45 protein-coding genes (1 of these 45 only partly in view) are annotated in these 50,772 nt (G+C 71.6%); 32 read left to right on the top strand and 13 right to left on the bottom strand.

All coding sequences use genetic code 11. From position 1 onward, the window contains the following. From MQN93_RS08235 to truA, 3 genes are all read left to right on the top strand, one after another. On the top strand, positions 1-361 hold a 361-nt coding region (locus tag MQN93_RS08235; RefSeq protein WP_278190456.1), incomplete at its 5' end, for a DNA-directed RNA polymerase subunit alpha C-terminal domain-containing protein. A 104-nt stretch (positions 362-465) separates the two neighbouring features. Then, the gene (gene rplQ, locus MQN93_RS08230; protein ID WP_016434639.1) at positions 466-966 is read left to right on the top strand and encodes a 50S ribosomal protein L17; all 501 of its coding nucleotides are present in this window, start codon (positions 466-468) and stop codon (positions 964-966) included. An 89-nt stretch (positions 967-1,055) separates the two neighbouring features. Continuing rightward, positions 1,056-1,910 carry a tRNA pseudouridine(38-40) synthase TruA gene (gene truA / locus MQN93_RS08225; RefSeq protein WP_016434640.1) on the top strand — a complete coding sequence of 285 codons (855 nt, stop codon included), beginning with the start codon at positions 1,056-1,058 and terminating at the stop codon, positions 1,908-1,910. 29 nt (positions 1,911-1,939) lie between these two features. On the opposite strand, the gene MQN93_RS08220 is transcribed toward truA, so the two are convergent. Then, positions 1,940-2,821: a hypothetical protein gene (locus tag MQN93_RS08220; protein WP_016434641.1), complete on the bottom strand. Its 882-nt coding sequence runs from the start codon at positions 2,819-2,821 to the stop codon at positions 1,940-1,942. 333 nt (positions 2,822-3,154) lie between these two features. Between MQN93_RS08220 and rplM the strand changes: the two genes are divergently transcribed. The 3 genes from rplM to glmM all read left to right on the top strand — a co-directional run bounded on the left by rplM (position 3,155) and on the right by glmM (position 5,672). Next, entirely contained in the window at positions 3,155-3,598 is a 444-nt protein-coding gene (gene rplM, locus MQN93_RS08215; RefSeq protein ID WP_016434642.1) for a 50S ribosomal protein L13, read from the top strand. 42 nt (positions 3,599-3,640) lie between these two features. Continuing rightward, a complete protein-coding gene (rpsI, locus tag MQN93_RS08210; RefSeq protein ID WP_016434643.1) occupies positions 3,641-4,162 on the top strand; it encodes a 30S ribosomal protein S9 in 522 nt (173 codons plus the stop codon). Positions 4,163-4,313: 151 nt separating this feature from the next. Then, on the top strand, positions 4,314-5,672 hold the full coding sequence (glmM, locus tag MQN93_RS08205; RefSeq protein WP_242708925.1) for a phosphoglucosamine mutase: 1,359 nt from the start codon (positions 4,314-4,316) through the stop codon (positions 5,670-5,672). An 82-nt stretch (positions 5,673-5,754) separates the two neighbouring features. Here glmM and MQN93_RS08200 read toward each other — a convergent pair whose 3' ends face one another. From MQN93_RS08200 to coaA, 3 genes are all read right to left on the bottom strand, one after another. Beyond that, positions 5,755-8,391, bottom strand: a complete 2,637-nt coding sequence (locus MQN93_RS08200; RefSeq protein WP_372504311.1) for an FG-GAP-like repeat-containing protein — start codon at positions 8,389-8,391, stop codon at positions 5,755-5,757. Positions 8,392-8,730: 339 nt separating this feature from the next. Further along, the gene (locus tag MQN93_RS08195; RefSeq protein ID WP_242708924.1) at positions 8,731-9,660 is read right to left on the bottom strand and encodes a DUF389 domain-containing protein; all 930 of its coding nucleotides are present in this window, start codon (positions 9,658-9,660) and stop codon (positions 8,731-8,733) included. A 21-nt stretch (positions 9,661-9,681) separates the two neighbouring features. Then, positions 9,682-10,650, bottom strand: coding sequence for a type I pantothenate kinase (gene coaA / locus MQN93_RS08190; RefSeq protein WP_016434646.1), 969 nt, complete (start codon positions 10,648-10,650; stop codon positions 9,682-9,684). A gap of 163 nt (positions 10,651-10,813) precedes the next feature. Here coaA and glmS point away from each other — a divergent pair, with 163 nt between their 5' ends. Beyond that, a complete protein-coding gene (gene glmS / locus MQN93_RS08185) occupies positions 10,814-12,661 on the top strand; it encodes a glutamine--fructose-6-phosphate transaminase (isomerizing) (protein ID WP_242708923.1) in 1,848 nt (615 codons plus the stop codon). Between the two features lie 35 nt (positions 12,662-12,696). Next, entirely contained in the window at positions 12,697-13,068 is a 372-nt protein-coding gene (locus tag MQN93_RS08180) for a holo-ACP synthase (RefSeq protein ID WP_242708922.1), read from the top strand. A gap of 27 nt (positions 13,069-13,095) precedes the next feature. Here MQN93_RS08180 and MQN93_RS08175 read toward each other — a convergent pair whose 3' ends face one another. Next, positions 13,096-13,545 (bottom strand): hypothetical protein, encoded by a 450-nt coding sequence (locus tag MQN93_RS08175; protein WP_242708921.1) that lies wholly within the window; start codon positions 13,543-13,545, stop codon positions 13,096-13,098. A gap of 109 nt (positions 13,546-13,654) precedes the next feature. Here MQN93_RS08175 and MQN93_RS08170 point away from each other — a divergent pair, with 109 nt between their 5' ends. The 5 genes from MQN93_RS08170 to MQN93_RS08150 all read left to right on the top strand — a co-directional run bounded on the left by MQN93_RS08170 (position 13,655) and on the right by MQN93_RS08150 (position 18,593). Then, complete coding sequence (locus MQN93_RS08170) at positions 13,655-15,142, top strand: NAD(P)H-hydrate dehydratase (RefSeq protein WP_242708920.1); 1,488 nt, start codon at positions 13,655-13,657, stop codon at positions 15,140-15,142. Between the two features lie 67 nt (positions 15,143-15,209). Further along, complete coding sequence (gene alr, locus MQN93_RS08165; RefSeq protein WP_242708919.1) at positions 15,210-16,379, top strand: alanine racemase; 1,170 nt, start codon at positions 15,210-15,212, stop codon at positions 16,377-16,379. Between the two features lie 135 nt (positions 16,380-16,514). Next, complete coding sequence (locus MQN93_RS08160; RefSeq protein ID WP_242708918.1) at positions 16,515-17,756, top strand: alpha/beta fold hydrolase; 1,242 nt, start codon at positions 16,515-16,517, stop codon at positions 17,754-17,756. Further along, a complete protein-coding gene (tsaE, locus tag MQN93_RS08155) occupies positions 17,722-18,234 on the top strand; it encodes a tRNA (adenosine(37)-N6)-threonylcarbamoyltransferase complex ATPase subunit type 1 TsaE (RefSeq protein WP_016434653.1) in 513 nt (170 codons plus the stop codon). The genes MQN93_RS08160 and tsaE overlap by 35 nt, the downstream gene beginning before the upstream one ends. Before the next feature lie 182 nt (positions 18,235-18,416). After that, on the top strand, positions 18,417-18,593 hold the full coding sequence (locus MQN93_RS08150; protein WP_016434654.1) for a hypothetical protein: 177 nt from the start codon (positions 18,417-18,419) through the stop codon (positions 18,591-18,593). 23 nt (positions 18,594-18,616) lie between these two features. Here MQN93_RS08150 and MQN93_RS08145 read toward each other — a convergent pair whose 3' ends face one another. Continuing rightward, positions 18,617-19,171 carry a hypothetical protein gene (locus MQN93_RS08145; protein ID WP_242708917.1) on the bottom strand — a complete coding sequence of 185 codons (555 nt, stop codon included), beginning with the start codon at positions 19,169-19,171 and terminating at the stop codon, positions 18,617-18,619. A 113-nt stretch (positions 19,172-19,284) separates the two neighbouring features. Between MQN93_RS08145 and tsaB the strand changes: the two genes are divergently transcribed. Genes tsaB through MQN93_RS08125 form a run of 4 tightly spaced genes read left to right on the top strand, consistent with a single transcriptional unit; the run spans position 19,285 to position 21,785 of the window. Beyond that, positions 19,285-19,941, top strand: a complete 657-nt coding sequence (gene tsaB, locus MQN93_RS08140; RefSeq protein WP_242708916.1) for a tRNA (adenosine(37)-N6)-threonylcarbamoyltransferase complex dimerization subunit type 1 TsaB — start codon at positions 19,285-19,287, stop codon at positions 19,939-19,941. Further along, a complete protein-coding gene (gene rimI, locus MQN93_RS08135; protein WP_242708915.1) occupies positions 19,938-20,447 on the top strand; it encodes a ribosomal protein S18-alanine N-acetyltransferase in 510 nt (169 codons plus the stop codon). Before tsaB ends, rimI begins: the two co-directional genes overlap by 4 nt. Continuing rightward, positions 20,440-21,531 carry a tRNA (adenosine(37)-N6)-threonylcarbamoyltransferase complex transferase subunit TsaD gene (gene tsaD / locus MQN93_RS08130; protein ID WP_016434658.1) on the top strand — a complete coding sequence of 364 codons (1,092 nt, stop codon included), beginning with the start codon at positions 20,440-20,442 and terminating at the stop codon, positions 21,529-21,531. The genes rimI and tsaD overlap by 8 nt, the downstream gene beginning before the upstream one ends. Then, positions 21,528-21,785 carry a hypothetical protein gene (locus MQN93_RS08125; RefSeq protein ID WP_242708914.1) on the top strand — a complete coding sequence of 86 codons (258 nt, stop codon included), beginning with the start codon at positions 21,528-21,530 and terminating at the stop codon, positions 21,783-21,785. Before tsaD ends, MQN93_RS08125 begins: the two co-directional genes overlap by 4 nt. Before the next feature lie 6 nt (positions 21,786-21,791). Here the strand turns inward: MQN93_RS08125 and MQN93_RS08120 are convergent, their stop codons facing one another. Beyond that, positions 21,792-24,101, bottom strand: a complete 2,310-nt coding sequence (locus tag MQN93_RS08120; RefSeq protein ID WP_242708913.1) for a beta-xylosidase/alpha-l-arabinosidase — start codon at positions 24,099-24,101, stop codon at positions 21,792-21,794. Between the two features lie 130 nt (positions 24,102-24,231). On the opposite strand from MQN93_RS08120, the gene MQN93_RS08115 reads away from it, so the two are divergent. The 4 genes from MQN93_RS08115 (at position 24,232) to MQN93_RS08100 (ending at position 28,301) form a co-directional block, all read left to right on the top strand. Beyond that, complete coding sequence (locus MQN93_RS08115; protein WP_037782245.1) at positions 24,232-25,311, top strand: LacI family DNA-binding transcriptional regulator; 1,080 nt, start codon at positions 24,232-24,234, stop codon at positions 25,309-25,311. Positions 25,312-25,497: 186 nt separating this feature from the next. After that, positions 25,498-26,490: an LCP family protein gene (locus MQN93_RS08110; protein ID WP_443744610.1), complete on the top strand. Its 993-nt coding sequence runs from the start codon at positions 25,498-25,500 to the stop codon at positions 26,488-26,490. Between the two features lie 141 nt (positions 26,491-26,631). Continuing rightward, complete coding sequence (locus MQN93_RS08105) at positions 26,632-26,988, top strand: YciI family protein (protein ID WP_016434663.1); 357 nt, start codon at positions 26,632-26,634, stop codon at positions 26,986-26,988. A gap of 47 nt (positions 26,989-27,035) precedes the next feature. Further along, positions 27,036-28,301 carry an RNA polymerase sigma factor gene (locus tag MQN93_RS08100; protein ID WP_242708911.1) on the top strand — a complete coding sequence of 422 codons (1,266 nt, stop codon included), beginning with the start codon at positions 27,036-27,038 and terminating at the stop codon, positions 28,299-28,301. 463 nt (positions 28,302-28,764) lie between these two features. On the opposite strand, the gene MQN93_RS08095 is transcribed toward MQN93_RS08100, so the two are convergent. After that, entirely contained in the window at positions 28,765-29,925 is a 1,161-nt protein-coding gene (locus MQN93_RS08095; RefSeq protein ID WP_242708910.1) for a THUMP-like domain-containing protein, read from the bottom strand. A gap of 90 nt (positions 29,926-30,015) precedes the next feature. On the opposite strand from MQN93_RS08095, the gene MQN93_RS08090 reads away from it, so the two are divergent. The 3 genes from MQN93_RS08090 to groL all read left to right on the top strand — a co-directional run bounded on the left by MQN93_RS08090 (position 30,016) and on the right by groL (position 33,467). Next, positions 30,016-30,945, top strand: coding sequence for a polysaccharide deacetylase family protein (locus tag MQN93_RS08090; protein WP_242708909.1), 930 nt, complete (start codon positions 30,016-30,018; stop codon positions 30,943-30,945). Between the two features lie 457 nt (positions 30,946-31,402). After that, positions 31,403-31,711, top strand: coding sequence for a co-chaperone GroES (gene groES, locus MQN93_RS08085; RefSeq protein WP_016434667.1), 309 nt, complete (start codon positions 31,403-31,405; stop codon positions 31,709-31,711). A 130-nt stretch (positions 31,712-31,841) separates the two neighbouring features. Next, positions 31,842-33,467, top strand: coding sequence for a chaperonin GroEL (gene groL, locus MQN93_RS08080; RefSeq protein ID WP_016434668.1), 1,626 nt, complete (start codon positions 31,842-31,844; stop codon positions 33,465-33,467). Between the two features lie 107 nt (positions 33,468-33,574). Here the strand turns inward: groL and MQN93_RS08075 are convergent, their stop codons facing one another. Together MQN93_RS08075 and MQN93_RS08070 are read right to left on the bottom strand one after the other, a co-directional pair. Beyond that, positions 33,575-34,348: an SDR family NAD(P)-dependent oxidoreductase gene (locus MQN93_RS08075; protein ID WP_016434669.1), complete on the bottom strand. Its 774-nt coding sequence runs from the start codon at positions 34,346-34,348 to the stop codon at positions 33,575-33,577. 76 nt (positions 34,349-34,424) lie between these two features. Further along, positions 34,425-35,093, bottom strand: a complete 669-nt coding sequence (locus MQN93_RS08070; RefSeq protein ID WP_242708908.1) for an MOSC domain-containing protein — start codon at positions 35,091-35,093, stop codon at positions 34,425-34,427. Positions 35,094-35,174: 81 nt separating this feature from the next. Between MQN93_RS08070 and MQN93_RS08065 the strand changes: the two genes are divergently transcribed. Then, positions 35,175-36,080, top strand: a complete 906-nt coding sequence (locus MQN93_RS08065; RefSeq protein WP_242708907.1) for a LysR family transcriptional regulator — start codon at positions 35,175-35,177, stop codon at positions 36,078-36,080. A 45-nt stretch (positions 36,081-36,125) separates the two neighbouring features. Here MQN93_RS08065 and MQN93_RS08060 read toward each other — a convergent pair whose 3' ends face one another. Further along, on the bottom strand, positions 36,126-36,452 hold the full coding sequence (locus MQN93_RS08060; RefSeq protein WP_016434672.1) for a WhiB family transcriptional regulator: 327 nt from the start codon (positions 36,450-36,452) through the stop codon (positions 36,126-36,128). 379 nt (positions 36,453-36,831) lie between these two features. Between MQN93_RS08060 and MQN93_RS08055 the strand changes: the two genes are divergently transcribed. From MQN93_RS08055 to MQN93_RS08040, 4 genes are all read left to right on the top strand, one after another. Then, the gene (locus MQN93_RS08055; protein WP_003948568.1) at positions 36,832-37,443 is read left to right on the top strand and encodes a response regulator transcription factor; all 612 of its coding nucleotides are present in this window, start codon (positions 36,832-36,834) and stop codon (positions 37,441-37,443) included. A 264-nt stretch (positions 37,444-37,707) separates the two neighbouring features. Further along, complete coding sequence (locus MQN93_RS08050; RefSeq protein WP_037782247.1) at positions 37,708-38,295, top strand: sigma-70 family RNA polymerase sigma factor; 588 nt, start codon at positions 37,708-37,710, stop codon at positions 38,293-38,295. Between the two features lie 153 nt (positions 38,296-38,448). Further along, positions 38,449-39,951, top strand: a complete 1,503-nt coding sequence (guaB, locus tag MQN93_RS08045; RefSeq protein ID WP_242708906.1) for an IMP dehydrogenase — start codon at positions 38,449-38,451, stop codon at positions 39,949-39,951. A 105-nt stretch (positions 39,952-40,056) separates the two neighbouring features. Continuing rightward, a complete protein-coding gene (locus MQN93_RS08040; protein ID WP_016434675.1) occupies positions 40,057-41,181 on the top strand; it encodes a GuaB3 family IMP dehydrogenase-related protein in 1,125 nt (374 codons plus the stop codon). 966 nt (positions 41,182-42,147) lie between these two features. On the opposite strand, the gene MQN93_RS08035 is transcribed toward MQN93_RS08040, so the two are convergent. Further along, complete coding sequence (locus MQN93_RS08035) at positions 42,148-43,356, bottom strand: nucleotide sugar dehydrogenase (protein WP_016434676.1); 1,209 nt, start codon at positions 43,354-43,356, stop codon at positions 42,148-42,150. Between the two features lie 271 nt (positions 43,357-43,627). On the opposite strand from MQN93_RS08035, the gene MQN93_RS08030 reads away from it, so the two are divergent. Beyond that, positions 43,628-45,334, top strand: coding sequence for a glycerol-3-phosphate dehydrogenase/oxidase (locus MQN93_RS08030; protein ID WP_016434677.1), 1,707 nt, complete (start codon positions 43,628-43,630; stop codon positions 45,332-45,334). 175 nt (positions 45,335-45,509) lie between these two features. Here MQN93_RS08030 and MQN93_RS08025 read toward each other — a convergent pair whose 3' ends face one another. Continuing rightward, positions 45,510-46,562 (bottom strand): serine hydrolase domain-containing protein, encoded by a 1,053-nt coding sequence (locus MQN93_RS08025; RefSeq protein ID WP_242708905.1) that lies wholly within the window; start codon positions 46,560-46,562, stop codon positions 45,510-45,512. Between the two features lie 171 nt (positions 46,563-46,733). On the opposite strand from MQN93_RS08025, the gene MQN93_RS08020 reads away from it, so the two are divergent. Together MQN93_RS08020 and MQN93_RS08015 are read left to right on the top strand one after the other, a co-directional pair. After that, positions 46,734-48,926: a serine/threonine-protein kinase gene (locus tag MQN93_RS08020; RefSeq protein WP_242708904.1), complete on the top strand. Its 2,193-nt coding sequence runs from the start codon at positions 46,734-46,736 to the stop codon at positions 48,924-48,926. Positions 48,927-49,089: 163 nt separating this feature from the next. Then, positions 49,090-50,772, top strand: the 5' portion of a protein-coding gene (locus tag MQN93_RS08015; RefSeq protein ID WP_242708903.1) for a serine/threonine kinase C-terminal domain-containing protein. Its footprint extends 1,230 nt past the window's final position; the window shows 1,683 of its 2,913 coding nt (coding positions 1-1,683); its start codon is at positions 49,090-49,092; the stop codon falls past the right edge of the window.

The raw sequence follows: 50,772 nt of genomic DNA, 5'->3' as shown, positions 1-50,772 counted from the left end.
CGCCCGCGAGCTGAACATCGACGCCGAGGGCATCGACATGGGCCCCTCGCCCACGGATGCCGCCCTGGCCGCCGACCTGGCGCTGCCGATCGAGGAGCTGGAGCTTACGGTCCGCTCCTACAACTGCCTCAAGCGCGAGGGCATCCACTCCGTGGGTGAGCTCGTGGCACGCTCCGAGGCCGACCTCCTGGACATCCGCAACTTCGGTGCGAAGTCCATCGACGAGGTCAAGGCGAAGCTGGCCGGCATGGGCCTGGCCCTCAAGGACAGCCCGCCCGGATTCGACCCCACGGCCGCCGCCGACGCCTTCGGCGCCGACGACGACGCGGACGCGGGTTTCGTGGAGACCGAGCAGTACTGAGCCCTACGGGTCTGTGCTGAACGGTCGTTGCCGGTGAGCATCCGCTCATCGGGTTCCTGACCCCGGTACCTGATACGGCCGGGGCAGACACACAGGAGAAAGAAATGCCGAAGCCCACCAAGGGTGCCCGTCTGGGCGGCAGTGCCGCGCACGAGAAGCTGCTCCTCGCGAACCTCGCGAAGGCGCTCTTCGAGCACGGCCGCATCACCACCACCGAGGCGAAGGCCCGCCGTCTGCGGCCGTACGCCGAGCGGCTGGTGACCAAGGCGAAGAAGGGCGACCTTCACAACCGCCGCCAGGTGCTGCAGGTCATCACGGACAAGAGCGTCGTCCACACGCTCTTCACCGAGATCGGCCCGCGGTACGAGAACCGTCCGGGTGGCTACACCCGTATCACCAAGATCGGTAACCGTCGTGGCGACAACGCGCCCATGGCTGTCATCGAGCTGGTGGAGGCGCTGACGGTCGCGCAGCAGGCGACGGGCGAGGCCGAGGCCGCCACCAAGCGTGCGGTCAAGGAAGACGCCCTGAAGAAGGACGAGGCCGTCGAGGCCACGTCCGACGAGGCCGTCGAGGACGCCCCCGAGGAGTCCAAGGACGCCTGAGCGTTCTGCCTTGCAGTGAACGGGTCCGCCCTTTTGGGGCGGGCCCGTTCCACGTTCTCGACCAGGACGCAGCGCTGAGAGGATCTCTGGTGAGCGACGAAGTAGAGCCCGGTCACGTCCGTGTCCGTCTCGATCTCTCCTACGACGGGAGCGAGTTCTCCGGGTGGGCCAAGCAGGCCGGGGGGCGGCGGACCGTGCAGGGGGAGATCGAGGACGCTCTGCGGACCGTGACCCGGTCGCGGGAGACCTATGAGCTGACGGTCGCCGGGCGCACCGACGCCGGGGTGCATGCGCGCGGGCAGGTGGCCCATGTGGACCTGCCGGAGCCGGTGTGGCGGGAGCATCACGAGAAGCTGCTCAAGCGGCTCGCCGGGCGGCTGCCCAGGGACGTACGGGTGTGGGCGCTCAGGGAGGCGCCCAGTGGCTTCAACGCCCGCTTCTCGGCGGTCTGGCGGCGGTACGCCTACCGGGTCACCGACAACCCCGGAGGCGTCGATCCGCTGCTGCGGGGCCATGTGCTCTGGCACGACTGGCCGCTCGACGTCGATGCCATGAACGAGGCCGCCGAGCGGCTGCTGGGGGAGCACGACTTCGCCGCCTACTGCAAGAAGCGGGAGGGCGCGACCACCATCCGCACGCTGCAGCAGCTGAGCCTGGTGCGCGGGGACGACGGGATCATCACCGCGACCGTGCGCGCCGACGCCTTCTGCCACAACATGGTGCGCTCGCTGATCGGGGCGCTGCTGTTCGTGGGGGACGGGCACCGGGGCCCGGACTGGCCGGGCAAGGTGCTCGCCGCCGGCGTACGGGACTCGGCCGTTCATGTCGTACGGCCGCACGGGCTGACCCTCGAAGAGGTCGGCTACCCGGCCGACGAGCTGCTTGCCGCGCGCAACAAGGAGGCGCGCAACAAGCGGTCGCTGCCGGGTGCGGGCTGCTGCTGAGCGGTCAGTGCGCGGCCGAGGGTCCGTACCTAGCCGGCGGCCGCCGCCGACGCCTGGGCCTCGCCGCGCCTGCGGATCTGCCGGAAGGTGAACTCCGCCAGGTCGTCACCGACCTTGAACACCTTGGTGTCCGCCTTCGTGACGTCCTTGCCGTTGGTGAAGCCGCTGGTGGTGAAGTAGGCGTAGCGGCCATAGGAGTTGGTGGTCGTGCGGCAGGTCGCGGAGTTGCAGAAGGCCTTCACGCCCTTGCCCGCGAGCGCCTGGACCAGACTCTTGTTGTCCGCGAGGCCCTTGACCTTGGTGGCCTGTGCCTCGGCGTCGAAGACGGCCACGCCGACCGTCACCGCGACGCCGTCCCTGGTGTAGGTGACGCGCATCAGCCGGGTGCACTTGTTGCCGGTGAGGATCTTCGGGAGGGTGCCCTCGGCGGCCGAGGCGCAGTTCTTGGTGTCGGCCGTCGCGCCCTTCTTGTACACGGCCGTGCCCATGGTCAGCTGGGTGCCCGGGAAGAACGAGTCGACGCTGAGCGGGGCCGTGTCCTTGCTCTTGCTGGCGACGAACTCCTTCGGGTCCAGCGGGGGCGGGGCGCTGGTCGGCGCGAACGAGGGGGCCGCCGCGCTGCTGCTCGGGATGGAGCCGCCGGTCGGCACGTCACTGGGGTTGCCGGAGGCGTTGTTGTCGCCGTTCGCCGACACCACGGCCATGGCGACGGCGGTGCCTATCGCGACCGTGGCCACCACGCCGCCGCCGATGAACAGCAGCCGGCGCCTCCTGTTGCGCGTCTCCGACGCTTCGGCCAGCGCTGCCCAGTCCGGGGTCTGCCCGTCGCCGCCGTTGCTCCACGGCTGCTGGGAGTTTGGTTTCCAGGGGTCCCACTGGGACTGGGGTCCCCCCTGCTGCCCATAGCTCATGGGGCGCATCTTAGACGGGGTGCGAGAGGTGCCGGTGTGCCTCCGGCGGGCCGCCCGGGGACCTTTCCGGCACTGCCGTACATTGTGGCCGGGCGGGTTTTCCGACGGCTTCCTCAGGGCTCGTTTTGACCCTTGTGGGGGAGCCCCGGTATCCTGCTTCTTCGTTGTGTATTGGCTTGCTCATTCTCACGGGACGGGCCCTTACACCGGTCCACCGGGCCGATGACCAGCGACCCCACTACGCGGTATGCGTCGCCGCCGTGCGGTCCAGGCTGTCGTGATCGTTTCGGTGACCTGTTCAGGACCATTCACTCGAAGCGAAGGCTACGAACCGTGCGTACGTACAGCCCCAAGCCCGGCGATGTGACGCGCCAGTGGCATGTCATCGACGCTCAGGACGTTGTCCTGGGTCGACTCGCCACCACCGCCGCGTCCCTTCTGCGGGGCAAGCACAAGCCGATCTACGCCCCCCACGTCGACACCGGTGACTTCGTCATCATCATCAACGCCGACAAGGTGCACCTGTCCGGCAACAAGCGGACCCAGAAGATGGCGTACCGCCACTCCGGCTACCCGGGTGGTCTGCGCTCCGTCCGCTACGACGAGCTGCTCGACAAAAACCCCGAGAAGGCCATCGAGAAGGCCGTCAAGGGCATGCTCCCCAAGAACTCCCTGGGCCGTCAGATGCTCACCAAGCTGAAGGTCTACTCGGGCGACCAGCACCCGCACGCTGCCCAGCAGCCGGTGCCGTTCGAGATCACCCAGGTCGCGCAGTAAGTCCGGCCACCCCCTAAGACTGAAGAGAATCTGAGGAGCATCGTGGCCGAGACCACCGTCGAGACGCCCGTCGAGGGCGAAGAGATCGTCGACATCGAGAGCTACACCACCGAGTCCGACGTCCCCGTCGAGGGCGAGTACACGTCGGAGTCCCTGGCGTCCCGCTTCGGCGACCCGCAGCCGGCCGCCGGCCTGGGCCGTCGCAAGAACGCCATCGCCCGCGTCCGGATCGTCCCGGGCAGCGGCAAGTGGAAGATCAACGGTCGCACCCTTGAGGACTACTTCCCCAACAAGGTGCACCAGCAGGAAGTCAACGAGCCCTTCAAGGTGCTCGAGCTCGAAGGCCGCTACGACGTCATCGCCCGCATCGCGGGTGGCGGTGTCTCCGGTCAGGCCGGTGCGCTCCGTCTCGGTGTCGCCCGCGCGCTGAACGAGGCCGACGTGGACAACAACCGCGGCCCGCTGAAGAAGGCCGGCTTCCTCAGGCGCGACGACCGTGCGGTCGAGCGCAAGAAGGCCGGTCTGAAGAAGGCCCGCAAGGCTCCGCAGTACAGCAAGCGCTGATCGTTTCCGCTGTATCGCGACAATCGCCCCGGCCGCACGGATTGTGCAGCCGGGGCGGTTCATTTACACAACCCCCACAGGCCCCGGACAGTCTCAGGGGATGTACTTGGGAGTGAGCCGCACTCTCTTCAGCAATTCGGAGGACACCACAGTGGGACGACTCTTCGGCACGGACGGCGTGCGCGGTGTCGCGAACGCGGATCTCACGGCGGAGATGGCGCTCGGCCTCTCCGTGGCCGCGGCGCACGTGCTCGCCGAGGCGGGGACCTTCGAGGGCCACCGGGCGACGGCGGTCGTCGGACGGGATCCGCGTGCGTCCGGGGAGTTCCTGGAGGCCGCCGTGGTCGCGGGTCTCGCCAGTGCCGGCGTGGACGTCCTGCGCGTGGGTGTGCTGCCGACGCCCGCTGTGGCGTATCTCACCGGCGCGCTCGGCGCCGACCTCGGCGTGATGCTCTCCGCGAGCCACAACGCCATGCCCGACAACGGCATCAAGTTCTTCGCCCGCGGCGGCCACAAGCTCGCCGACGAGCTCGAGGACCGGATCGAGGGCGTGTACGAGTCGCACCGCCACGGTGAGCCCTGGCAGCGGCCCACGGGTTCGGGCGTGGGCCGGGTGCGTTCGTACGACGAGGGGTTCGACCAGTACGTCGCCCACCTCATCGGTGTGCTGCCCAACCGGCTGGACGGGCTGAGGATCGTCCTCGACGAGGCGCACGGCGCTGCCGCCCGGGTCTCGCCCGAGGCGTTCTCGCGGGCCGGCGCCGAGGTGATCACGATCGGTGCCGAGCCGGACGGGCTCAACATCAACGACGGCTGCGGCTCGACCCACCTGGACCAGCTGAAGGCGGCCGTCGTCGAGCACGGCGCCGACTTCGGCATCGCCCACGACGGCGACGCCGACCGCTGCCTCGCCGTGGACCACACCGGTGCGGAGGTCGACGGCGACCAGATCCTGGCCGTGATCGCGCTGGCCATGCGGGAGCGTTCGGTGCTGCGCGAGGACACCGTGGTGGCGACGGTGATGTCCAACCTGGGCTTCAAGCTGGCGCTGGAGCGCGAGGGGCTGCAGCTCGTCCAGACGGCGGTCGGTGACCGGTACGTCCTGGAGGAGATGAAGGAGCACGGGTACGCGCTCGGCGGCGAGCAGTCCGGGCACGTGATCATCCTCGACCACGCGACCACGGGTGACGGCACGCTGACCGGGCTGATGCTCGCCGCGCGGGTCGCGGAGACCGGGCGGTCGCTGCGCGAACTGGCGGCCGTGATGGAGCGGTTGCCGCAGGTGCTCATCAATGTGCCGGACGTGGACAAGTCCCGGGTGCAGACGTCCGCGGAGCTGGCCGCCGCCGTGACCGAGGCCGAGCGCGAACTCGGCTCCACCGGGCGGGTGTTGCTGCGGCCGTCGGGGACGGAGCCGCTGGTGCGGGTCATGGTGGAGGCGGCGGACATCGATCAGGCTCGGTCTGTCGCCGGGCGGTTGGCGGATGCGGTGAAGTCCGCTCTTGGGTAGGGCTTGCCGGGTTCGGGCCCCGCGCCCCCGAAAGACTCGACAGTGCGGCCGGGGCTTCGTGTGAAGCCCCGGCCGCGTGCTGTTACGGCGTGAGGGTCTGGCCGAGGTGGGCACCCGCGGGCGTGCCCAGGGTGTCGCGGCCGTAGTAGACGCCGGTGCCGGTGGCGACGCCCGAACTGCCGCTGTCCAGCTGGAGGATGGTGCCGTCGTAGCTGTTCTCGCCCTCGCCGCCGATGGCGAGGTCGGCGCGGCCCCAGCCGGACAGGTCGCTCAGGACCACCGCGCTGCCGATCTTGTCGTTGGGCTCGGTCGAGCCGGTGATGCCGCTGGTGTCCTGGCTGTACGAGTGCGCGCCGGACCCGGTCAGCCCGGACGAGGTGCCCTTGAGGAGCACGACCATGCCCGCGTTGGACTGGTTGGCGCCGCTGCGGACGATGTCCTCGTTCGGCACGCCGGCCAGGACGTCCGCGTAGCCGTCGGCGTTGTAGTCGCCGACGGAGACGGAGGAGCCCATCGCGTCGCCGTCCTCGGCACTCCCCGGAACGCCGCTGGAGTCCTGGTGGATCGTGCGCATGCCGGTGGTGGTGAAGCCGGTCGATGTGCCCGGGACCATGGTGACCTGGCCCCCGGCGTGGGCGCCGGACTCGGCCGTGTACGGCTGGCCGATGACGATGTCGTCGTAGCCGTTGCCGTTGACGTCGCCCGCGGCGATGGAGCGGCCGCCCTTGACGGACAGCACGCTCACCTTGGTCAGACCGGACTTGCTGCCCTTGAACCAGGTGACGCGGCCGATGGTGGACTGGTCGCGGTAGTTCAGGGCCACGTCCGCGTAACCGTCGCGATTGAAGTCGCCGGTCGCGGCGTCCAGGTAGGCGACCGAGCCGGTGGAGCCGGTCAGCTTGCCGTACTGGGTGGCGCCACCGGTGAGGTGGACGTTCCAGGAGCCGCCGTTTCCGGAGCCGGCCGAGAAGACGTCGGCCTTGCCGTCGGCGTTGAAGTCGCCGACGGTGACCGCCGCACCCAGCTTGGCGCCGCTGCTGGTGACGCCGCTGGTGGTGTATGACGTGCCGGAGTTCAGGCCGGGGCCGTTCAGCACGGTGACCGAGCCGCGGTCCTTGTGACCGGAGGTGTCGTCCTCGCCGGGTGCGCCGATCGCGAGGTCGGCGTAGCCGTCGCCGTTGACGTCGCCCCACGCGGTCGCGGCGCCGAAGTTGTCGCCGGTCTCGGAGCTGCCGGGCACGCCCTCGCTGGACTGGGTGAGCCTGATCCTGGCGCTGCCGACCGGGCCGTCGGTGCCGCCGGGCACGACGGCGACGTTGCCGACGCCGCCCGAGGCCTGCGGCACACCGGCGACGAGGTCGTTGATGCCGTCGCGGTTGAAGTCGGCCGTGGGGATCGCGGAGTTGGCCGCGGCGCTCGCGGCGAAGCGGCGGATCTCACCGAGCTTGGCGTACATCGCGTCGCCGGGGCACTCGGTGGCGTAGGCGTCGCGGTGGCCGGAGATGGTGTTGAGGGTGGCCTGCTGGCCGTTCTTCCACACCCCGGTGTCCCCCATGGCGGTCAGTGTGACCGTGCCGGTCGGGTTGCCGCCGTACTGGCCCAGCTTCCACGCGGCGAGGCGCGCCACGGACTCCAGCGTGGCCCGGGTCGGCCGGCCGGCCGGGATGCCCTTCGCGGGGTCGCCCTGGTAGTCGCCGAGGATCGCGATGCCGGTGGAGTAGCTGTTGAAGCCGTAGGTGTGCGCACCCATCACCGGCAGATCGACGCCGCCCGCGCGGCCCTCGAAGATCTGGCCGCACTTGTCGACCAGGAAGTTGTAGCCGATGTCGTTCCAGCCGTTGGACTGGATGTGGTACGCCATGATGCCGCGCACGAGCGATGCCGACTGGGCGCAGCTGTAGCTGTTGGAGCCGACGGTGTGGTGCACGAACACGGCCTGCACCTTGTCGATGTACGACGGCGGGTCGTCCACCGTCGACTCGTCCGCGCCCCACTGCGCCCGGCTGATGATGGGCGGCTCGGTGACGGTGGAGGGCGGGGCGGTCGGCTTCGTCTCACTCGGCGACGGCGAGGCGGAGGCGGTGTCGGAGGCCGTGGCGGAGGGGGACGGCGACGTCGTCACTGTGGGCGAGGCGGTGGCCGGCTCCGACGTACCGGGTGTCGCGGTCGTGCTGTCGCCGGGGCTCGGTGACGGCGCGTCAGTGGGCGAGGCGGAGTTCGTGGCGGCGGGGCTGGTCTCGGCGACGAACGCGGCGGGATCGACCTCGGTGCCGATGGACCTGGTCTCGGCCTTCGTGACGACACCCGGGTCGACGAGGTTGACCTCGAACCCCTTGGGCAGTCCGGTACTTGTGCTGCCGTTCTTGTGGACGACCTGGACCTCGACGCCGTTGGACGGGCCGACCCACAGCGGTTCGGAGGCACCGCGCATGCCCGGCTCGACGTCCTCCACCGGATCCTCGTCCAGCTCCAGGGGCTGCCAGGCACTCCACTGGCCCGACTCCAGGCTGCGGGTGCGTACCTGCGCGGTGCCGTGGACCTTCTTCGTGGCCCCGGTCCAGGAGACGCCCAGCAGCGAGAACTGCTTGGTGCTCGTGCGCGGCAGCTCCCGCTCGCTGCCGCTGCTGCTCTTCAACGCGAGGTCGTAGACCTTGACCGGCCGTTTGGCCCGGCCCGCGGCCCCGGCATCCTGGGACGGGCTGGCCAGGGCATACGTCACGACACCCCCGCCCCCCACTACGACCGCGCCCAGCGTGAGCCACGCTCTGCGTTTCAGGCTCAGCGGTCTGTAAGCATGCGACGACGTACGACGTCTCAAGAAGAGTCCCCACCCCAGAGAGGGCCTGTGAAGGCCGGAGAAAAGAGTCACGTGAGGCGCATCCGTCACTCGGATGGCCTGGACTGTCCAGCGTTTTGCCCTGGGCAAACGTCACAGCCGTGCAGGGTGGGGTGACGTAGATCACTTCGCCTGATGGGGATCTGCCGGGTTCCGGGTGGGGCGAGTTGTTCGTTGCGGGGTGCGGGTGCGTTGTGGCTTGTCGCGCGGTTCCCCGCGCCCCTAGCGGTGCTGTCGTTGGCGTTTCCAGAGGATCTTCTGGGCGGCGAGTGTGGCGATTCCTGCCAGGACGATTCCCAGGAGGTTCAGCAGGAGTTGGTTGGTCGAGCCGATCGTCTGGGAGGTGTCGCCGTAGGCGAGGGCCACGGCGGCGTTGGCGGCGGCCGGGACCGTGGTCACCGAGATGGCGACTCCCACCAGAGCACCGGACTTGGCGGAGGTCAGTGAGAGGGTGCCCGCGATCCCGGCCAGGACGGCCACGATGAACGAGAAGGCGTCGGGCGCGTACACGAACGCCGTGTTGGGGCGCTTGCCTTCGAGGTCGGACTCGTGGAAGAGCCCGACGGCGTCCATGAACAGCGCGAAGCCGACCGTCACCAGCATCGCCCCTGCGAAGCCCACGAGCAGCGCGGTCAGCGAGCGGAGCGCGAGCCTCGGACGGCGCTGGACCACCGATGTGCAGATGCCCGCCAGCGGGCCGAACTCCGGGCCCACCGCCATCGCGCCCACGATCAGGATCGCGTTGTCGAGCACCACACCGCAGGCCGCGATCATCGTCGCGAGCGTGATGAAGGCGACGTAGGTGACCGAGAGGGTCGACTCCTCGTGGGTCGCGTCCGCCAGCCCCTCCCACAGGACCGCGTCCGCGCCCTCGCCCGGGGCCTCCTCCTCGGCCTTGTCGGCCCTGCGGGACAGGCTCAGGTCGATGTTCTCGACCGCGATCGAGCCCGTTCTGTCGAGGCCCAACGTCCGTAGCGCACCGATGAGTTCGTCGCCCGCCTCGCGGGCCACGTCGCACATCACCACGTCTCCGGCCGGGTTGCGGGCGGCTCCCGGCAGCACGACCAGGTGGGTCGTGCCGACCGTCTTCTCGATCAGGCGGACCACGTCGTCGGTTCGCCCGGCCGGCGTGATCAGGCGCAGATGCAGCATGGTTCTTTCTAGCAAGCCGCTCTAGAGCTTGCGCAGACGCACTCGTTGCACCTTGTGATCCGGGCCCTTGCGGACGACCAGGGTGGCGCGGCCGCGGGTGGGGGCGATGTTCTCGATCAGGTTGGGTTCGTTGATGGTGCGCCACAGGGTGCGGGCGTAGTCGAGGGCCTCCTCCTCGGAGACCTGGGTGTACTTCCTGAAGTAGGAGTCCGGGTTCTGGAAGGCGGTCTGGCGCAGCTTCTTGAAGCGGCTGAGGTACCAGCGCCTGATGTCCTCGGCGCTCGCGTCGACGTACACGCTGAAGTCGAAGTAGTCGGCGAGACCGACGCGGGTGCGGCCGTCCTTGCCGGGCAGGGCGGGCTGAAGGACGTTCAGGCCCTCGACGATGAGGATGTCGGGCCGGCGGACCGTGAGCCGCTGGTCCGGGACGATGTCGTAGATCAGGTGGGAGTAGACGGGCGCCGTCACCTCGTCCTTGCCGGCCTTGATGTCGGCGACGAAGCGGGTGAGGGCGCGGCGGTCGTAGGACTCGGGGAAACCCTTCCGCGACATCAGGCCGCGGGCCTGCAGTTCCTTGGTGGGCAGCAGGAAGCCGTCGGTGGTGACCCGTTCGACGCGGGGGTGTTCCGGCCAGCGGGAGAGCAGGGCCTGAAGGAGGCGGGCCACCGTGGACTTGCCCACGGCGACCGAGCCCGCGACGCCTATGACGAACGGGGTGCCGGACTGGGAGCCCTGTTCGCCGAGGAAGGTGTTCAGGGCGCCTCTGAGGCCGTCGGTGGCGCCGACGTAGAGATTGAGCAGCCGGGAGAGCGGGAGGTAGATGTCCCGCACCTCGTCGAGGTCGATCACGTCGCCGAGGCCACGCAGCTTCTCGACCTCCTCCGCGGTGAGCGGCAGCGGCGTCTTCTCACGCAGCGCGCTCCACTCGGCTCGGGTGAGGTCGACGTAGGGAGTCGCCTCCGGCCTGGGCCGGTGGGCGCTCCGGGGCATCGAGGAGACCGGAGAGATCACATTCCATTGTTAACGGAGTTTGAACGGTTCGGCGGGTGTGCTGTGTCACGTTCGCCGAATGCTGTCGTACGACGGTGGGAATTTCCGATTTCGGGCACGGGGTGCCGCTTTCGGGCGGGTGGTGAACCATAGGCTGCCCCGCATGTGCGGAATCGTGGGATACGTGGGGCCGCAGTCTGCGCTCGAGGTCGTCATGGCCGGGCTGACGCGGCTGGAGTACCGGGGCTACGACTCGGCGGGCGTGGCGGTGCTCGCGGACGGCGGGCTGGCGGCGGCCAAGCGGGCCGGGAAGCTCGTCAACCTGGAGAAGGAGCTCAAGGAGCGGCCGCTGCCGACGGGCACGACCGGGATCGGGCACACCCGGTGGGCCACGCACGGCGGACCGACGGACGCGAACGCCCACCCGCACCTGGACGACGCGGGACGGGTCGCCGTCGTGCACAACGGGATCATCGAGAACTTCGCGGCGCTGCGGGCCGAGCTGGCCGAGCGCGGTCACGCCCTCGCCTCCGAGACCGACACCGAGGTGGTCGCGCATCTGCTCGCCGAGGAGTTCTCCGCCACCGCCGACCTCGCGGAGGCCATGCGGCTGGTCTGCCGTCGGCTGCAGGGCGCGTTCACCCTGGTCGCGGTGCACGCCGACGAGCCGGACGTGGTGGTGGGCGCGCGGCGGAACTCGCCGCTGGTGGTCGGCGTCGGGGAGGGCGAGGCCTTTCTCGCCTCGGACGTCGCCGCGTTCATCGCCCACACCCGCTCGGCGCTCGAACTGGGCCAGGACCAGGTCGTCGAGCTGCGGCGGGAGTCCGTGACGGTGACCGGCTTCGACGGGCGTCCCGCCGAGGCGCGGCCGTACCACGTCGACTGGGACGCGTCGGCCGCGGAGAAGGGCGGCCACGACTACTTCATGCTGAAGGAGATCGCCGAGCAGCCCAAGGCGGTCGCCGACACCCTGCTCGGGCGCATCGACGCGGCGGGTTCGCTGACGCTGGACGAGGTGCGCATTCCCGCGCCGGTGCTGCGCGAGGTCGACAAGGTCGTCGTCGTGGCCTGCGGTACGGCCTTCCACGCCGGCATGATCGCCAAGTACGCCGTCGAGCACTGGACGCGGATCCCCTGCGAGGTGGAGCCGGCGAGCGAGTTCCGCTACCGGGACCCGATCCTCGGGCCGCGGTCGCTGGTGATCGCGATCTCCCAGTCCGGTGAGACCATGGACACCCTGATGGCGGTACGGCACGCCCGTGAGCAGGGCTCCCACGTCCTCGCGATCTGCAACACCAACGGCTCGACGATCCCGCGCGAGTCGGACGCCGTGCTCTACACGCACGCCGGGCCCGAGGTGGCCGTCGCCTCGACCAAGGCGTTTTTGACGCAGCTGGTCGCCTGCTATCTGGTCGCGCTGTACCTGGGGCAGGTGCGCGGCACCCAGTGGGGTGACGAGATCGGGGCCGTCGTCCGGGACCTGTCGGGGATCTCCGGCGCCGTCGAGCGGGTGCTCAAGACCATGGAGCCGGTACGGGCTCTGGCGCGTTCCCTGGCCGCCAAGAACACGGTGCTGTTCCTGGGGCGGCACGTCGGCCACCCGGTGGCCCTGGAGGGCGCGCTCAAGCTCAAGGAGCTCGCCTATATGCATGCCGAGGGGTTCGCGGCCGGCGAGCTGAAGCACGGGCCGATCGCGCTGATCGAGGACGACATGCCGGTGGTGGTGGTCGTGCCCTCGCCCCGCGGGCGGTCCGTGCTGCACGACAAGATCGTCTCCAACATCCAGGAGATCAGGGCCCGGGGAGCGCGCACGATCGTGATCGCGGAGGAGGGGGACGAGGCGGTCGTGCCGTACGCGGACCATCTGATCCGGATCCCGGCCACCCCGACGCTGCTGCAGCCGCTGGTGGCCACCGTGCCGCTCCAGGTGTTCGCCTGCGAGCTGGCGACGGCGCGCGGGAACGAGGTGGACCAGCCGCGCAATCTGGCCAAGTCGGTGACCGTGGAGTGAGGTTGCCCGTGGTGATCTCCTCGTAAGGTGCCGCCATGAGCATCATCGGCGTCGGGATCGACGTGGCGGAGATCGACCGGTTCGAGGCTTCCCTCGAGCGCACCCCCGGGATGGCGCAACGGCTGTTCGTGGAGCGCGAGTTGGTGCTGCCGGGCGGCGGGCGCCGGGGCATCGCCTCGCTCGCGGCGCGCTTCGCCGCCAAGGAGGCGCTGGCCAAGGCGCTCGGGGCGCCGGCCGGGCTGCTGTGGACGGATGCCGAGGTCTTCGTCGAGGACAGCGGGCAGCCGCGGCTGCGGGTGAAGGGGACGGTGGCGGCGCGGGCGGCGGAACTCGGGGTGCGGTCCTGGCATGTGTCGCTCAGTCATGACGCGGGGGTCGCCTCGGCCGTGGTGATCGCCGAGGGGTGAGCCCCGGCCGGGCACGATCTCGTGGGGCTACGGGCAGATCCAGCAGTACAGACGGTGGTTGCGGACGGCCGCCCGGTCCGCGAGGTCGGCGAGGGCGCGCAGGAAGCGGGACAGGTCGGCCGGGTCCGGCGGGCTCGGGAAGTCACCGGTCGACGCCCAGCCGACGGCCACGTCCTCCAGCAGCCGCCGGTCGAACGCGGCGAGCGCGTCACGGAAGCCGTCGGTGAGCGACACACCGACGGCCTCGCCGTCGCCCACCATCGCGATCAGCGCGCCGTGCCGCGGATCGGCCTTCACCTCGTCCGCCGCCCGGCCCGTTATCAGCGTCTCGGCCGGCAGCAGGTCGACCACCGGGTCGATGCCCTTCACCACCAGCTCGTCGTACCCCGTGCCCAGGGGCTCCCCGTCCTCGCGCACGACCGCGCGGACGGCGTGCTCGTCGTCGGTGGCGGCGTAATAGCCGTACAAGACTCCCATGCGCCGAGCATGGCAGCCGCCACTGACAATCGGCCCGTGCCGGCGAACGCGCAGGCCGCTGACGGGGCGGGGGTGCGGCCCGGGCCGGGGTCGGGAGAGACTCGACCCCATGCGTACTGCGTACAGCGTGGAGACGGTAAGGACGGCCGAGCGTGCGCTGATGGCGCGGCTTCCCGAGGGGGCGCTGATGCAGCGCGCCGCCGCCGGGCTCGCCGCCGCCTGCGCCGGGTTGCTCGGGCGGGTCTACGGCAGCAGGGTCGTGCTGCTCGTCGGCAGCGGGGACAACGGCGGTGACGCCCTGTACGCCGGTGCCCGCCTCGCCCGGCGGGGGGCGGGGGTCGCCGCTGTGCTGCTCGCGCCCGAACGGGCCCATGCCGCGGGGCTCGCGGCGCTGCTGAGGGCCGGCGGGCGGGTCGTCGGCGCGGGCGCGGACACGGTGGGCGGCGCCGCGGCCGCGGCCGGTGTCGGCGCCGTCGAGGAGGCGATCCTGCGGGCCGACCTCGTCGTCGACGGCATCGTGGGGATCGGCGGCAAGGGCGGACTGCGCCCGGACGCCGCGCAGTTGGCGGCCTGTGCCGCCGAGTCCCGCGCCGCCGTCGTGGCCGTCGACCTGCCCAGCGGGGTCGACGCCGACACCGGGGAGGTGCACGGGGACGCCGTACGGGCCGACCTGACCGTCACCTTCGGGACGCACAAGCCGGGGCTGCTGATCGACCCCGCGCGCGCGTACGCCGGGTCCGTGCGGCTCGTCGACATCGGGCTCGACGGTGAACTGCCCGACGAGGCCGCACTGGAGGCGTTGCAGCACGCGGACGTGGCCCGGCTGCTGCCGGTGCCGGGTGCCGAGAGCGACAAGTACCGGCGGGGGGTGGTGGGGATCGCCGCCGGGTCCGCCCGCTATCCCGGTGCCGCGGTGCTCGCCGTGTCCGGGGCGCTGCGGGGCGGGGCGGGAGCCGTGCGGTACGTCGGCCCCGCCGGGGACGCGGTGATCTCGCGGTTCCCCGAGACGCTGGTGTCGGACCGGGGGCCCAAACACGCCGGGCGGGTGCAGGCCTGGGTCGTGGGACCCGGCGCCGGGGACGACGCGTCCACCGTGGCCGAGGTGCTCGCCTGCGACGTGCCCGTCCTGGTCGACGCGGACGGGCTGCGCCTGGCCGATCGCGACGCGGTACGCGCGCGTACCGCACCGACCCTGATGACCCCTCACGCCGGGGAGGCCGCCGCGCTGCTGGGCGTCTCGCGGGAGACCGTCGAGGGGGCGCGGCTGACCTGGGTGCGCGAACTCGCCTCGCGGTACGGGGCGACCGTGCTCCTGAAGGGGTCCACCACGCTGATCGCCGACGCGCGCGGCGGTGCCGTACGGGTCAATGCCACCGGTACGCCCTGGCTGGCCACGGCCGGCAGCGGGGACGTGCTGTCGGGCCTGGCCGGGTCGCTGCTGGCGTCCGGTCTGTCCGCGCTGGACGCGGGCAGCGCGGCGGCGTATCTGCACGGGCTGGCGGGGCGTTACGCGGCCGACGGCGCACCGGCGGGGGCACACGACGTGGCGGCGGCGATCCCGGAGGCGTGGCGGGACGTACGGGACGCGGGGCACTGACGGGACACACGCCCCTCGGGGCTGGTGCCTCTGGGGTGTCGGACCCCTCTGAGACACTGGGTGCGCCATGACTGAGACAGCCACTGCCCCGACCGCGCCCCTGCGCGCCCGCGCCGAGATCGACCTGGGCGCCCTGCGCGCCAATGTGCGGGCCCTGCGCGCCCTGGCGCCGGACGCCGCCCTCATGGCCGTGGTCAAGTCCGACGGGTACGGCCACGGGGCGGTGCGGTGTGCCCGCGCGGCCGTCGAGGCGGGAGCCGCCTGGCTGGGGACCGCCACGCCCGAGGAGGCCCTCGCGCTGCGGGCCGCCGGGCTGCCCGGGCGCCTCATGTGCTGGCTGTGGACGCCGGGCGGCCCCTGGCAGGAGGCGATCGAGGCCGACATCGACGTGTCGGTGAGCGGCATGTGGGCCCTTGAGGAGGTCACGGACGCGGCCCGCCGCGCGGGCCGGCACGCGCGCGTGCAGCTCAAGGCCGACACAGGCCTCGGGCGCAACGGCTGCCAGCCGGGCGAGGACTGGGCCGAGCTGGTCGGGGCGGCGCTGCGCGCCGAGGCCGACGGCCTGATCCGGATCACCGGCCTGTGGTCGCACTTCGCGTGCGCCGACGAACCGGGCCACCCCTCCATCGCCCTCCAGCTCGCCCGCTTCCGGGAGATGCTCGCGTACGCCGAGGGCCGGGGCGTGCGGCCGGAGGTGCGGCACATCGCCAACTCGCCCGCCACGCTCACCCTCCCCGAGGCCCACTTCGACCTCGTACGGACCGGGATCGCGCTCTACGGGATCTCGCCGAGCCCCGAGATCGGCACCCCGGCCGACTTCGGGCTGCGCCCGGTGATGACCCTGTCCGCGGCCGTCGCGCTCGTGAAGCACGTCCCCGGGGGTCACGGCGTCAGCTACGGGCATCACTACGTCACCCCCGGCGAGACGACCCTCGGACTCGTGCCCGTCGGGTACGCCGACGGCATCCCGCGCCATGCCTCCGGCACCGGCCCGGTGCTGGTCGGCGGGAAGTGGCGGACCGTCGCGGGACGGGTCGCGATGGACCAGTTCGTCGTCGACCTCGGCGGGGACGAGCCCGCGGCCGGCACCGAGGCGGTGCTCTTCGGGCCCGGCGACCGCGGCGAGCCCACCGCCGAGGACTGGGCGCAGGCGGCGGGCACCATCGTCTACGAGATCGTCACCCGGATCGGAACACGCGTTCCCCGCGTCTACGTGAACGAGGAACAAAGCGGGTAACCGCCATGAGGGCGCGCCGGTCCGGCACGGGCGCGCCGGTCCGGGAGAAGCGCGGTGTCCGTCCGGCACAAGTGCAGCATCCGTAAGTCGAGCAACACCCAGCGAGAGCGGTAATCCGGCGAAGAGGAGCGGTACGTGAGCGAGAGCAGTGCGGGGGCCGTCGCAGCCGTCGCCTCCGCCACGGGGGCGGCCGGCAACTGGCGCAGGGCCACCGGGTTCGCCGGTGCCGCGATAGGTGTGGTGGCCGCGGGCGCGGCGGCCGGCGTGGCCATCGAGCGGCTGACCGTCGGCCGCGGCATGCGCCGGAAGGCCCGGCTGGCCCTCGACTCGGCGGGACCGTACGGATCGCTGCGCGGCGTGCCCGGCAAGGCCACGGCCGAGGACGGCACGGAGCTGTACTACGAGGTCGACGAGGTCGACCCCGAGGCCGTGCCCGCGCTCGGACCGCGCCGCCGGCGGCTGTTCGGGCGGAAGGCGCCCGCTCCCGTCACCGTCGTCTTCAGCCACGGCTACTGCCTCAGCCAGGACTCCTGGCACTTCCAGCGCGCGGCCCTGCGGGGTGTCGTACGGACCGTGCACTGGGACCAGCGCAGCCACGGGCGCTCCGGGCGGGGCGTGCAGCAGGTGCGCGACGGGGTGCCGGTCAGCATCGACCAGCTGGGGCGGGACCTGAAAGCCGTCATCGACGCCGCCGTGCCGACGGGCCCGATCGTGCTCGTCGGGCACTCCATGGGCGGGATGACGGTGATGGCGCTGGCCGACCAGTATCCGGAGCTCGTCCGCGACCGGGTCGTCGCGGTCGCCCTCGTCGGTACGTCGTCCGGGCGGCTCGGCGAGGTCAACTTCGGGCTGCCCGTCGCCGGCGTCAACGCGGTGCGTCGCGTCCTGCCCGGAGTGCTGAAGGCGCTGGGGCAGCAGGCCGCACTGGTGGAGAAGGGGCGCCGGGCGACCGCCGACCTGTTCGCCGGGGTCATCAAGCGGTATTCCTTCGCCTCCCGGGACGTCGACCCGGCGGTGGCGCGGTTCGCGGAGCGGATGATCGAGGGCACGCCGATCGACGTGGTCGCCGAGTTCTACCCGGCGTTCACCGACCACGACAAGACCGAGGCCCTGGAGCACTTCGCGGGACTGCCCGTGCTCGTACTGGCCGGGATCGGCGATCTCGTCACGCCCAGTGAGCACAGCGAGGCCATCGCCGACCTGCTGCCGGACGCGGAGCTGGTGCTGGTGCCGGACGCCGGGCATCTGGTCATGCTGGAACACCCGGAAGTGGTCACCGACCGGCTGGCGGACCTCCTCACCCGTGCGGGTGCCGTGCCCGCAGGGGCTACCGTGGGTGGCTATGGAAGCACCAGCAGCACCGCACAACCCGGTTGAGACCGAGCTGACCGTCACCTCCCCCGAGCAGATGCGGGACCTCGGCCGCCGCCTCGCCAAACTGCTGTGCGCCGGCGACCTCGTGATGCTCAACGGCGAGCTCGGCGCGGGCAAGACGACGCTCACACGCGGGCTCGGCGAGGGGCTCGGCGTCCGGGGCGCGGTGACCTCGCCGACCTTCGTGATCGCCCGGGTGCATCCGTCGCTGGGTGACGGCCCGCCGCTCGTGCACGTCGACGCGTACCGCCTGTCCGGCGGGCTCGACGAGATGGAGGACCTCGACCTCGACGTCTCGCTGCCCGACTCGGTGATCGTCGTGGAGTGGGGCGAGGGAAAGGTCGAGGAGCTGACCGAGGACCGGCTGAACGTCGTCATCCACCGGGCCGTGGGGGACACCACCGACGAGGTGCGCCACGTGACGGTGACCGGTCTCGGCGAGCGCTGGGCGGCGGTGGACCTGAGCGTGCTCACCGCCTGAGCGTGCCCTCTGCGTGAGCGTGCTCTCTGCCTGAGCGGGCCGGGCGGGCGGACAGATCCGTGAACGTTCCGACAAGACGTCGGCAAGCTGTTGCGTTCGACGTCTTGTGCGTGGTCACATGGTACCCAGCTTGTAGTTAGGTCTACCTAACTACGCCCGCCCCCGGTCCCCAGGAGGCGTCCATGCCGGCCACCGAGAGCAACGAGCAGCAGCACAAGCCCCACGCCGTCGCAGCCGGTGTGTCCATGCGCGAGCTGCTGGCGTCGTGCGCCGCGGCGCACGCGATCTCGACCCCGCCACGGCTGCCGGACCCCGGCCTGTGCGGCACGCCGGCCGAGCAGCACCGCGAAGCCGCCTGAGACAGGCCCTGGAGACAGGTGCCCTAGGGGATCACCGCGACCTGCGCCCCGATCGTCGCGAACGCCCACATCGCGTCGCCGTCCTCGCGGGACTCGCGGATGCCGCCCGTACGTACGGTGGAGTCGGCCGCGGCGGGCGCGTCGCCGACCGCCGCGCTGAAGCCGATGGCCACGCCGTCGACGGTGGCGAAGCGCACGACATGCTCGATGGGCACGCCGTCGGTGCCGATCACGGAGTTGGAGCGGGACGTGACCCGGTAGACGCCGGGAGCCGGGTCGACGGTGCCGGGCCTCGCCGTGAAGCTGCGGGTGACCTCGTTGCGCGAGCCCACCAGCCAGATGCGGTCGCTGCCCACCGAGTACACGACGCGTTCCCCGACCCCCGAACCGGCGGGCGGGACATTCGGGTTCGCCTTTCCGCCGGGCGCCTTGGAGGCGACGGCGGCCGGTGCGGCGCTCGTGTGCGCCTTGGTGAGGGCCGTCGGGACGGTGCCGTAGGCCTGGTAACCGAGGAAGCCGACCGTCGCGAGGGCGGCCGCGGTGAGCCCGAACACGATTCCGGAGCTGCTGCTTGGCACCGTCGCCCACCTGACCCATCACGTCGTACGTCCCATTTGCGGCGACCGTAGCAGCCTTCACCCGCCCGACCGGGGCGGCGATACCGCAGGCGCGGGAGCCGTAGGCTGTTTGCGTGCTCTTGCTCGCTCTGGATACCGCAACCCCAGCCGTCACCGTCGCCCTGCACGACGGCTCGGACGTCATCGCCTCCGCAGCCCAGGTGGACGCACGCCGGCACGGAGAGCTGCTGCTGCCGGCCGTCGACCGGGTGCTCGCCGAGGCCGGGCTCAGGCTCGACGCCGTCACCGGCATCGTCGTGGGCATCGGGCCCGGCCCCTACACCGGGCTGCGCGTCGGACTGATGACCGCGGACACCTTCGGGCTCGCGCTCGGTGTCCCCGTGCACGGCGTCTGCACGCTCGACGGTCTGGCGTACGCGGCCGACATCGAAAAAGGCCCGTTCGTCGTGGCGACCGACGCCCGGCGCAAGGAGGTCTACTGGGCGCGCTACGCCGACTCCCGCACGCGTGTGACGGACCCCGCCGTCGACCGGCCCGCCGACATCGCCGACCAGGTGGCCGGACTGCCGGCCGTCGGCGCGGGCGCGCTGCTGTACCCGGACACCTTCCCCCAGGCGCACGAGCCGGAGCACGTCTCGGCCGCGGCGCTGGCGGGCCTGGCCGCCGAGCGGCTGGCCGCGGGCGAGGAACTCCCCGCGCCCCGCCCGCTGTACCTGCGCCGGCCGGACGCGCAGGTCCCCAAGAACTACAAGGTGGTCACCCCCAAGTGACCGCACCCGTGACCGCTCGACTGCGCGAGATGCGCTGGTGGGACATCGATCCCGTGCTCGAACTGGAGAAGGACCTCTTCCCCGAGGACGCCTGGTCCCGGGGGATGTTCTGGTCCGAACTGGCCCATGCGCGCGGGCCCGGGGCGACGCGGCGCTATGTCGTCGCCGAGAGCAGCGATGGCACCTTGGTCGGATACGCGGGCGTCGCCGCCTCCGGAGACCTCGCCGACATCCAGACCATCGCCGTCGCCCGCGACCACTGGGGCACCGGGCTCGGCGGAACGCTGCTGACCGAGCTGCTGAAGGCCGCGACCGCCTTCGAGTGCGCCGAAGTGATGCTGGAGTGCCGGATCGACAACACCCGGGCCCAGAAGCTGTACGAGCGCTTCGGCTTCGAGGGCATCGGGTTCCGGCGCGGCTACTACCAGCCCGGCAACGTGGACGCCCTCGTCATGCGACTGACCGACCCCGCCACCTCCGTACAAGGAACCGAGATCAATGGCTGACGAACCGCTCGTCCTCGGCATCGAGACCTCCTGCGACGAGACCGGCGTCGGCATCGTCCGCGGCACCACCCTGCTGGCCGACGCCGTCGCGTCCAGCGTCGACGAGCACGCCCGCTTCGGCGGCGTCGTCCCGGAGGTCGCCTCGCGCGCCCATCTGGAGGCGATGGTGCCGACCATCGACCGTGCGCTGAAGGAGGCGGGGGTGAGCGCGCGCGATCTGGACGGCATCGCGGTCACCGCCGGTCCCGGCCTCGCCGGGGCCCTCCTGGTCGGCGTCTCGGCGGCGAAGGCGTACGCCTACGCGCTCGGCAAGCCGCTCTACGGCGTCAACCACCTGGCCTCCCACATCTGCGTGGACCAGCTGGAGCACGGCGCGCTGCCCGAGCCGACGATGGCGCTGCTGGTGTCCGGCGGGCACAGCTCCCTGCTGATGTCGACCGACATCACCTCGGACGTACGGCCGCTCGGCGCGACCATCGACGACGCGGCCGGCGAGGCCTTCGACAAGATCGCGCGCGTGCTGGACCTCGGCTTCCCCGGCGGCCCGGTCATCGACCGGTACGCGCGCGAGGGCGACCCGGAGGCGATCGCGTTCCCGCGCGGCCTGACCGGACCGCGGGACGCGCCGTACGACTTCTCCTTCTCCGGTCTGAAGACGGCCGTGGCCCGCTGGATCGAGGCCAAGCGGGCGGCGGGGGAGGAGGTGCCGGTGCGCGATGTGGCGGCGTCCTTCCAGGAGGCGGTCGTGGACGTGCTGACCCGCAAGGCCGTACGGGCCTGCAAGGACGAGGGCGTCGGGCATCTGATGATCGGCGGCGGCGTGGCCGCCAACTCGCGGCTGCGCGCGCTGGCGCAGGAGCGGTGCGAGGCGGCCGGCATCCAACTGCGCGTGCCGCGGCCGAAGTTGTGCACCGACAACGGCGCGATGGTGGCGGCGCTCGGCGCGGAGATGGTCGCGCGCAACCGGGCGGCGTCGAGTTGGGACCTGTCGGCGGACTCCTCGCTGCCGGTGACCGACACGCATGTGCCGGGGCACGGTCACGACCATGTGCACGAGGTCAGCAAGGAGAACCTCTACTCGTGACCGTCGCGCTGATGTGGGAGGCACGGGCGGCCGAGGGCCGCGGCGAGGAGCTGCTGGCCTGGGCGCGGGAGCAACGGCTCGCGGGTGAGCCGCTGCGCCGGGAGTTCTTCCGCGCCCCGCAGGACCGCGTCCTCGTCATCACCTGGTGGGACGCGGCCCACGACGCCGAGCTGCCCGAACTCCCCGAGCCGGACGGTGAGTTGGTCACTCGGGCAGTGCACCGGTGGCGGTTCGAATCCGTGGGGAGGGACTGACGGCGGTCATCCGGCCCCGGACACCTCCGTCTCGCACCGCAGCAGGCGGTCGGCGCCGAGCTCCCTGACCGGGCCCGTCAGCCGCAGGTGCGCCGCGTGCCGTACGTCCGCGCTGGACGCCGCCAGCCGTAGCTCCAGGGCGCCCGGTTCGACGACCCTGGTGCCCGTGCGGTCGGTGAAGGCGGACAGGTCGGCGTGGAAGCGGAAGGTGACACGGGCCGCCTCGCCCGGCTCCAGCTCAAGGCGCCGGTAGCCGATCAGACGGACGTCGGGACGGGTCACCGAGGCCACCGGGTCGTGCAGATAGAGCTGGACGACCTCGGCACCCGCTCGGTCACCGGTGTTGCGGACCGTCACCGCCACGTCGCACGAGCCGTCCGTGCCGATCTCGGCCGCCACCGGCTGCGACTCCCACGCGAACGTCGTGTACGAGCGCCCGTGCCCGAAGGCGTACAGCGGCGTCGGGTCGAGATTGCTGACGCCGCCCGCGAGGCCCAGCGGCGGCTGGAGATACGTCCACGGCTGGCCCCCCGGCAGCTGCGGCACGCTCACCGGCAGCCGGCCCGAGGGGTTCACCCGGCCCGACAGCACCCCCGCCACCGCGGGGCCGCCCTCCTCCCCGGGGAAGAAGGCCTGTACGACGGCGGCCAGCCGGCCGTGCCAGCGGCCCAGGGCGTAGGGGCGCCCGGTGAGCAGCACCAGGACGACGGGAACCCCGGTGGCGACCAAGGCGTCCAGCAGATCGCCCTGCACGCCCGGCAGCCTCAGGTCCGCCACGTCGCAGCCCTCGCCCGAGGTGCCCCGCCCGAACAGGCCCGCCCGGTCGCCCAGGACGGCCACGCACACATCCGCCTCGGCCGTGCGGGTCACCGCCTCCTCGAAGCCCGCCGGGTCGGGGTCGGACACCCCGCAGCCCTCGGTGAACGTCACCTTGGCGTCCGGGAGTTCGGTGCGCAGGGCGTCCAGCACGGTCGGGATGTCGATGCCCATCGGCACCTCCGGGTGCCGCGGCAGGACATGGGAGGGGAAGGAGTAGCAGCCGAGCATCGCCAGCGCGTCCGCCGCCCGCGGACCCACCACCGCGACACGGGTGTCGGGGGCGAGCGGCAGCACGCCGTCCGGGTTGTCCAGGAGCACCACCGACTCCTCGGCCAGCCGGCGGGCGAGCGCGCGGTTGGCCGCCGAGTCGAGGTCGATCCGCTCGGCCGGCTCCGGCTCCGGGTCCCAGTCCTCGTCCAGCAGCCCCAGCTCGCACTTCTGCAGCAGTACGCGGCGGGCCGCGCGGTCGATCAGCGACTCGGGCACGGTGCCCGCCCGCACCGCTTCGAGCAGCGGCTCCCCGTAGCAGTTCAGGGTCGGCAGCTCCACGTCGATGCCGGCCGCGAGCGCCGCGTGCGCGGCCTCGGCGGGGGAGCCGGCCACCCGGTGCAGCGCCTGGAGGAAGGCGACGCCGTAGTAGTCGGAGACGACCGTGCCGGTGAACCCCCACTGCTCACGCAGCAGTTCGGTCAGCAGCGCGGGGTCCGCGGAGGCGGGGATGCCGTCGGTGTCGTTGTAGGCGGCCATGACCGAGCGGGCGCCGCCCTCGCGCAGGGCCAGCTCGAAGGGCGGCAGGGTGATGTCCGCGAACTCGCGCACGCCCGCCCGCACGGGGGCGAGATTGCGGGCCCCCGCCGAGGAGGCGTACCCGGCGAAGTGCTTGAGCGTGGCCACGATCCCGGCGGACTCCAGGCCCCGCACATAGGCCGCGCCGATGGTGCCGACCAGATACGGGTCCTCGCCGATGGTCTCCTCGACCCGGCCCCAGCGCGGATCGCGGACGACGTCCAGGACGGGCGCGAGCCCCTGGTGGATGCCCGCGGCGCGCAGGTCGCCCCCGATGCGGCGGGCCATGTCCTCGACGAGACCGGGGTCGAAGGTGGCGCCCCAGGCCAGCGGCACCGGATACGCCGTGGCACCCCAGGCGGTGAAGCCGGCCAGGCACTCCTCGTGGGCGACGGCCGGGATGCCGAAGCGGCCCGCCGCGACGATACGGCGCTGGGCGCGGGCCAGTGCCTGCGCGCCCAGCGCCGGGTCGACGGGCGCGGTGCCGTAGGACCGGGTGAGCTGGCCGAGGCCGTGCGTGATCAGCTCGTTCCAGTCGTGGTCGGCGGTCATCTCGGACTGCAGAGGAGCGACGCCGTCGCCGTCCGTGGCGGCGCCCACCCAGACGCCGTAGAGCTGGGCGGTCTTCTCCTGAAGGGTCATCCGGGGGAGGAGGTCGTCGACGCGGGAGGCGGCGGGCAGGGCGGGGTCACGCCAGGGCGCGATGGACATGAAACTCCTGCTCTTGTCGAGTCGGGGCGAGGCCTCTCGCGAATGTTTCGATACTAAACTCGAATGTTCCGGGACGCTAGGGTGGGCCGCAGGGTTCGTCAAGAGGTCGCGCGGGGATACGATCGCCGCCATGACACCTCCGGAGCCCGTTGAAACACGGCCGACAACCCCGTCGACAGGCCGCTCGGCACAGACCGCGACGCTCGCCGAGATCGCCCGCGAGGCCGGCGTGTCCGCGCCGACTGTTTCGAAGGTCCTCAACGGCCGTGCGGACGTGGCCCCGGCCACCCGCAGACGGGTCGAGGAGCTGCTGCGCGCCTACGGCTACCGGCGCCGGCGGGCGGAGGCCAGCCGATCCCCCCTGCTCGACCTGGTCTTCCACGAGCTGGAGAGCGCCTGGGCGATGGAGGTCATCCGGGGCGTGGAGAACGTGGCCCGGGACGTCGGGCTGAGTGTGGTGCTGAGCGAGAGCGCCGGGCGGCTGACCCCCGGCCGCACCTGGGCCGACCAGGTCGCCGCCCGCCGCCCGCACGGCGTGATCCTGGTGCTGTCCGGCCTCGACGAGTCCCAGCGCGCCCTGCTGACCAGCCGCTCCATCCCCTTCGTGGTGATGGACCCGGCCGGCGACCCCGGTGTCGACGTGCCCTCGATCGGCGCGACCAACTGGCAGGGCGGGCTCGCCGCCACCCGGCACCTGGTCGACCTCGGCCACACCCGCATCGGCGCCATCACGGGGCCGGAACGCATGATGTGCAGCCGGGCCCGGATCGACGGCTACCGGGCCGCCCTGGAGACCGCGGGCCTGCCGGTCGACCCGTCCCTCGTCGTGACCGGCGACTTCCACCACGAGGCCGGCTACCGGCAGGGCCTGGAGCTGCTGCGCCGCCCGGACCGGCCCACCGCCGTCTTCGCCCTCAACGACCTGCAGGCGCTCGGCCTGTACGAGGCCGCGCGGGAGCTGGGGCTGCGCATCCCGGAGGACCTGAGCGTCGTCGGCTTCGACGATCTGCCGGTCGCCCGCTGGGTGGGCCCGCCGCTGACGACGGTGCGGCAGCCGCTGATGGAGATGGCCGAGGCGGCCGCCAAGCTGGTGCTCGACCTGGGCCGGGAGGACCAGCCGCCGATGGCGACGCGGGTGGAGCTGGCCACGAGTCTGGTGGTGCGGGCCAGCACCGGGGCGCCCCCGCACACCTCCGAAGCCAGTCGTTAACCCAGTCGAAACTTTCGAACGACACGGTGCGACCCCGACTCCGGGCCGAACGTGAGAATTTCCGAAGAAAACCGCCTCACGTCCCTCTCGCTAACAATCCCCTAATAATTCGGACTTACGTTCCTGCCCGTGACGGGACACGACGAGAACGGCGACGCGGGCAGACCGAGGGGCCGGCGGTCGACCGTGCTGAAGGCCGCCGGCCTCACGATGGCGGGCCTGCTGGTGCTGGGTGCCGGCACCGCGGGCTGGGCGTACTGGCACCTCAACCACAACATCAAGAGCGTCGACATCGACAGCGCGCTCGGCGACAACCGCCCACCGCGGCCGACGCCGACCCCCACCACCTCCGCCCCTGCCTCCCCGCTGCCCACCGGCTCCCTGAACATCCTGGTCCTGGGCTCGGACTCGCGCAGCGGCAAGGAGAACAAGGAGCTCGGCGGGGGCTCCAGCTCCGGCGCCCGCTCGGACACGGCGATGGTGGTGCACATCGACGCGGGCCGCACACACGCCACCGTCGTGAGCATCCCGCGCGACACCCTGGTCACGCGCCCCTCCTGCCCGCTGAAGTCGGGCGGTTCGACGGCACCGGCGTACAACGCGATGTTCAACAGCGCGTACTCCGTGGGCGGGGCGGTGTGCGCGGTCAAGACGGTCGAGTCGATCACAAGCGTCCGCATGGACCACTACGTCGAGATCGACTTCTCGGGCTTCGCGCGGCTGGTGGACGCGCTCGGCGGGGTCACCGTGACGCTCGACCAGGACATCGACGACGACGACAGCCATCTGCACATCACGGCCGGCACCCACCGGCTCGGCGGCGCGCAGGCCCTGGCGCTGGCCCGCACCCGGCACGGCATAGGCGACGGCAGCGACCTCGGCCGGATAGGGCTGCAGCAGAAGCTGGTGAAGGCCCTGCTCGAACAGATCTCCTCGGCCGGCCTGTTCGGCGACCCCGCGCGGCTCTACACGGTCGCCGAGGCGGTGACCAGCAGCCTGACCACCGACACCGGCCTGGACTCGCTGGCCGAACTGGTGGAGCTCGGCCGCAGCCTGAAGGGCCTGTCCGCGGACGACGTCAAGACGGTGATGATGCCCGTGGTGCCCGCCCCCTCGGACCCCAACCGGGTGGTGGCGAAGGAACCGGCGGCGGACGACCTGTGGGCGTCGCTGCGCTGAACCGGCGGACATCGCTGAACCGGCGGACATCCCGAAGAAGTCCCGAAGAAGCCCGGTGCGCCTGTCGATCCGGGCGCATCCCGTTCGACGCACTGGTGAGAGGCCGGAACGGACCGGCCCGCGAACGAACGAGGAGTCACCATGCCGCGCTACCTGTCGGTCATCCGCATCGACGAGACCACCGCGCCCCCGGAGGGCCCGAGCCCTCAGCTGATGGAGCGCATGGGCGAGCTGATCGAGGAGATCACCAAGGCCGGGGTGATGCTCGACAACGCCGGGCTGACCCCGCAGAGCCAGGGCAAGCGGGTCCACTGGGAGGGCGGGGAGCTGTCCGTCACCGACGGGCCGTTCACCGAGTCCAAGGAGGTCATCGGCGGCTACTCCATCACCCAGTGCAAGGACATGGACGAGGCGCTGGAGTGGACCAAGCGGTTCGTGAAGGTGCACGAGGAGTTCTGGACCGTGACGTGCGAGGTCCGGGAGATCGCGGAGGGCTGAGCGCCTTTCCTTGGCTGCGGGCCGGGAGAGGTGTCGAATGGAGGGCTGTGAGCACACAGCCCTCCGCCGGCGCCGATCCCCGCCATGCCATCGAGACGGTCTTCCGCATCGAGTCGCCCCGGATCATCGCCGGCCTCACCCGCGTCGTCCGTGACGTGGGCATCGCCGAGGAACTCGCCCAGGACGCGCTGGTCGCCGCCCTGGAGCAGTGGCCGCGGGACGGTGTGCCGGACAACCCGGGCGCCTGGCTCATGGCCACCGCCCGGCACCGCGCCGTCGATCTGATCCGGCGCCGCGAGAACTACGCCCGCAAGCTCGCGGAGATCGGCCGCAGCCTGGAGACCGCGGCCCCGCCCGAGGAGATCGCCGACCCCGACGACATCGACGACGACCTGCTCCGGCTGGTCTTCACCGCCTGCCACCCGGTGCTGTCCGCCGAGGCGCGTATCGCCCTCACCCTGCGGCTGCTCGGCGGTCTGACGACGGCCGAGATCGCCCGTGCGTTCCTGGTCCCCGAGCCGACGGTGGCCCAGCGCATCGTCCGCGCGAAGAAGACCCTCGCCACCAGGAACATCGCCTTCGAGGTGCCCTACGGCCCCGAACGCGAGGCCCGGCTCGGCTCGGTGCTCGACGTCATCTACCTGATCTTCAACGAGGGGTACGCCGCCACGGCCGGCGACGACTGGCTGCGCCCGGCCCTGTGCGAGGACGCGCTCCGGCTGGCCCGGCTGCTGGCAGGGCTGATGCCCAAAGAGCCCGAAGTGCACGCCCTGGCCGCCCTGTTGGAGTTCCAGGCGTCCCGCGCGGCGGCCCGCACCGGCCCGGACGGCGAGCCCGTGCTCCTGAAGGACCAGGACCGGCGGCGCTGGAACCGCATGCTCGTCGCCCGCGGCATCACCGCTCTCCACCACGCCGAGGCCACCGCGACCGGCGCCCCGGGCCCGTACGCCCTCCAGGCCGCCATCGCCGCCTGCCACGCGCACGCGTACACCTACGAGGAGACCGACTGGACGAGCATCGCGACGCTCTACGGCCTGCTCGCCGCCCGCGCGCCCTCCCCGGTCGTCGAACTCAACAGAGCGGTCGCCGTGTCGATGACCGAAGGCCCGGCCGCAGGCCTCGCCCTCGTCGACGCCCTCGCCTCCGAACCCGCCCTGCGCACCTACCACTTGCTCCCCAGCGTCCGCGGCGACCTGCTCGCCCGCCTCGGACGCACCACGGAGGCCCGCAAGGAGTTCGCCCGAGCAGCGTCCCTCACCCGCAACGCCCGCGAACGCCAGCTGCTGCTGCGCCGGGCGGATCAGACGGGCTGACCGACGCCACGCTCCGCGCTCCCGCCGCTGCCCGTCGACGCCCTCGCCGCGAACGGGCCATGCGGGGCTACCGCGAACGCCAGCTGCTGCTGCGTCGCCGGGCCGGTCAGACGGGGTGACCGACGAGCATGGCCGGCGCTCCCGCCGCTGCCCGTCGACGTCCTCGCCGCGATCCGGCCCTGCGGGGCTACCGCGAACGCCAGCTGCTGCTGCGTCGCCGGGCCGGTCAGACGGGGTGACCGACGAGCATGGCCGGCGCTCCCGCCGCTGCCCGTCGACGTCCTCGCCGCGATCCGGCCCTGCGGGGCTACCGCGAACGCCAGCTGCTGCTGCGTCGCCGGGCCGGTCAGACGGGGTGACCGACGAGCATGGCCGGCGCTCCCGCCGCTGCCCGTCGACGTCCTCGCCGCGATCCGGCCCTGCAGGCCTACCGTGAACGGCAGCTGCTGCTCCGCCGTGCCGGTCAGACGGGCTGACCGACGAGCATCGTCGGTGCTCCCGTCACCCTGGTCATGAAGACCGTCGCGGAGTTGGGTCCCTGGGGCTTCACCTTGCGCCGTAGCTCCTCCGGGTCGACGGCCGACCCGCGCTTCTTCACGGTGAGCGTCCCCACCGCGCGCTCCCGCAGCAGCGCCTTCAACCTCTTGACGTTGAAGGGGAGTTGGTCGGTGATCTCGTACGCCGTCGCATACGGGGTCGTACGGCGCTCGTCCGCGGTGACGTAGGCGATGGTGGGATCGATCAGCCCGCCGTCCAGTTCCTCGGCCACCTCGGCGACCAGATGGGCGCGGATGACGGCGCCGTCGGGCTCGTACAGGTAACGCCCGACGGGCCGGACCCCGGGGTCGGGCAGCCCCCGTCCGAGCAGGGTGCGCGGCCCGGGCAGCAGGGTGGCGCGTACGGCGCCCGGCCGCGTCCCGAACCACAGCACCGCCTCCTTCACCTCCCCGCCGTCCGAGATCCACTCGGCCTCCGCCTCCCCGGGCACCGCCTCGTGGGGGATGCCCGGCGCCACCTTCAGCGCGGCGTGCGGCGCGCTGCGGGCCGCCTCCACGGCCCACGACAGGGGCGGTGAATAGGCCTCGGGGTCGAAGATCCGGCCGCGTCCGCCCCGCCGGGCCGGGTCCACGAACACGGCGTCGTACCCGCCCGTGTCCACCTCGGTGACGTCCGCCTCGCGCACCTCGATCAGCCCGCCCAGGCCCAGCGCCTCGGCGTTGGCCCGGGCCGCGGCCGCCGTCAGAGGGTCCCGGTCCACGGCGAGCACGCGGATGCCCGCCCGCGCGAGCGCGATCGCGTCCCCGCCGATCCCGCAGCACAGGTCGGCGACGGAGGCCACCCCCAGCTCCGTCAGCCGCCGCGCGCGATACGTCGCCACGCTCGCCCGCGTCGACTGCTCCACGCCGTTCGGCGTGAAGAACATTTGCCCCGCGTCCTCGGCGCCGAACTTCGCCGCCGCCCGCTGCCGCAGCCGCGCCTGCCCGATCGCCGCCGACACCAGTTCGGCGGGGTGCTCACGGCGCAGCCGGGTGGCGACGGCCAGCTCGTCGGCGGGGGACACGCCGCGCACCTCGTCGAGGAGGGCGCGGCCTTCGGGGGTCAGGAGGGGGGCGAGGTCGTTCACCGGGTCATTGTGGGCCAGTCGGTGGATGGTGCGCCGCGAGCCGCGGTGTCGGGCCGGGATCAGGGCCCCGGCCTGCCAGGATCCGGCTCCATGCGAGCAGTCGTACAAAATGACAAAAATCGCACCCTTCGTGCGCTGTGGGTCCGCGGCGGGATCGCCGTCCTCGCCGTCGCGGCCGTCGTCTCGGGCTGTGCCTCGCCCGACGGAGCACAGGTGCGCCCGGCCGCCGGTCCCCAGCATCTGCAGGCACCCCCCGCCCGCGCCCTCGACTCGTATGCCGCCAAACTGCGCGCGGCCCACGCCGCCCGGGTCGCCGCGACCCGCCACTGGAAGCTGGCGGCGGTCCCGCTCACGGCCCCGCCGCCGCCCGCGAAGAAGCCGGTGATCAAGGCCCGCAAGGGCTTCGAGGTGGACGACCAGGAGGAGCTGAACCTGCCGCCGGTCTTCACCACCGTCCCCACCAAGGACAAGGTCGTCTTCCTGACCATCGACGACGGCTCCGAGAAGGACCCGGCGTTCCTGCGGATGATGAGCGACCTGAAGATCCCGTACACCGCCTTCCTCACCGACAAGGAGATCAGGGACGACTACGGGTACTTCCGCAGGATGCAGGCCCAGGGGCACACCCTGAACAACCACACCCTCACCCACCCCTATCTGCCCGGCCTGTCCTACCGGGAGCAGAAGCGCGAGATCTGCGGCATGCAGAAGGTCATGAAGAAGCAGTTCGGCAGGGCGCCGACCGTCCTGCGCCCGCCGTTCGGCAACTACAACCGCGACACCCTCGTCGCCGCCAAGTCCTGCGGCATCAAGTACGCGCCGATCTGGGACGAGGAGGTCTACGTCGACCACTGGGAGTACCGCGAGGACGACCGGGACCTGCACCCCGGCGACATCGTGCTCACCCACTTCCGCGGCCGCGACGAGTGGAAGGGCACGATGGTCGACGACATGCGCCGCTTCCTGAACAGGGTCACGGCCGAGGGCTACGCGGTGGCCCGCCTGGAGGACTACCTGTGAGGCCGAGGACGCTCGCGGCCGGTGGGCTGGCACTCGCCCTGCTCACCGGCTGCGCCCAGTCCGTCGACCCCATCGAACGGCTGAGCACGAAGGCGGCCCACCGGGTGGGCCGCACGGACCCGCCGCCACGACCCGGTGCCTGCCCCACGCCGCCCGGCGCACCGAGTTCCACGGCCGATGCTCCGACCCCCGCTTCACCGACGGCCCACCCCTGTTCCGCCCGCCCATCGGCACCTGCGACACCACCACCCTGCGCCCGCTGCTGACCCCGCCACCGGACGCGATTAGCAGTCCGCTTGACCGAGTGCTAATCGCGGTCATAGTCTCGGGTCTGGCACTCCCCCCTGGAGAGTGCCAACAACGCGACGGGCAGGTCCGGCACCCGCGACGACGGATCGACCTGGTCGCCACCTCAGACAGTTAACCCCGTGAGATCTCCGAAGGGGGAGGTCGGATCGTGACGACCGCCAGCTCCAAGGTTGCCATCAAGCCGCTCGAGGACCGCATCGTGGTCCAGCCGCTGGACGCCGAGCAGACCACGGCCTCTGGCCTGGTCATTCCGGACACCGCCAAGGAGAAGCCCCAGGAGGGCGTCGTCCTGGCCGTGGGCCCGGGCCGCTTCGAGAACGGCGAGCGTCTGCCGCTCGACGTCAAGACCGGCGACATCGTGCTGTACAGCAAGTACGGCGGCACCGAGGTGAAGTACAACGGCGAGGAGTACCTCGTCCTCTCGGCTCGCGACGTGCTCGCGATCGTCGAGAAGTAATTCACCCGCTTCTTCGAAAAAGAAGCACACATTGCTTTGAGCTGCGCCCCTGGCCCCCGCGACCATCAATCAACCGGGCGCCCGGGGCGCAGCTTCTTTCATCCAAGATTTCGAGAGGGCTCACGCTGTCATGGCGAAGATCCTGAAGTTCGACGAGGACGCCCGTCGCGCCCTCGAGCGCGGCGTCAACAAGCTTGCCGACACGGTCAAGGTGACGATCGGCCCCAAGGGCCGCAACGTCGTGATCGACAAGAAGTTCGGCGCGCCCACCATCACCAACGACGGCGTCACCATCGCCCGTGAGGTCGAGGTCGAGGACCCGTACGAGAACCTCGGCGCCCAGCTGGTGAAGGAGGTGGCGACCAAGACCAACGACATCGCGGGTGACGGCACCACCACCGCCACCGTGCTCGCCCAGGCGCTGGTGCGCGAGGGCCTGCGCAACGTCGCCGCGGGTGCCTCCCCGGCGCTGCTGAAGAAGGGCATCGACGCGGCCGTGGCCGCCGTCTCCGAGGACCTCCTCGCCAGCGCCCGGCCGATCGACGAGAAGTCCGACATCGCCGCCGTGGCCGCGCTGTCCGCCCAGGACCAGCAGGTCGGCGAGCTCATCGCCGAGGCGATGGACAAGGTCGGCAAGGACGGTGTCATCACCGTCGAGGAGTCCAACACCTTCGGTCTGGAGCTGGACTTCACCGAGGGCATGGCCTTCGACAAGGGCTACCTGTCGCCGTACTTCGTGACGGACCAGGAGCGCATGGAGGCCGTCCTCGAGGACCCGTACATCCTCATCAACCAGGGCAAGATCGGCTCCATCGCCGACCTGCTGCCGCTGCTGGAGAAGGTCATCCAGGCCGGCTCCTCCAAGCCGCTGCTGATCATCGCCGAGGACGTCGAGGGCGAGGCCCTGTCGACCCTGGTCGTCAACAAGATCCGCGGCACCTTCAACGCGGTCGCGGTGAAGGCCCCCGGCTTCGGTGACCGCCGCAAGGCGATGCTGCAGGACATGGCGACCCTCACCGGCGCCACGGTCATCTCCGAGGAGGTCGGCCTCAAGCTCGACCAGGTCGGCCTGGACGTGCTGGGCACCGCCCGCCGCATCACGGTCACCAAGGACGACACGACCATCGTGGACGGCGCGGGCAACTCCGCCGACGTCCAGGGCCGTATCGCCCAGATCAAGGCCGAGATCGAGAACACCGACTCCGACTGGGACCGCGAGAAGCTCCAGGAGCGCCTCGCGAAGCTGGCCGGCGGCGTGTGCGTGATCAAGGTCGGCGCCGCCACCGAGGTGGAGCTGAAGGAGAAGAAGCACCGTCTGGAGGACGCCATCTCCGCGACCCGCGCCGCGGTCGAGGAGGGCATCGTCTCCGGTGGTGGCTCCGCTCTGGTCCACGCGGTGAAGGTGCTCAAGGACAACCTCGGCAAGTCCGGCGACGAGGCCACGGGTGTCGCGGTCGTCCGCCGCGCCGCCGTCGAGCCGCTGCGCTGGATCGCCGAGAACGCCGGCCTGGAGGGCTACGTCATCACCTCCAAGGTCGCCGAGCTCGACAAGGGCCAGGGCTTCAACGCCGCCACCGGCGAGTACGGCGACCTGGTCAAGGCCGGCGTCATCGACCCGGTCAAGGTCACCCGCTCCGCCCTGGAGAACGCCGCCTCCATCGCCTCCCTCCTGCTCACGACCGAGACCCTGGTCGTCGAGAAGAAGGAAGAGGAGGAGCCGGCCGCCGCGGCCGCCGGTCACGGCCACGCCCACTGAGGCATCCGCCGTCGCGCAAAGCTGCGAAAGCCCCCGTTCCCTTTCCGGGAGCGGGGGCTTTCCCGTGCGTGGGCCGGCCGCAGCCGCCCGGCCGTCTGCCCGATCGTCTACTGCGGCCCGTACTTGCGGCCCGTCCTGGACGTGATCCCACCCAGCAGCCCCCGGGGCGTCACCTTCACCAGTCCCATCAGCGCCTTGTAGCGCGGGTCCGGGATCGACAGCGACTTCCCCCGCGCCAGATCGTGCAGCGCCGCCGCCACCAGCTTGTCCGCGTCCAGCCACATCCAGCCGGGAATGTTGTCCGTCCCCATCCCGGCCCGCTGATGGAACTCCGTGCGTACGAACCCCGGGCACAGCGCCATCAACCGCACGCCGCTGCCCGCCAGATCGCGCGCCACACCCTGCGTGAACTGCACGACCCACGCCTTGGAGGCGCCGTAGGTGCCGCGCGGCACGAAGGCGGCCACGGACGCGACGTTGACGACCCCGCCGCGGCCCCGCTCGCGCATCGCCCCGGTCGCCGCCGCGGTGAGCCGGAGCACGGCCTCGCAGTGGACCTTGAGCATGGTCAGCTCGTCGGCCATCGGTACGTCGAGAAAGCGGCCCTTGTTGCCGAAGCCGGCGTTGTTGATCAGCAGATCGACGGGGTTCTTCCGGTCGGCGAGACGGCTCTCCACGGTGTCGAGGCCGTCGTCCGTGGCGAGGTCGGCCGTGAGGACCTCCGCCTCGATGGCGTGCCGGTCGTGCAGTTCGGTCGCCTGCTCCTGCAGCCGCTTGGTGTCGCGGGCGACGAGCACCAGGTTGTGCCCGTCACCGGCCAGCCGACGTGCGAACGCGGCGCCGATGCCCGCGGTCGATCCCGTAATCAGAGCCGTTGTCATGGCCCAAGGGTAGTTACCGGAACCGACGGCCCCCGCCGCCCGGCCCGGGGTCCGGAGTCATGTTTCTGATGGAGCGTCAGCTCCCGTACCGGGCCACGTACTTGCGTGCGGTCTCCATGGCCTCCGGGTGCAGCGCGGGTCCGGCGGCGAGCAGCCGCGGCAGCAGCTCCCGCTCCGTGGTGACCGCGCGGAACTGCAGCGCGGCCGTCACACCGTGGTCCGGCCGGTGCACGATCTCGACCGGATCACCGGCCTGGATCTCACCGGCTTCGATCACCCGGAGATAGGCGCCCGTCACGCCCTTTCGGGTGAATCTCCTGACCCAGCCGCGCTCGCCCATGTGGCCCTGGAACGTGCGGCACGGTATCCGCCCCGAGGTCACCTCCAGGACGACCTGCGAGCCGATCCGCCAGCGCTCGCCGATCAGCGCCCCGGACACCTCCAGGCCGTCGGTGGTGAGGTTCTCGCCGAAGAAGCCGTTGGGCAGGTGCCGGTCCAGCTCGCGCGCCCAGTCGTCGAGGTCCTCGCGCGCGTACGCGTACACGGCCTGTTCGTCCCCGCCGTGATGGCGTGTGTCGCACACCGCGTCGCCGGAGACCCCGCTCGCTCCGACACCCTTGGGGCCCGGCGCCGTGATCCGCACCGGCCCGTCGACCGGCCGCTTGCCGATGCCGGTCAGACCCTGCGGCTGGTCCGTGTACGGCACGGATTCGGGGCGGCCGACGTTCACAGACAGAAGCTTCATGAGCGGCACGGTAGGCGACGGGACACCAAAGCGTCGACGCATTATCGGGCGCCGTACCAAAGGATCTCTTATCCTTGACCTGTGATCGAAGCCCGTCATCTGCGTGTCCTGCGCGCCGTCGCCTCCACCGGTTCCTTCTCGGCGGCCGGGCGCGAACTCGGCTGCACCCAGCCCGCCGTGAGCCAGCAGATGAAGGCTCTGGAGTCGTCCGTGGGCACCCCGCTGCTGGTGCGCAGCGGACGCGAGATGCGGCTGACGCAGGCCGGTGAGGCACTCGTCCGGCACGCGGGCGGCATCCTCGCCGGGCTCACCGCCGCCGAGGAGGAGGTCGCGGCCATCGCGGGCCTGCGCGCGGGACGCGTCCGGCTCGTCTCCTTCCCCAGCGGCAGCTCCACCCTGGTCCCCGCAGCTCTCGCCGCCCTGCGCGCCGCGCACCCCGGCACCCGCGTCTCGCTGGAGGAGGCCGAACCCCCCGCCTCCGTCGAGATGCTGCGCGAGGGCGACTGCGACGTGGCACTGGCCTTCCGCTACGAGGGCGCGGCGGGCGCCAGGGAATGGGACGACCTCGTCGTACGGCCGCTGCTGAGCGACGGCCTCGTCGCGCTCGTACCCGAGCGGCACCGACTCGCGGCGGCCGGATCGGTCGCCATCGCGGATCTCGCGCGCGAGCCGTGGATCGCCGGATGCCCGCGCTGCCGCGGGCAGTTGGTCGAGGTGTGCGAGAGCGCCGGCTTCACGCCGCGCATCGACTTCGCCACCGACGACTATCCGGCGGTCGTCGGCCTGGTCGGCGCGGGCCTCGGCGTCGCCGTGCTGCCCCAGCTCGCCATCGAGTCCGTACGGCCGCGGCACGCGCGCGTGCTGACGCTGCGGCCTGCCATGCGGCGGGAGATCGTGGCGCTGACGCTGCCCGATCTGGCCCAGGTGCCCGCCATCGCGGCCACCTTGGAGCAGCTCGGCCGCGCGGCCGCCCGCCAGCAAAAATGATGGGCACGTCGGGCGCGCCCATCACCAAGTAGAAGAAACGTTCCTTCAGTTGTTCGAAGCGACGTCACCGGCGGCCGTGGCCACCACGAGCCGGTTCCGTGCGCGTCCCATGAGTTCTTCGCGCTCGTCCTCGGTCAGGCCGCCCCACACGCCGTACGGCTCTCTCACCGCCAGCGCGTGCGCCGCGCACTGCGCGCGCACGGGGCACCTCATGCAGACCTCTTTGGCCGAGTTCTCGCGAGCACTCCGGGCCGCACCGCGCTCACCCTCCGGATGAAAGAAGAGTGAGCTGTCCACCCCGCGGCAGGCGGCCAGAAGCTGCCAGTCCCACAGGTCCGCGTTCGGTCCGGGAAGGCGGGAGAAATCTGCCATTGCGTGACCCCTTGCAGCCGTTCTGAGCGGATACGGTGCCAACGACCGTACATCTACGATCTAAGGAGATGAAAATATGACTCATTGCGAATCTAGTCTCAGACACCAGTAGATGGGAAGAAAAGAGGTCTAAATGGGGCATGGGTTGTGATGAAACATTGAGGGTCGGCCCCGCATGTCTCCACCGTGTCTGCACCCTCACGTAGAGTGCCGAAGATGGCACACGGCCCCGTAACTCTTTCGGGTGACCGTCGTTGAGAGGGCGGAGGCGGTTGAAACAACAAGTGCTCGGGCAGGCGTCCGAGACGGTCGACCGCACAGGTGACGATTTCGTACCAGCCTGGAGGCTCAAGGTGACGTGCATCAGCGGAGGGCGGCCATGACTTCCGTCCTCGTCTGCGACGACTCCCCGCTTGCCCGAGAGGCGCTCCGCCGCGCGGTCGCGACCGTGCCCGGCGTCGAGCGCGTGACGACCGCGGCCAACGGCGAGGAAGTCCTCCGCCGCTGGGGCGCCGACCGCTCGGACCTCATTCTGATGGACGTACGCATGCCCGGGCTCGGCGGCGTCGAGACCGTCCGCCGGCTGCTGTCCGCCGACCCCGGCGCACGCATCATCATGCTCACCGTCGCCGAGGACCTGGACGGCGTGGCCCTCGCGGTCGCCGCAGGTGCCCGCGGCTATCTGCACAAGGACGCCTCGCGCGCGGAGTTGCGCGCGACGGTCACCCAGGCGCTCGCCGACCCGACCTGGCGCCTCGCCCCGCGCCGGCTGCGCTCCGCCGAGATGGGCGCCGCGCCCACGCTCACCGCGCGTGAGATCCAGGTGCTCGAAGGCATGAGCCACGGCCGCTCCAACGCCGAGATCGGCCGCGAGCTGTTCCTCTCCGAGGACACCGTCAAGACGCACGCACGACGCCTGTTCAAGAAGCTCGGCGCCTCCGACCGGGCACACGCGGTGGCGCTCGGTTTCCGCTGGGGCCTGGTCCGTTAGGGCCTTGGGTGGGTCACAGCGGGGGTCCGGAAAGTCCCCGCCTACCGCACGGTGGGCGGGGTGGCAACACGGCCCGCCGGGTGCCCGCTGCTCGTTTCGCCGCGGATGCCGCATCCTTGAGGTGTGGAGTCTCTCGGGGACGAGTCGGTCGAGCGGAAGAGGAGGGCGCAAGGGATGAGTTCCGGCGCACCTGCTCATAACGCTTCGGTGCACAACATCGGACGGGGTGCCACGGACCGCGCGGCCGCAAGGCACCATGGACCGATGCGCGAGGACGAGGCGGCCGGTGCCGCAGGGGCGATCGGAGCGCTCGTCCATCGCGCCGTCGACGGCGACGAGCAGGCGACGCACGACCTGCTCGCCCACGTCCACCCCCTGGCCCTGCGCTACTGCCGCACCCGTCTGTCCCGTCTGCCGGGCGACGCCCGGCACTTCGTGGAGGACCTCGCGCAGGAGGTCTGCGTCGCCGTCCTCCTCGCGCTGCCGCGCTACAGGGACACCGGCCGCCCCTTCGAGGCGTTCGTCTTCGCCATCGCCGCGCACAAGGTCGCGGACCTGCAGCGGGCGGCGATGCGCCACCCGGGGTCGACGGCGGTGCCCTCGGACGAGATGCCCGAGCGGCCCGACGACTCCCTGGGCCCCGAGGAGCGCGCGCTGCTCAGCAGCGACGCCGAATGGGCCAAGAAACTCCTGGCCAACCTCCCCGAGAACCAGCGGGAACTGCTGCTGCTGCGCATCGCGGTGGGCCTCACCGCCGAGGAGACGGGCCAGATGTTGGGAATGTCACCCGGGGCGGTGCGCGTCGCACAGCACCGGGCGCTGAGCCGGCTCAGGGCGCTCGCGGAGCAGTGACCGCCGTGCCACGGCGCCTTGTTTGAACAGGCGCCTCGACAATTCCGTACGAACATACGAAGCCCGGCCCTCCACGTGACTGTGGAATTTGAGAGGCGCGCTTCCCGTTAGCATGGACATCCGCACCGATCAAGGCCATTTGGGGAAGGTGTCATGACTGCGAACGTCGACGGAGTGCCCGGAAAATTCGCGACACTCGGGCTGACCTACGACGACGTGCTGCTGCTGCCGGGCGCATCCGAGGTGCTGCCCAACGCGGTCGACACCTCGTCCCGCATCTCCCGCAATGTCCGGGTCAACATCCCGCTGCTCTCCGCGGCGATGGACAAGGTGACCGAGTCCCGGATGGCGATCGCGATGGCCCGCCTCGGCGGCGTCGGCGTGCTGCACCGCAACCTCTCCGTCGAGGACCAGGTCAACCAGGTCGACCTGGTCAAGCGGTCCGAGTCCGGCATGGTCACCGACCCCATCACGGTGCACCCCGAGGCGACGCTCGCGGAGGCGGACGCCCTGTGCGCCAAGTTCCGCATCAGCGGCGTCCCCGTGACCGACCCGGCGGGCAAGCTGCTCGGCATCGTCACCAACCGCGACATGGCCTTCGAGACCGACCGCAGCCGCCAGGTGCGCGACATCATGACGCCGATGCCGCTGGTCACCGGCAAGGTCGGCATCTCCGGCGTCGACGCCATCCAGCTGCTGCGCAAGCACAAGATCGAGAAGCTTCCGCTGGTCGACGACGCGGGCATCCTCAAGGGCCTGATCACCGTCAAGGACTTCGTCAAGGCGGAGAAGTACCCGAACGCCGCCAAGGACGCCGAGGGCCGGCTGCTCGTCGGTGCCGCGGTGGGCGCGAGCCCCGAGGCGCTGGAGCGCGCCCAGGCGCTCGCCGCCGCAGGCGTGGACTTCCTGGTCGTCGACACCTCGCACGGCCACAACAGCAACGCCCTGAGCTGGATGTCGAAGATCAAGTCGGGTGTGTCCGTCGACGTGATCGGCGGCAACGTCGCCACGCGTGACGGCGCGCAGGCCCTGATCGACGCCGGTGTCGACGGCATCAAGGTGGGCGTGGGCCCGGGCTCGATCTGCACCACGCGCGTGGTGGCCGGTATCGGCGTCCCGCAGGTCACCGCGATCTACGAGGCCTCCCTGGCCGCGCGCCCCGCGGGCATCCCGCTGATCGGCGACGGCGGACTGCAGTACTCGGGCGACATCGGCAAGGCGCTGGCCGCCGGCGCCGACACGGTCATGCTGGGCAGTCTGCTCGCGGGCTGCGAGGAGTCGCCCGGGGAGCTGCTCTTCATCAACGGCAAGCAGTTCAAGTCGTACCGCGGCATGGGTTCGCTCGGCGCCATGCAGTCGCGCGGCCAGGCGAAGTCGTACTCCAAGGACCGCTACTTCCAGGCCGAGGTCGCCACCGACGACAAGCTCGTGCCCGAGGGCGTCGAGGGCCAGGTGCCCTACCGCGGCCCGCTGGCCAACGTGCTGCACCAGCTCGTCGGCGGCCTGCGCCAGACCATGGGGTACGTGGGCGCGGCCACCATCGAGGAGATGGAGTCCAAGGGCCGCTTCGTGCGCATCACGTCGGCGGGCCTGAAGGAGAGCCACCCGCACGACATCCAGATGACGGTCGAGGCGCCGAACTACAGCAGGCAGTAGCAGGAAGGCCTTCAAGGGCGGCCCCGGAAGCAGCCGGGGCCGCCCTTGTCGTACCCGTCGGCGATACTGGTAGGCGCTGCAACGCATCAGGGAAAGGCCACAGACGTGACTGAGATCGAGATCGGGCGCGGCAAGCGCGGCCGCCGGGCGTACGCCTTCGACGACATCGCCGTCGTCCCCAGCCGCCGTACGCGAGACCCGAAGGAGGTCTCGATCGCCTGGCAGATCGACGCCTACCGCTTCGAGCTGCCGTTCCTGGCCGCCCCCATGGACTCGGTCGTCTCCCCGGCCACCGCGATCCGCATCGGCGAGCTCGGCGGCCTCGGCGTGCTCAACCTCGAGGGCCTGTGGACGCGGTACGAGGACCCGCAGCCGCTGCTCGACGAGATCGCCGCGCTGCCCGCAGAGTCCGCGAACCGGCGCCTGCAGGAGATCTACGCGGCTCCCATCAAGGAGGAGCTGATCGGCCGGCGCATCAAGGAGGTGCGCGACTCCGGCGTGGTCACGGCGGCCGCGCTCTCCCCGCAGCGCACGGCGCAGTTCTCCAAGGCGGTCGTGGACGCTGGCGTGGACATCTTCGTCATCCGCGGCACGACGGTCTCCGCGGAGCACGTCTCCGGCTCGCACGAGCCGCTCAACCTCAAGCAGTTCATCTACGAACTCGACGTCCCGGTGATCGTCGGCGGCTGCGCCACGTACACCGCGGCTCTGCACCTGATGCGCACGGGCGCGGCGGGCGTGCTCGTCGGCTTCGGCGGCGGCGCCGCCCACACCACGCGCAACGTCCTCGGCATCCAGGTCCCGATGGCGACGGCGGTCGCGGACGTGGCCGCGGCCCGCCGGGACTACATGGACGAGTCCGGCGGCCGGTATGTGCATGTGATCGCCGACGGCGGTGTGGGCTGGTCCGGCGACCTGCCGAAGGCGATCGCCTGCGGCGCGGACGCCGTGATGATGGGCTCGCCCCTGGCCCGCGCGACGGACGCGCCCGGGCGCGGCCACCACTGGGGCATGGAGGCCGTCAACGAGGAGCTGCCGCGCGGCAAGAAGGTCGACCTGGGCACGGTCGGCACCATCGAGGAGGTCCTCACCGGCCCCTCGCACATCCCCGACGGCTCCATGAACTTCTTCGGCGCCCTGCGCCGCGCGATGGCCACGACCGGCTACAGCGAGCTGAAGGAGTTCCAGCGGGTCGAGGTGACGGTGGCGGACTCGCAGCACAAGCGGTAGGGCGTACGGCGTGAAGGGGGCCGGTTACCTGGTGGGGTGACCGGTCCCTTTCGTGTGCCCGGGGCGTGTGCGGGGCGCGTGGGGCGGTACGGGGGCGTGCAGTTGCGTTCACGGCGAATATCGGCTGGTCAGCCGGGGCGTGGGCGATAACGTCCGTGCCGGCGCCCCAGGTTGCTGGAGCGCCCCCTTCCAAGGACTTGTTCCGGACCCCGCTCCTCGGGGCCCGGCCCGATTCCGACGGACCGTCCACCGGGCACTGGGCGGCCTCGTGGAAGGGGGCGCCTATGGGACGTCACCGCAAGCCCACTCGCTGGGATCGGATCCGTCTTCGGATGGTGAAGTGCCGGAGGAGGTGGATCTTGCGGATTTTCGGATGGTGAGCGGCCGCCCCCACACAACCTAGGGGCGGACACTCCGTGCACCATCCTGGAGCCTGCCGCAGTCCCACCTGCGGTGGGCTCCACCTTCTTTGTGGGCCGGTGAGTGGCCGTCCCCACAGCAACTAGGGGCGGACACTCGGTGCACCATCCTGGAGCCTGCCGCAGTGCCCTCTGCGGTGGGCTCCATCTTCTTTGTGGGCCGGTGGGCGGCCGCCCCCACACGACCTAGGGGCGGACACTCCGTGCACCATCCTGGAGCCTGCCGCAGCGCCACCTGCAGTGGGCTCCACCTTTTTGTGGGCCGGTGAGTGGCCGTCCCCATAGACAGTACGTCCCCATAGACAGTAGGGGCGGACACCCGTGAACCGGTCAGGAATCCATCGCAGTTCCCGCTGCGGTGGGTTCCACCCTTTGTGTGGGTTGGTGAGCGGCCGCCCCCACAGCAACTAGGGGCGGACACTCCGTGCACCATCCTGGAGCCTGCCGCAGTGACCCCTGCGGTGGGCTCCACCTGTGTTTGTAAGGTACCCGCGGGCCGTTACGCATGCCACCGGCGTCCGGGGCTTGTCCGTCCGCGCGCCCCTCTTCACAACCGATGCGCCGCCCCTGTGGGTGCGGCGCCGCGGGTGTCCAGCAGGAGTTGGGCCTTCACCGACAGGCCCTGCAGGTCGTAGGTGCGGTGCTGCTGGAGCAGGATCGTCAGGTCGGCGTCGGCTGCGGCCTCGTAGAGGGAGTCGGCGCGCGGGACCGGGCGGTCGAGGACGTTCCAGGACGGGACGTGCGGGTCGTGGTAGCTGACGGAGGCGCCGAGTTCCATCAGACGGACGGCGATCTCCCGGGCGGGCGTGCCCTGTTGGTCGGCGAGGTCGGGCTTGTACGTGACGCCAAGGAGGAGGACACGGGCCCCCCGCGCCGACTTGCCGTGCTCGTTGAGAAGGGTGGCCGCGCGCCGGACGACGTAACGGGGCATCTGGCTGTTGACCTGCTGGGCCAGTTCGACCATGCGCAGGGTGCGCCCGGCGTGCCCGGTCAGGTCCTGGGGGACGCCGTGGCCGCCGACGCCGGGCCCGGGGCGGAAGGCCTCGAAGCCGAACGGCTTGGTCTCGGCGCACCGGATGACGTCCCACAGGTCGACGCCCAGATCGTGGCAGAGGACGGCCATCTCGTTGACGAGCGCGATGTTGACGTGCCGGAAGTTGGTCTCCAGCAGCTGCACGGTCTCCGCCTCGCGCAGTCCACGCGCGCGTACCACCTTGTCGGTCAGGCGCCCGTAGAACGCGGCGGCCGACTCGGTGCAGGCGGAGGTGAGGCCGCCGATCACCTTGGGGGTGTTGGCCGGGGTGAAGACACGGTTGCCCGGGTCCACGCGGCTGGGGGAGTACGCGAGGTGGAAGTCGCGTCCCGCGCGCAGACCGGAGCCCTCTTCGAGGAGGGGGCGAAGAAATTCCTCCGTGGTGCCCGGCGCAACGGGCGACTCCAGGATGACCGTGGTGTGCGGGCGCAGATGCGCGGCCAGGGTCCGGGCGGCCGCCGCCACCTGGGAGAGGTCGAGACCGCCGTCCGCGCCGCGGTGGGTCGGCGCGCAGATGACGGCGGTGCGGACCCGGCCGAGATCGGCGGGGGTGGTGGCGTGCCGGAAGCCCCCCGAGAGCATCCGGCGCAGTTCGGCGGGGCTGAGAGGGCCGGGCTCGGGACCGGTCCGGTAGCCGAGCGTGGAGATGCCGGCAGCGACGGCTGCCTGGGCGAGGGGCAGGCCGAACGGGCCGAGTCCGATGACGGCGAGATCTGCGGGCATTCGTGGGCCGTCCTTCCCAGTAGCCGAAGCGGGACAGGTGCGCAAGCCCTGTGGACAGGACAGGTGAAGCGCAATGTCACACTAGGAGTAAATATGACCGTTCTGCGGTATTGGGCAGCCGTGTTTTCCGTCGGTCCCGGGAATGTTGTCCACAGGCTGGGGGTGAGTGGTGGCTGAAGTCGGGCAACCCGGTCAGAATCTGGGCATGGGGAATGGGAGACGGGCTTCGCCCGACGGGTGCGGCCGGCGCTATCGATAGCGGGAGGCAGCGGTGAGGACAGCGACACTGGGGCCGGCGCAGCGCGCCGAGGCACTGGCGGGAATGGCCGAGCGCGAGCTGGACGTGCTGGTCGTGGGCGGCGGAGTGGTCGGCGCGGGCACCGCCCTCGACGCCGTGACGCGCGGGTTGTCCACCGGCCTGGTCGAAGCACGCGACTGGGCCTCGGGCACCTCCAGCAGGTCCAGCAAGCTGGTCCACGGCGGACTGCGCTATCTGGAGATGCTCGACTTCGCGCTCGTCAGGGAGGCACTGAAGGAGCGCGGCCTGCTGCTGGAGCGGCTCGCCCCGCACCTCGTGAAACCGGTGCCGTTCCTGTACCCCCTGCAGCACCAGGGCTGGGAGCGGCTGTACGCGGGATCGGGCGTCGCGCTCTACGACGCCATGTCGATGGCCCGCGGACACGGCCGCGGCCTGCCGATGCACCGTCACCTGACCCGCCGCCATGCCCTGCGCGTGGCACCGGCCTTGAGGAAGGACGCTCTGGTCGGGGCCCTGCAGTACTACGACGCGCAGATGGACGACGCCCGCTATGTGGCCACGCTGGTGCGCACAGCGGCGTCGTACGGCGCGAAGGCCGCCAACCGCGCCCGCGTGACGGGCTTCCTGCGCGAGGGCGAGCGGGTCGTCGGCGCCCGCGTGCAGGACGTCGAGGCGGGCGGGGAGTACGAGATCCACGCCAAGCAGGTCGTCAACGCGACGGGCGTGTGGACCGACGACACCCAGGCCATGGTGGGAGAGCGCGGACAGTTCCATGTGCGGGCGTCCAAGGGCATCCACCTGGTCGTGCCGAAGGACCGCATCAACTCCTCGTCCGGGCTGATCCTGCGCACGGAGAAGTCCGTGCTGTTCGTCATCCCCTGGGGCCGGCACTGGATCGTCGGCACCACCGACACCGACTGGGACCTCGACAAAGCGCACCCCGCGGCGTCCAGCGCGGACATCGACTATCTGCTGGAGCATGTGAACTCCGTGCTCGCGGTGCCCCTGACGCGGGACGACGTCCAGGGTGTGTACGCAGGGCTGCGCCCGCTGCTGGCCGGCGAGTCGGACGCCACCAGCAAGCTCTCGCGGGAGCACACCGTGGCGCATCCGGCGCCCGGTCTGGTCGTCGTCGCGGGCGGCAAGTACACGACGTACCGCGTGATGGCCAAGGACGCGGTGGACGAGGCGGTGCACGGTCTCGACATGCGGGTCGCCGAGTGCGTCACCGAGGACGTGCCGCTGCTGGGGGCGGAGGGCTATCGCGCGCTGTGGAACGCGCGGGCACGGATCGCGGAGCGCACCGGCCTGCACGTGGTGCGCGTCGAGCATCTGCTGAATCGGTACGGCGCGATGGCGGAGGAGGTGCTCGACCTGGTGGCGGCCGACCAGTCCCTCGGCGAGCCCCTGCAGGCCGCCGACGACTATCTGCGCGCCGAGGTGGTCTACGCCGCCTCGCACGAGGGCGCCCGGCACCTGGACGACGTGCTGACCCGGCGCACCCGCATCTCCATCGAGACCTTCGATCGCGGCACGCGCAGCGCCCGGGAGGCGGCCGAGCTGATGGCGCCGGTGCTCGGCTGGGACAAGGACCAGATCGAGCGCGAGGTCGAGCACTACGAGAAGCGGGTGGAGGCCGAGCGGGAGTCGCAGCGGCAGCCCGACGACCTGACGGCGGACGCGGCGCGGCTGGGGGCGCCGGACATCGTGCCGCTGTAGGAAGCCCGGGTGCGCGGTATCCGGGGCCGGTCTCCGGATCGCCGGATCGCCGGATCACCGGCACGCATGCACGCCGGATCGCCGGCTGACGGCTCCCGGCTGACGGCGGACGACTGACGGCACTTCACTCGAACGAGCGTCGTGAACCGGGATCTTCGTTCGGAACCGGGTCGTTCTACTGGATGCGAGGGCAGAACTCGGCGTCGAGCAGCCGTGGTTCGAGGCGGAGATCTGCGATCGCGTCCGTGTTCACCCGGAAGGTGAGGACACGTTGGCCGTCCGCGGTGGCTGCGGTGCGCACGTAGCTGCCGGTGATGCGCCCGTTGTGTCCCCACACCGTGACGCCGCACGGCAGCGTCACGGGAAACAGGCCCATGCCGTACGAGCCGTGTGCGGTGCGGGTGTCGAGCATCTCGTGCAGCCAGCGCGGGGGCAGCAGTTCGCCGTCGAGCAGGGCCGCGTAGAAGCGGTCCAGGTCGGCGAGCGTGGTCACCAGCTCACCCGCGGCACCGGCCACCCGCGGGTCGAGCCTGGTGACGTCGGTCCCGTCGGCGCTGTAGGCGCGGCCGTGCGGGGAGGGCAGAGCGGTGCGGGAGCCGGGGAAGGAGGTGCCCGTCAGACCCAGCGGAGCGATGATGCGGCGCTCGGCCTCGGTGGCGTAGGAGTGCCCGGTGACCTGCTTCACGACCAGGCCGAGCAGGACGTAGTTGGTGTTCGAGTAGGAGAAGCGGCCGCGGAGGGCCGGGGGGTGGGTGAGTGCGATGTGCACGGCCTGAAGGGGGGTGAGAGGGACGACGCCCTTGGTGTCCGCGGTGAAGTCGTACAGACCGCTGGTGTGGGTGAGCAGCGAGCGCAGGGTCAGCGCGCGGCCGTCGTTGCCCGCGCCGCGCACCAGGCCGGGCAGGTGCTGCTCGACGGTGTCGGACAGGGACAGCCTTTGCTGCGCGGCGAGTTGAAGGATGACCGTGGCGACGAAGGTCTTGGTGATGCTGCCGGCGCGGAAGTGGTCGGCGCGGGCGATTCCATGTCCGGCTCGGGCGTAGTGGGCGCCGGACCGTCCGCTCGCCAGGAGGGCCGCGGCGGGGGCTCCGCCCTGGGTGACCAGCAGCGGGAGGATCGCGTCCGTCGCCGGTTCGGTGACCGTCCGGTGCGCCGGGGAGGTGGTCGGGGCCAGGGCGAGCAGCGCCAGGGACACAGGTACGGCGAGTAGTGTCCGAAGCGGTGGCATCGCGGATCCTTCCTTGTCACGGCCCATCATGCAGGGCGGCGGAACGTTCGGTTCAGGGGGCCCTCGGGGGCGCAAATACCCCGTACGGCACCAGGCGCACCCTGGGCGTCGGGCACTTGTCGGGTGAGAGACAATGGAGGCTCTGTCAGGGCGGGTTGTATGAGGGGACGCATGTCGGAGGCGGAGCGGGCGGGGACATCTCGTCAGGACACTCGTCAGGACAACCGGGAGCGTCTACTCGCCGGGCGGTACCGGCTGGGGAAGGTGCTCGGCCGTGGCGGCATGGGCACGGTGTGGCGGGCTGAGGACGAGACCCTGGGCCGGACGGTCGCGGTCAAGGAACTGCGGTTCCCGTCGAACATCGACGAGGACGAGAAGCGCCGGCTGATCACACGGACGCTGCGTGAGGCCAAGGCGATCGCGCGGATCCGCAACAACAGCGCGGTGACGGTCTTCGACGTGGTCGAGGAGGACGACCGGCCGTGGATCGTGATGGAGCTCGTCGAGGGCAAGTCGCTCGCCGAGGTCATCCGGGAGGACGGTCTGCTGGAGCCCAAGCGGGCCGCCGAGGTCGGTCTCGCGGTCCTCGACGTGCTGCGCTCGGCGCATCGCGAGGGCATCCTGCACCGTGATGTGAAGCCCTCCAACGTCCTGCTGGAGTCGGAGACCGATCGGGTCGTGCTGACCGACTTCGGTATCGCCCAGGTCGAGGGCGACCCGTCCATCACCTCGACCGGCATGCTCGTCGGCGCGCCCTCCTACATCTCGCCCGAGCGCGCCCGCGGGCACAAGCCGGGCCCGGCGGCCGACCTGTGGTCGCTCGGCGGGCTGTTGTACGCGGCGGTCGAGGGCGTCCCGCCGTACGACAAGGGCTCCGCCATAGCGACGCTGACGGCGGTGATGACGGAGCCACTGGAGGAGCCGAAGAACGCGGGGCCGCTGAAGGACGTCATCTACGGCCTGCTGACCAAGGATCCGGCCAACCGGCTGGACGACGCGGGTGCGCGGGCCATGCTCAACGCGGTGATCCACGCGCCCGAGCCGAAGGCGGCCGAGCCGGAGCCGCCGCTCGACGCGACCAGGGTCGTGCCGCTGCCGGGGCAGTCCGACGGGCCTGTGGGCAGGCGGAGTTCGGGCGGTTCCGGCGGCAAGCGGGGCGAGGAGGCGGCGGAGAAGCTGCGCGGGGCGCTGCGTTCCGTGCGCAAGGCCGCCGCGGCGGCGGGAGCGGCGGCCGGTTCGGCGGCTGCGACGCGCGGCAAGTCCCTTGGTGCCGGGGCGGGTTCGGGGGGTGACGGCGCCAAGTCCGCCGGGACATCGAGTTCTGCCGGGGCTTCGGGTGCGGTCGGGTCCAAGGCGTCCTCGGCTTCAGCGGCTCCTACGGCGCCGATGCCGCCGGTGCCTTCGTCGGCTCCGGGGTCTTCCTCCAGGACTCCGTCGGTGCCGGCGCAGTCCGCCAAGGGAGCGGTGGCCAAGGGTGCTACGGCCGCGACCGGGACCTCCGCCGCCTCCACCACGTCCGCAGGGGCGGGTGCCAACGCGCAGGCCGGTGGGCGGAGTTCGGGGTGGCCGGTCGTGCCGCCGCCGGATCTGCCGCCGCGGCCCGTGCCCAGGGCGCCGCTCACCGATGTGGTGCCGAGGCGGACGCTGGTGATCATCGCGGTGGTGGTCGTGCTCGCCGTGATCGGGACCGTGCTGGCGTTCACGCTCGGCGGCGGGGACGACGAGGGCTCCGACGGCGCTAAGGGCGGCGGCGGGAAGGTGGAGGCGAGCGCGTCCGCCAGTGCCGACACCAAGCAGGACACGAGCGGCGGGACCCGCGAGGACGGGAACGCCTCGCAGTCCGACGCGGCCTCGACGGCGAACAGCACACCCAGCAACGGCCCGACGGCGACCGGCGGGAGCGGGGCGGGCGACCCGACCGGCGGCGGCAGCGCCGTGGAGTCGAAGCACAAGGGGAGCCAGGGCTACTCGATCGGGTTGCCCAAGGGGTGGAAGTACCAGTCCACGGGCGCCGCGGGAGACCGGTTCACCGGACCCGACGGGCAGAAGCTGCTGATCGCCTGGACGTCCACGCCCAAGGGCGACCCGGTGGCCGACTGGAAGAACCAGGAGCGCTACATGGTGCGCTCGCAGTACCAGAAGATCCGAATAGAGAAGGTGGACTACCGCGGCTGGAACACGGCCGACTGGGAATTCACCTACACCGAGGGCGGGACGAAGTACCGGACGATAGACCGGGGATTCGTCGTCAACGACCATCTCGGATATGCACTGATGTACACGGCGAAAGCCGCGAACTGGGACAGTGATCTCCGTAAGGACACCTGGAAGACGCTCGCGAAGACGTTCGAGCCCAAGTCGTGATGTGACTGGTCCCGGGTTTCGGCCGTGAGATCCGGCATCCCGCTTTGCGGGTTGCCTCCGGCACGTATCGTGAGTGCTTGCGGACCGTACGCATCCGGGTATGTGTTCGGAACGGAGCACGGGGCGAGCGGAATTGACCAACCGGGCGGCCGGGGGAGGCAACGTGGACGACTATGCGGGCCGGGTACTTGCCGACCGCTACCGCCTGCCGTTGCCGCCCGCCGACGAGTACGAACTGACCGACACCCGGGCCTTCGACACCTACAGCGGACAGGAAGTCCTGGTCAGGCAGGTGCCGTTGCCGGAGGTCGTCGAGGCCGAGGTGCTCGACGCGGAGGGGCTGCCCGACGGTTTCACCGCCCGTGACCGGGGTGTCCGGTCCGCCGCGCGCACCGGCACACGACGGCCCACCGACCCGGCCGTACGGCGCGCGGTGGAGGCCGCGCAGGCCGCGGCGCGCATCCCCGACCATCCGCGGCTCGACCAGGTCTTCGACGTGTTCGCCGAGGGCGGTTCGCTGTGGATCGTGAGCGAGCTGGTGGAGGCGCGGCCGCTGGCGGCGCTGCTCGCCGAGAAGCCGCTGACGCCGTACCGCGCCGCCGAGGTGGCCTCCGACGTCCTCATGGCCCTGCGGGTGCTGCACGCCCACGGCTGGGTGCACCGCAACATCACGGCCCGTACGGTGCTCGTCTGCGACGACGGACGGGTGATGCTGACCGGGCTCGCGGTCGGCGCGGCGGAGGAGGCGCTGTGCGGCTACGACCCGGTGCCGGCTCCGGAGAGTGACGACGGCGGCGGTTTCGGAGCGCTGGACGCCTCGCCAGGCGCCCCGGGGGCGCCCGGCGGGCTGCCGGCTCAGGGCGCCCATGCTCAGCAGGGTGCTCAGGCCGCTCACGGTTCTCAGGGCGCTCACGGTGCTCAGAGCGGTCTCGTCGGGGTCGACGCCGATCCCGAGGCCGCCCGGCGGGCCGCCATCGGGGCGCGGGCCGCCGGAGGTCTGCCGCCCGCCGGGACGGACACGGCGCACGGCGCGGGAGCGACAAGTGCCTTCGCGCCCAAGGCACTCGAAAGCGGCGGGGACATCAGGGCCGCGCGGGCGGGCGCGATCGCGGCGTACCGGGCGGGCGCCCGGGCCGCGGCCAGGGTGCAGGAGGCACAGCAGAACGGGCGGGCGGCACTGCCCGGTGCGCTTCCCGGTGCCCGTTCCGCACCCGAGGGCGGTCCCGCCGCGCAGTCCAACGGCTCGGCGCAGACGCAGACTTCGGACGAGAGTACGCAGCACACCTCCACGCCTCCCGGCCAGATAGCCGACCCGTACGGCGTGAACGCCACCTCCTGGCACGGCGCCGCACCCCGGGCCGGAGCCGGCGGGCCCGCGACGCCCGGGGTCAACGGAGCGTCCGGCCTCGCGAGCGGCCAGAGCGGCCAGGCCGGCCAAGGCGGCCAGGGCGGGCGCACGGCGCTGCCTCCGGGCGGCACGCGCACCGGCAATGGCACCGGTGCGCACACGGCACCGCCCGGCACCACCCCCACTTCCGGCACCACACCCGGCACGACCTCCGGCGCCCCCTCGGCGCCCGGCGCCCCGGCCCCCGGCCTGAACACCGCACCCCCCGCGGGAGTTCCGGCACCCGCCCCCGGCAACCCCGCCCTGCCCGGTCCCGGGCCCGGTCCCGGGCCCGGTTCCGCCCCCGCGCCCCTGCCGCCCGGCGCGACGCCGCCCAGTCGCTGGGACGACCTCGTCGCCGGATCGGCCGGAGCTCCTGGCACCGCCGGCGCTCCCGGCCTCCCCGCCAGGGGCCCCGCCACGCCGCTCGCCGCCGAGCGGGCCCGGCAGGCCCGGATG

The organism is Streptomyces spinosisporus (assembly GCF_022698145.1).
Lineage (GTDB): Bacteria > Actinomycetota > Actinomycetes > Streptomycetales > Streptomycetaceae > Streptomyces > Streptomyces spinosisporus.
This window is presented reverse-complemented; position numbering and strand designations above follow the sequence as displayed.

Coding starts and splice junctions, on each gene's coding strand:
- rplQ (WP_016434639.1), top strand. CDS start 466: ATGCCGAAGCCCACCAAGGGTGCCCGTCTGGGCGGCAGTGCCGCGCAC.
- MQN93_RS08220 (WP_016434641.1), bottom strand. CDS start 2,821: ATGAGCTATGGGCAGCAGGGGGGACCCCAGTCCCAGTGGGACCCCTGG.
- MQN93_RS08195 (WP_242708924.1), bottom strand. CDS start 9,660: ATGCTGCATCTGCGCCTGATCACGCCGGCCGGGCGAACCGACGACGTG.
- coaA (WP_016434646.1), bottom strand. CDS start 10,650: ATGCCCCGGAGCGCCCACCGGCCCAGGCCGGAGGCGACTCCCTACGTC.
- glmS (WP_242708923.1), top strand. CDS start 10,814: ATGTGCGGAATCGTGGGATACGTGGGGCCGCAGTCTGCGCTCGAGGTC.
- MQN93_RS08180 (WP_242708922.1), top strand. CDS start 12,697: ATGAGCATCATCGGCGTCGGGATCGACGTGGCGGAGATCGACCGGTTC.
- MQN93_RS08175 (WP_242708921.1), bottom strand. CDS start 13,545: ATGGGAGTCTTGTACGGCTATTACGCCGCCACCGACGACGAGCACGCC.
- MQN93_RS08170 (WP_242708920.1), top strand. CDS start 13,655: ATGCGTACTGCGTACAGCGTGGAGACGGTAAGGACGGCCGAGCGTGCG.
- alr (WP_242708919.1), top strand. CDS start 15,210: ATGACTGAGACAGCCACTGCCCCGACCGCGCCCCTGCGCGCCCGCGCC.
- tsaE (WP_016434653.1), top strand. CDS start 17,722: ATGGAAGCACCAGCAGCACCGCACAACCCGGTTGAGACCGAGCTGACC.
- MQN93_RS08150 (WP_016434654.1), top strand. CDS start 18,417: ATGCCGGCCACCGAGAGCAACGAGCAGCAGCACAAGCCCCACGCCGTC.
- tsaD (WP_016434658.1), top strand. CDS start 20,440: ATGGCTGACGAACCGCTCGTCCTCGGCATCGAGACCTCCTGCGACGAG.
- MQN93_RS08120 (WP_242708913.1), bottom strand. CDS start 24,101: ATGTCCATCGCGCCCTGGCGTGACCCCGCCCTGCCCGCCGCCTCCCGC.
- MQN93_RS08115 (WP_037782245.1), top strand. CDS start 24,232: ATGACACCTCCGGAGCCCGTTGAAACACGGCCGACAACCCCGTCGACA.
- MQN93_RS08105 (WP_016434663.1), top strand. CDS start 26,632: ATGCCGCGCTACCTGTCGGTCATCCGCATCGACGAGACCACCGCGCCC.
- MQN93_RS08090 (WP_242708909.1), top strand. CDS start 30,016: ATGCGAGCAGTCGTACAAAATGACAAAAATCGCACCCTTCGTGCGCTG.
- groL (WP_016434668.1), top strand. CDS start 31,842: ATGGCGAAGATCCTGAAGTTCGACGAGGACGCCCGTCGCGCCCTCGAG.
- MQN93_RS08075 (WP_016434669.1), bottom strand. CDS start 34,348: ATGACAACGGCTCTGATTACGGGATCGACCGCGGGCATCGGCGCCGCG.
- MQN93_RS08070 (WP_242708908.1), bottom strand. CDS start 35,093: ATGAAGCTTCTGTCTGTGAACGTCGGCCGCCCCGAATCCGTGCCGTAC.
- MQN93_RS08060 (WP_016434672.1), bottom strand. CDS start 36,452: ATGGCAGATTTCTCCCGCCTTCCCGGACCGAACGCGGACCTGTGGGAC.
- MQN93_RS08055 (WP_003948568.1), top strand. CDS start 36,832: ATGACTTCCGTCCTCGTCTGCGACGACTCCCCGCTTGCCCGAGAGGCG.
- MQN93_RS08050 (WP_037782247.1), top strand. CDS start 37,708: ATGCGCGAGGACGAGGCGGCCGGTGCCGCAGGGGCGATCGGAGCGCTC.
- guaB (WP_242708906.1), top strand. CDS start 38,449: ATGACTGCGAACGTCGACGGAGTGCCCGGAAAATTCGCGACACTCGGG.
- MQN93_RS08035 (WP_016434676.1), bottom strand. CDS start 43,356: ATGCCCGCAGATCTCGCCGTCATCGGACTCGGCCCGTTCGGCCTGCCC.
- MQN93_RS08025 (WP_242708905.1), bottom strand. CDS start 46,562: ATGCCACCGCTTCGGACACTACTCGCCGTACCTGTGTCCCTGGCGCTG.
- MQN93_RS08020 (WP_242708904.1), top strand. CDS start 46,734: ATGTCGGAGGCGGAGCGGGCGGGGACATCTCGTCAGGACACTCGTCAG.